The 57671-nt window shown below is 47.5% G+C and carries 45 protein-coding genes and 1 other RNA gene (1 of these 46 running past the window's edge); 24 read left to right on the top strand and 22 right to left on the bottom strand.

Going from position 1 to position 57671, the window contains the following annotated elements; all coding sequences use genetic code 11:
- The 3 genes from ruvX to EA408_10055 form a co-directional block, all read left to right on the top strand.
- Positions 1 to 238, top strand: partial view of a Holliday junction resolvase RuvX gene (ruvX, locus tag EA408_10065; GenBank protein TVR70998.1) — the 3' portion only. It extends 188 nt beyond the left edge of the window; only the last 238 of its 426 coding nucleotides appear in the window; the start codon falls outside the window, past its left edge; the stop codon is at positions 236 to 238.
- On the top strand, positions 235 to 786 hold the full coding sequence (gene def / locus EA408_10060) for a peptide deformylase (GenBank protein TVR70997.1): 552 nt from the start codon (positions 235 to 237) through the stop codon (positions 784 to 786). Before ruvX ends, def begins: the two co-directional genes overlap by 4 nt.
- Positions 787 to 869: 83 nt before the next feature.
- Positions 870 to 3002: a ComEC family competence protein gene (locus EA408_10055; GenBank protein TVR70996.1), complete on the top strand. Its 2133-nt coding sequence runs from the start codon at positions 870 to 872 to the stop codon at positions 3000 to 3002.
- Positions 3003 to 3016: 14 nt separating this feature from the next.
- On the opposite strand, the gene EA408_10050 is transcribed toward EA408_10055, so the two are convergent.
- The 3 genes from EA408_10050 to ffs form a co-directional block, all read right to left on the bottom strand.
- On the bottom strand, positions 3017 to 3631 hold the full coding sequence (locus EA408_10050; GenBank protein ID TVR71052.1) for a threonylcarbamoyl-AMP synthase: 615 nt from the start codon (positions 3629 to 3631) through the stop codon (positions 3017 to 3019).
- A gap of 17 nt (positions 3632 to 3648) precedes the next feature.
- Positions 3649 to 4305 (bottom strand): fructose-6-phosphate aldolase, encoded by a 657-nt coding sequence (gene fsa, locus EA408_10045; protein TVR70995.1) that lies wholly within the window; start codon positions 4303 to 4305, stop codon positions 3649 to 3651.
- A gap of 65 nt (positions 4306 to 4370) precedes the next feature.
- Positions 4371 to 4470, bottom strand: an RNA gene (ffs, locus tag EA408_10040) — signal recognition particle sRNA small type.
- A gap of 185 nt (positions 4471 to 4655) precedes the next feature.
- On the opposite strand from ffs, the gene EA408_10035 reads away from it, so the two are divergent.
- From EA408_10035 to EA408_10025, 3 genes are read left to right on the top strand one after another with little or no spacing between them, the layout of a single operon-like run.
- Complete coding sequence (locus tag EA408_10035; GenBank protein ID TVR70994.1) at positions 4656 to 5192, top strand: DUF4199 domain-containing protein; 537 nt, start codon at positions 4656 to 4658, stop codon at positions 5190 to 5192.
- A gap of 19 nt (positions 5193 to 5211) precedes the next feature.
- Positions 5212 to 6165: a glycosyltransferase gene (locus tag EA408_10030; protein TVR70993.1), complete on the top strand. Its 954-nt coding sequence runs from the start codon at positions 5212 to 5214 to the stop codon at positions 6163 to 6165.
- A 3-nt stretch (positions 6166 to 6168) separates the two neighbouring features.
- Positions 6169 to 7320: a glycosyltransferase gene (locus EA408_10025; GenBank protein ID TVR70992.1), complete on the top strand. Its 1152-nt coding sequence runs from the start codon at positions 6169 to 6171 to the stop codon at positions 7318 to 7320.
- A gap of 17 nt (positions 7321 to 7337) precedes the next feature.
- On the opposite strand, the gene EA408_10020 is transcribed toward EA408_10025, so the two are convergent.
- The 8 genes from EA408_10020 to EA408_09985 form a co-directional block, all read right to left on the bottom strand.
- Positions 7338 to 7817, bottom strand: a complete 480-nt coding sequence (locus tag EA408_10020) for an NUDIX domain-containing protein (GenBank protein TVR70991.1) — start codon at positions 7815 to 7817, stop codon at positions 7338 to 7340.
- Between the two features lie 8 nt (positions 7818 to 7825).
- Entirely contained in the window at positions 7826 to 8761 is a 936-nt protein-coding gene (gene miaA, locus EA408_10015; protein ID TVR71051.1) for a tRNA (adenosine(37)-N6)-dimethylallyltransferase MiaA, read from the bottom strand.
- Between the two features lie 11 nt (positions 8762 to 8772).
- Positions 8773 to 9210: a hypothetical protein gene (locus tag EA408_10010; protein ID TVR70990.1), complete on the bottom strand. Its 438-nt coding sequence runs from the start codon at positions 9208 to 9210 to the stop codon at positions 8773 to 8775.
- Between the two features lie 12 nt (positions 9211 to 9222).
- Positions 9223 to 10302: an acyl-CoA reductase gene (locus EA408_10005; GenBank protein ID TVR70989.1), complete on the bottom strand. Its 1080-nt coding sequence runs from the start codon at positions 10300 to 10302 to the stop codon at positions 9223 to 9225.
- Positions 10303 to 10344: 42 nt separating this feature from the next.
- Positions 10345 to 10707, bottom strand: coding sequence for a hypothetical protein (locus tag EA408_10000; GenBank protein TVR70988.1), 363 nt, complete (start codon positions 10705 to 10707; stop codon positions 10345 to 10347).
- Positions 10708 to 10720: 13 nt separating this feature from the next.
- On the bottom strand, positions 10721 to 11023 hold the full coding sequence (locus EA408_09995) for a DUF2752 domain-containing protein (GenBank protein TVR70987.1): 303 nt from the start codon (positions 11021 to 11023) through the stop codon (positions 10721 to 10723).
- Positions 11024 to 11096: 73 nt separating this feature from the next.
- The gene (locus EA408_09990) at positions 11097 to 12677 is read right to left on the bottom strand and encodes a M56 family peptidase (GenBank protein ID TVR70986.1); all 1581 of its coding nucleotides are present in this window, start codon (positions 12675 to 12677) and stop codon (positions 11097 to 11099) included.
- Between the two features lie 42 nt (positions 12678 to 12719).
- Positions 12720 to 13106, bottom strand: a complete 387-nt coding sequence (locus EA408_09985; protein ID TVR70985.1) for a BlaI/MecI/CopY family transcriptional regulator — start codon at positions 13104 to 13106, stop codon at positions 12720 to 12722.
- A 284-nt stretch (positions 13107 to 13390) separates the two neighbouring features.
- Here EA408_09985 and EA408_09980 point away from each other — a divergent pair, with 284 nt between their 5' ends.
- Together EA408_09980 and EA408_09975 are read left to right on the top strand one after the other, a co-directional pair.
- The gene (locus EA408_09980) at positions 13391 to 14635 is read left to right on the top strand and encodes an FtsX-like permease family protein (GenBank protein ID TVR71050.1); all 1245 of its coding nucleotides are present in this window, start codon (positions 13391 to 13393) and stop codon (positions 14633 to 14635) included.
- A gap of 23 nt (positions 14636 to 14658) precedes the next feature.
- Entirely contained in the window at positions 14659 to 15045 is a 387-nt protein-coding gene (locus tag EA408_09975; protein TVR70984.1) for a DUF1987 domain-containing protein, read from the top strand.
- A gap of 124 nt (positions 15046 to 15169) precedes the next feature.
- On the opposite strand, the gene gap is transcribed toward EA408_09975, so the two are convergent.
- Positions 15170 to 16174: a type I glyceraldehyde-3-phosphate dehydrogenase gene (gene gap / locus EA408_09970; GenBank protein TVR70983.1), complete on the bottom strand. Its 1005-nt coding sequence runs from the start codon at positions 16172 to 16174 to the stop codon at positions 15170 to 15172.
- A 659-nt stretch (positions 16175 to 16833) separates the two neighbouring features.
- On the opposite strand from gap, the gene EA408_09965 reads away from it, so the two are divergent.
- The 3 genes from EA408_09965 (at position 16834) to EA408_09955 (ending at position 22276) form a co-directional block, all read left to right on the top strand.
- Positions 16834 to 19884 (top strand): hypothetical protein, encoded by a 3051-nt coding sequence (locus tag EA408_09965; protein ID TVR70982.1) that lies wholly within the window; start codon positions 16834 to 16836, stop codon positions 19882 to 19884.
- 29 nt (positions 19885 to 19913) lie between these two features.
- Entirely contained in the window at positions 19914 to 21215 is a 1302-nt protein-coding gene (locus EA408_09960; GenBank protein TVR70981.1) for a hypothetical protein, read from the top strand.
- A 215-nt stretch (positions 21216 to 21430) separates the two neighbouring features.
- Positions 21431 to 22276, top strand: a complete 846-nt coding sequence (locus tag EA408_09955) for an SDR family oxidoreductase (protein TVR70980.1) — start codon at positions 21431 to 21433, stop codon at positions 22274 to 22276.
- A gap of 13 nt (positions 22277 to 22289) precedes the next feature.
- Here EA408_09955 and EA408_09950 read toward each other — a convergent pair whose 3' ends face one another.
- The 4 genes from EA408_09950 to EA408_09935 all read right to left on the bottom strand — a co-directional run bounded on the left by EA408_09950 (position 22290) and on the right by EA408_09935 (position 27568).
- Positions 22290 to 24161, bottom strand: coding sequence for a TonB-dependent receptor (locus tag EA408_09950; GenBank protein TVR70979.1), 1872 nt, complete (start codon positions 24159 to 24161; stop codon positions 22290 to 22292).
- Positions 24162 to 24188: 27 nt separating this feature from the next.
- On the bottom strand, positions 24189 to 25373 hold the full coding sequence (locus tag EA408_09945) for a stage II sporulation protein E (protein TVR70978.1): 1185 nt from the start codon (positions 25371 to 25373) through the stop codon (positions 24189 to 24191).
- A complete protein-coding gene (locus tag EA408_09940) occupies positions 25363 to 27234 on the bottom strand; it encodes a histidine kinase (GenBank protein TVR70977.1) in 1872 nt (623 codons plus the stop codon). Before EA408_09940 ends, EA408_09945 begins: the two co-directional genes overlap by 11 nt.
- 82 nt (positions 27235 to 27316) lie before the next feature.
- Complete coding sequence (locus EA408_09935) at positions 27317 to 27568, bottom strand: (2Fe-2S) ferredoxin domain-containing protein (protein TVR70976.1); 252 nt, start codon at positions 27566 to 27568, stop codon at positions 27317 to 27319.
- Positions 27569 to 27814: 246 nt separating this feature from the next.
- On the opposite strand from EA408_09935, the gene nuoE reads away from it, so the two are divergent.
- The 12 genes from nuoE (at position 27815) to EA408_09875 (ending at position 40361) form a co-directional block, all read left to right on the top strand.
- The gene (nuoE, locus tag EA408_09930; GenBank protein TVR70975.1) at positions 27815 to 28282 is read left to right on the top strand and encodes an NADH-quinone oxidoreductase subunit NuoE; all 468 of its coding nucleotides are present in this window, start codon (positions 27815 to 27817) and stop codon (positions 28280 to 28282) included.
- Between the two features lie 2 nt (positions 28283 to 28284).
- A complete protein-coding gene (locus tag EA408_09925) occupies positions 28285 to 30237 on the top strand; it encodes an NADH-quinone oxidoreductase subunit F (protein TVR70974.1) in 1953 nt (650 codons plus the stop codon).
- A 30-nt stretch (positions 30238 to 30267) separates the two neighbouring features.
- On the top strand, positions 30268 to 31989 hold the full coding sequence (locus tag EA408_09920) for a 4Fe-4S dicluster domain-containing protein (GenBank protein TVR71049.1): 1722 nt from the start codon (positions 30268 to 30270) through the stop codon (positions 31987 to 31989).
- A gap of 17 nt (positions 31990 to 32006) precedes the next feature.
- Positions 32007 to 33998, top strand: a complete 1992-nt coding sequence (locus tag EA408_09915; protein TVR70973.1) for a 4Fe-4S dicluster domain-containing protein — start codon at positions 32007 to 32009, stop codon at positions 33996 to 33998.
- 19 nt (positions 33999 to 34017) lie between these two features.
- Entirely contained in the window at positions 34018 to 34413 is a 396-nt protein-coding gene (locus tag EA408_09910; GenBank protein TVR70972.1) for a response regulator, read from the top strand.
- Position 34414: 1 nt separating this feature from the next.
- Positions 34415 to 35581 carry a hybrid sensor histidine kinase/response regulator gene (locus EA408_09905; GenBank protein TVR70971.1) on the top strand — a complete coding sequence of 389 codons (1167 nt, stop codon included), beginning with the start codon at positions 34415 to 34417 and terminating at the stop codon, positions 35579 to 35581.
- Positions 35565 to 36194 (top strand): redox-sensing transcriptional repressor Rex, encoded by a 630-nt coding sequence (locus tag EA408_09900; protein ID TVR70970.1) that lies wholly within the window; start codon positions 35565 to 35567, stop codon positions 36192 to 36194. Before EA408_09905 ends, EA408_09900 begins: the two co-directional genes overlap by 17 nt.
- 25 nt (positions 36195 to 36219) lie before the next feature.
- Positions 36220 to 37161, top strand: coding sequence for a riboflavin biosynthesis protein RibF (locus tag EA408_09895; protein TVR70969.1), 942 nt, complete (start codon positions 36220 to 36222; stop codon positions 37159 to 37161).
- A gap of 139 nt (positions 37162 to 37300) precedes the next feature.
- On the top strand, positions 37301 to 37978 hold the full coding sequence (locus EA408_09890) for a uracil-DNA glycosylase (GenBank protein TVR70968.1): 678 nt from the start codon (positions 37301 to 37303) through the stop codon (positions 37976 to 37978).
- Positions 37979 to 38199: 221 nt separating this feature from the next.
- Entirely contained in the window at positions 38200 to 39627 is a 1428-nt protein-coding gene (gene hydG / locus EA408_09885; protein ID TVR70967.1) for a [FeFe] hydrogenase H-cluster radical SAM maturase HydG, read from the top strand.
- A gap of 120 nt (positions 39628 to 39747) precedes the next feature.
- Positions 39748 to 40014: a hypothetical protein gene (locus EA408_09880; GenBank protein TVR70966.1), complete on the top strand. Its 267-nt coding sequence runs from the start codon at positions 39748 to 39750 to the stop codon at positions 40012 to 40014.
- Positions 40015 to 40100: 86 nt separating this feature from the next.
- Entirely contained in the window at positions 40101 to 40361 is a 261-nt protein-coding gene (locus EA408_09875; GenBank protein TVR70965.1) for a hypothetical protein, read from the top strand.
- A gap of 145 nt (positions 40362 to 40506) precedes the next feature.
- On the opposite strand, the gene EA408_09870 is transcribed toward EA408_09875, so the two are convergent.
- From EA408_09870 to EA408_09850, 5 genes are all read right to left on the bottom strand, one after another.
- Positions 40507 to 43077 (bottom strand): zinc carboxypeptidase, encoded by a 2571-nt coding sequence (locus EA408_09870; protein ID TVR70964.1) that lies wholly within the window; start codon positions 43075 to 43077, stop codon positions 40507 to 40509.
- Positions 43078 to 43131: 54 nt separating this feature from the next.
- Positions 43132 to 44226: a [FeFe] hydrogenase H-cluster radical SAM maturase HydE gene (gene hydE, locus EA408_09865; GenBank protein ID TVR70963.1), complete on the bottom strand. Its 1095-nt coding sequence runs from the start codon at positions 44224 to 44226 to the stop codon at positions 43132 to 43134.
- 65 nt (positions 44227 to 44291) lie between these two features.
- On the bottom strand, positions 44292 to 46403 hold the full coding sequence (locus EA408_09860) for a M3 family peptidase (GenBank protein TVR70962.1): 2112 nt from the start codon (positions 46401 to 46403) through the stop codon (positions 44292 to 44294).
- Positions 46404 to 46622: 219 nt separating this feature from the next.
- Positions 46623 to 47186 carry a nitroreductase gene (locus EA408_09855; protein TVR70961.1) on the bottom strand — a complete coding sequence of 188 codons (564 nt, stop codon included), beginning with the start codon at positions 47184 to 47186 and terminating at the stop codon, positions 46623 to 46625.
- A 31-nt stretch (positions 47187 to 47217) separates the two neighbouring features.
- Positions 47218 to 47880, bottom strand: coding sequence for an oxidoreductase (locus tag EA408_09850; protein TVR70960.1), 663 nt, complete (start codon positions 47878 to 47880; stop codon positions 47218 to 47220).
- A gap of 218 nt (positions 47881 to 48098) precedes the next feature.
- On the opposite strand from EA408_09850, the gene EA408_09845 reads away from it, so the two are divergent.
- Positions 48099 to 49454 (top strand): tetratricopeptide repeat protein, encoded by a 1356-nt coding sequence (locus tag EA408_09845; GenBank protein TVR70959.1) that lies wholly within the window; start codon positions 48099 to 48101, stop codon positions 49452 to 49454.
- Positions 49455 to 49508: 54 nt separating this feature from the next.
- Here the strand turns inward: EA408_09845 and EA408_09840 are convergent.
- Positions 49509 to 57671 (bottom strand): hypothetical protein (locus EA408_09840; GenBank protein ID TVR70958.1); only part of this gene is annotated, 8163 nt, incomplete at its 5' end.

Below are 57671 nucleotides of genomic sequence, written 5' to 3'. Positions count from 1 at the left end.
CAGCCCGTCAGGTGCCGTACAGTTTATTGAACCTTTCGTGCGTAAGCTGAAAAAGAAATTCCCGGCAATACCTGTAAGGTTTATTGATGAGAGGTTTACCTCGAAAATTGCTATGCAGACAATGATTGAGGCTGGTACCGGTAAGAAGGCGAGGAGGGACAAGGCTACAATCGACAGAATAAGTGCCGTAATAATGCTTCAGTCCTTTATTGACAGTGAAAATAATCTGACCAGATGATATTGCCGGTTTTTTTGTACGGATCTCCGGTCCTCCGGAAGGTGGCCGCAGATATACCTGAAGACTATGAGGGTCTTGATGAACTTGTTGAATCTCTTTTTGAGACCATGTACAGCAGTGAGGGAGTCGGACTGGCGGCCCCCCAGGTGGGTAAATCATTGCGTATATTTGTTGTTGATGCATCGCCTCTTGAAGAGGATGACCCCTCCCTGAAGGATTTTAAAAAGGTATTCATTAACCCTGTAATTACTTCATATGAAGGTGAGTTGTCGACATATAATGAGGGATGCCTCAGCATACCCGAGATAAGGGAGGATGTTGACAGGGAAACAGCCATACGCATCCGTTACTGTGATACCGGGTTCAAATACAAAGAAGAGTATTACGATGGTATTGCCGCGAGGATAATTCAGCATGAATATGATCACCTTGAAGGAAGGCTTTTTACCGATATGATTTCGCCGATCAGAAAGCGGCTCCTGAAAAGAAAACTCACCTCAATAAGCAAAGGACGGGTGGATGTCAAATACCGCGTAAAGCATCTCTGACCTGACAGTTTTTTATTAAGTCATATTGATTTTAACGGCGGTTTTCGCTAACTTTATTAAAGAAGTGAATATAAACGTCTGTTATGGGCTTGCCATCGCCGTTGAATGGTTTGCCGGTATTCCGGCTGCTGGTGCCTTTCTGCCTGGGCATAGCTGTGCAGCATCATACTAACCTGCCATTAGCGATTACCATTCCGGCATGCGGCCTGAGTTTTATCCTGGTAATTGTACTCAGGATAACCGGTATTTCAAGACGTTTCGGGAAAGACTTCCTGGGAGGTCTTGCATTGGTATTGTTCATGTTTTTATTTTCTATTTCCCTTACGGGGAAAAGAACGCAGGCATTTTCGTTCATCGATATTCCCTATGGTGAGGGTTATTTTGTTGTACGGGTTACTGCTCCTCCCGGGGAGCGTGAGCGGACAACCCGGGTAATTGTTGAACCTGTTCTGTATATAGGCAACGGGGAGGTATTGTCTGTCAGGGGACGGGCCCTGGCATGGTTCGAAAGGGACAGCCTTACAGGGTTGCTTCGCACAGGTGACAGGGTCGTTATGGCAAACAAGTTCAACCCCGTAAGAAACTATGGAAACCCTTTTGAATTTGATTACAGAGGTTTTCTGCAAAACCAGGGCATATACGGTGAGACATATGTTCCTTCCGGCACCTGGTTTTTCACCTCCGCTGGCGGGAGAGGCGGGGCCCGTATATATGCAGGAAAGGTCCGTGAGCGGCTTCTGGGGGTTTTGCGTGAATATGTTACCGGCGTTAACGAGTATGCAGTTGCCGGTGCGTTGATCCTTGGCCACAGGCAGGACCTGGACAGGAGGCTGAGGGACAGCTATGCGGCATCAGGGGCTATGCATGTGCTTGCTGTGTCAGGCCTTCATGTCGGCATCATCTATATGGTTGTCCAATGGCTTCTTGGTTTTATGAAGAAAACAAGTCTGTTGCGTATAGCCAGGCCATTGATCATTTTGGGAGTCATATGGTCATATGCGTTGATTACAGGCCTTTCCCCTTCTGTTACACGTGCGGCTAACATGTTTTCCTTTGTTACCTTTGCGGTATACCTTGGAAGAAAATCGGTGATAATTAACACCCTGGCCTGTTCGGCACTGGTGCAGCTGCTGATGAATCCTCTGGAGCTGTTCCTGGCCGGATTTCAGCTCTCCTATATGGCCGTTACGGGAATTGTGCTGTGCCAGCCTGCTGTCTATTCCCTGGCAAAGTTTAAAAACCGGGTGGCCGACCGGTTATGGGCGCTGACAGCAGTGTCATTATCGGCACAGGTTGCAATATTCCCCCTGATCATATATCATTTCAACCATTTTCCGAACCTGTTTCTTGTAACCAATCTCTTCGCGGTGCCGCTGGCGATTTTAATTCTGTATAGCGGACTGGCAATGATTGCCGTATCCTTTTTTCCATATCTGGCATCTGCTTTCGCCATTATACTCAACCTGTCATTGATGATCCTGAATTTCATGACCTCTGCAGTCAGTGCAATTCCTTTCTCCCAGACAAGGGATATTGCTTCAGGTATGCCTGGTATTATTCTCCTGTACGCACTGTTGGTGATGCTCTATTGCTTCTTTTCATCACGGAGATGGGTGTTCATAATTTTTGCAATGGCAATTGCAACTGCCGGGCTCACTTTGAGGGCAGCAACGCTAATATCAAGGTCGGAACAACAGGTGTTCATTGTTTACAATGACAACCGGAATTCTCTTTATGGGTTTGTTTCGGGCAGGGAAAAACTTTTGGTAACAGGTGACGGTTCACAGCTTTCAGCCTTAGAGGTTCCTGCTGCTGCATCATCCGCCTTGAGCGGTATGGGCATCAGGACATACCATGTTGCCGGTAATGATGACCTTTTTGGTATGGCAGACGGTATCCTGCTGAATAATATCAGGGTTGAGGGTGGTTTTGTATCATTTTCAGGGTTACGGATATTTTTTGCCGATGACAGGTATGTGCCGGCAATAATACCGGCGGAGCCTGTCCCTATTGATATCCTGATAATCACAGCAGACTTTCGGGGAAACATGTCAGATCTGCTTGAGCTATTTGATCCATCTGTTGTGGTGACAGATTCTTCCAATGGTTATTTCCGCCTGAAAGAGTTAGAAGGTCAGTGTATCAGGAATGGTGTTTCGATCCACGATGTAACAGTTGCAGGAGCTTTCATGGTTTATCCTTCCGAGGGTATCTGATCACTCTGAAAGTATTAAAGTTTCAGTTCACCGCGTCCCTGGCGTACTATCAGGGGGTCATCGCCTGTGCAGTCGACCACTGTCGAAGGAATGTTATTGCCGAATCCACCATCAATCACAACATCAACGAGCAGCTTGAACTTTTCATGGATCAGCTCGGGGTCGGTGGTGTATTCAAGGACCTCGTCGTCATCGTGAATAGAGGTGGTCAGTATCGGCCTTCCGAACTGCCTGACAATCTCAAGTATGATGTTGTTGTCAGGGATTCTTATTCCGACGGTCTTTTTTTTGTTCTTAAACAGCTTTGGCACGTTGCTGCTGGCAGGAAGGATGAATGTAAACGGACCCGGCAGGTTTTTGCGGAGCATCTTGAAGTAAGAACCGGCTATCGGTTTTGTGTATTCAGACAGGTGTGAAAAATCATGGCATATAAAAGAGAAGTCGGCGTGCTTCAGTTTCAGCTCCTTTATTCTTGCCACCTTTTCCACAGCCTTCGTGTTGTAGATGTCACAACCCAGTCCGTAAACCGTATCGGTGGGATAAATTATAAGTCCCCCCTCCTCAAGTATGCGAACAACCTTTTCTACCGATCTGGCACTTGGATTTGCAGGATGGATCTTCAGCAGCATGCTCATGATGCAGGTTTCTATTTGTTAAGCTTCCTGTGGTCGGCAAGGAATTTTTCCAGTCCGGCATCCGTCAGCGGGTGGTTCAGCAGCCCGGTTATGGCACTCAGGGGGCATGTGGCAACATCGGCGCCGGCTTCCATGCACCTGAGTATATGATTTGTGTTCCTGATCGAGGCAGCTATTATCTCTGTTTCGATACCGTAAATATCAAATATATGAACGATCTGATAGATCAGATCCATTCCGTCCTGTCCTATATCATCAAGCCTTCCTATGAAAGGAGAGACATATGATGCTCCTGCCTTGGCTGCCAGCAGTGCCTGCCCGGCATTGAAAATGAGAGTGCAGTTGGTCCTGATCTTTTGTTTGGTAAGGTGTTTGATCGCTTTTATTCCGTCAGGAATTACAGGTATCTTAACCACGATCTGTTCATGCAGGGAGGCAAGTTTATCTCCTTCGGCTATCATGCCTTCAAATTCGGTTGATATGACTTCGGCGCTAACATCTCCGTCAACTATTTCGCAGATGCTGATATAGTGATCGAGTATGTTCTTCTGACCTGTTATACCCTCTTTTGCCATTAAAGAGGGGTTTGTTGTCACTCCGTCAATTATGCCCATTTCCTGGGCTGTTTTGATCTGCTCAAGATTGGCTGTATCGAGAAAAAACTTCATAGCTCTATGCTTTATTGGTTTGGGTGTAAACTTACACAATTATAGTTTAAAGTTGTACTATAAAAAGTGGGTAAGCTACTTATATCGCACCGCTACAACCGTCTACCCTTGCTTCCTTCCGGACCTGGGGGAGTTCAACGGGAGCTGGCCGTATAAGACTTACCCGGTACAAAGATACTAAAACAACAGTTTTTTTACAATTTTACTCACATCAATAAATGAAAAACTGATATATTTGCTGTGAATCCATTGGAAATTTGAAATTCAGGTAAGCATATAAAGCCCGGTGTCCATAGATTATCGTATCTTTTCTCAATTGGCAATCCGGAATATTAATCAAACTATTAATTATGGAAGAGACTAAAGAGAAATCACTGCTGAAAAGCACCATGAACTATGGAGCCATGCTCGGACTGGCACTTATCATTTACAGTCTGCTTTTATGGATGCTTGATCTGACAGATAATACCGCACTCGGACTTGTCAGCTATGTCATAATGATCACGGGTATTGTGCTGGCCACAAAAACTTACAGGGATCAGGAGCTGGGTGGTTTCATATCTTACGGGCGCGCCCTGGGTGTCGGTACGCTTACTACGGTCTTTGCAGGAGTAATATCAGCATTTTTTACCTACCTGCTTTATAAGGTCATTGATCCCGGGCTGATGGATAAGATGTACCTGATGATGGAAGAAGCTTATTATGAAGCCGGAATGTCAGACAGCCAGATAGAGATGACCATGGATATGGCAAAGAGGTTTACCAATCCTGTAATGATGGCTGTATTTGGTATTTTTGGCAGTGCTTTTTTTGGATTTCTGTTTTCACTCATAACATCGATATTCCTCAAGAAGGAAGGAGATCCCTTTGAATCTGATGCTGTCTAGCATATACTAATATACTTGTATGGATGTTTCTGTTGTAATACCTCTGTATAATGAGGAGGAGTCGCTTCCTGAACTGGTGGAATGGATAAAGAGGGTGATGAGGGATAATTCGCTCTCATTTGAGATCATCCTGGTGGATGACGGGAGTGATGACGGTTCCTGGAGTGTAATCGACGATCTTTCAGTTAAGAGCCAGGAGATAAAGGCTGTGCGTTTCAGGCGCAATTATGGAAAATCTGCTGCATTATACACTGGCTTCGATATCTCAGGCGGTAATGTTGTTGTGTCCATGGATGCCGATATGCAGGATGATCCTGACGAGATACCTGAGCTGTACCGTATGATAATGGATGATGGGTATGATATGGTTTCAGGATGGAAAAAGAAAAGATACGATCCTCCCGGCAAAAGGATACCCAGCAGGTTTTTCAACTATACCGCAAGGCTTGTTACCGGCATTAAGCTGCACGACTTTAATTGCGGACTAAAGGCATATCGCAGGGAGGTTATTAAGAATATCGAAGTATACGGTGAAATGCACCGTTATATTCCCATGCTTGTCAGAGATGCCGGATTTGCCAATATAGGTGAAAAGGTAGTAAGGCATCACAGCAGGAAATACGGGAGCACAAAATTTGGTATGGGAAGGTTCATTAAGGGATTCCTTGACCTTATGTCACTGTCGTTTGTTTCAAGGTTTGGAAAAAGGCCTATGCATCTCTTCGGTGCACTTGGCACATTGATGTTCCTGGTTGGCCTTATTGCAGCTGTCTACCTTGGCAGTATGAAGCTTTTCCAGCTGAGCAGGGGTATCCGGATGGCTCTTCTGACAGACAGCCCCTATTTTTACCTTTCCCTTACTGCCATGATACTTGGCACACAGCTCTTTCTTGCCGGCTTTATAGGTGAGATGATCACCAGGAATTCACCTTTAAGGAATTCATATGAAATTGAAAACAGGATAAATTTATAGATCTTGAAGATACTTCTTATCGGACCTGCTTCTCCCTACCGCGGCGGGATTGCCAATTTCAACGATTCGTTATATGCGGCTCTGGACAGGGACCATGAGCCACATATAATCAATTATTCGCTGCAGTACCCTGGTGTATTGTTTCCGGGCAGGTCACAGTATGAAAAGGGAGCCCCGTTTACCGGTGCCCGTTCCAGGAATTTAATAAACTCAGTTAATCCGTTCAGCTGGAGATATTCATCCGGTCAGATAGCAGGTATGTCACCCGACCTTGTAATCGTACATTACTGGATGCCATTTTTTGCGCCTGCCCTGGGTAGGATAATAAGACGAATAAAAAGGAAGACCGGAGTGCCGGTTATCGGGTTACTGCACAATGTGGAGCCTCATGAAGGTATGCCTGCAGCCAGGATATTAAACAGGTATTTTCTTGAAGCATGTGATGGTTTCATTACCATGTCATCAACAGTATCGGGTGACCTTGATAAACTGGGTGTCAGAAAGCCTGTGAAGCAGGTATTTCACCCCATATACGATATTTTCGGTGAGCCGGTATCCAGGGAATTTGCCTGTCACTGTCTGGGACTTGATACCGATCTTAATTACCTGCTGTTTTTTGGTATTATAAGGAACTATAAAGGTCTCTGCCTCTTACTGAAAACTTTTGCTAACCGCCGGATTGACCATCTGAATCTCCGGCTTCTGGTTGCAGGCGAATTCTATGAAAATGAAACCAGGTACCTGGATATGGTTGAGGAACTGGGTCTTGAAAAGAAGATCATGTTTACAAACAGTTTTGTGCCCAAGGAGGAGGTAGCATGGTATTTTGCAGCTGCCGACCTTGTAGTTCTTCCATACCTCTCTGCAACACAGAGTGGCGTAACCCAGATCGCCTACAATTTTGAGAGGCCCATGCTTGTTACCAATGTAGGAGGACTAAAGGAGGTTGTAAGACACGGGCACGTCGGATATGTTTGTGAAAAAGACCCTGAAGAGATCGCCGCTGCAATAGCCGATTTTTTTGATAACGATCGCGCGGCTGAGTTCACAGCCAATATAAGGAGTGAGAAGAAAAAGTTTTCATGGGAAGCTTTGGTAAAAGGTATCGGGGAGCTTTTTGAAAATATAAAGGCCGTGCATGGGGGCAATCCATGATGGTCAACATGTATAAATCAAAAATTGTTCCGCAGATACTCTTTTTTCAGTAATCCGGCAACATGCCTGTCAACCGGGAATGTGAGTTCGTCAGGGTTAAGCTTATTGATATTCTTCCACCTGAAAGAGATACTTCCCCCGGTTTTTTCCGGAAAATCAAATGGCCTTTCTGAAATCCTGAATTGTACCTTATCTTCCGGTTCAATCCTGTAATATATGCTCAGGAGCTGGTGGTCTTCAAAAAACATGGCTTTCTGGTAGAACCCCGTGGTGTAGAAATGTTCAATGATTTTCACGCTCTGTCCCAGTTCCTCCATGGCTTCGCGACGCAGGCAGTCCTCCGGACCCTCCCCGAACTTTAGTCCTCCTCCCGGGAATTTTGTCATCATCATCCCGAACCTGTATTCATCGCTAAGGAGAACTTCCTTATTGCTGTTTGTAAGGATGCCATAAACTCTTATCACAAACTTTCCCGTTTCTTGTTTGTCAGTATGCATGCTGATTTTTATATTTTTCTTCCTGCGGCAGTACCCGGGGAAATGCCGGTAAGGTCTTTTATAAGCTTAATTATCCCGTCTGCATCACCTGGATGGAACCAGTAAATATCATCATATTTTGAAAGCCAGGTCAGCTGTCTCCTTGCATACCGCCGGGTGTTCCTCTTAATCTGTTCAACAGCTGTCTCTAAGGATATTTTACCATCAAGGTTATCGAATAGCTCCCTGTATCCGACTGTTTTTAAGGCGTTCAGATTACGGTAAGGGTACAGCCGCCTTGCTTCCTCCGGAAGGCCCTGCTCTATCATCCTGTCAACCCGCCGGTTGATTATACCGTATAGCTCCTCCCTTTCAAGTCTTAATCCTGTCTTTATAATTCCGAAATCCCTCTTCTTTTTCCTGCCGGTCAGAAAGGATGAATAGGGCTTACCGGTCATCAGGCTGATCTCGACCGCTTTCAGCATCCTGTTGGGGTTTCTCAGGTCAACCCTTCCGTAATAATCCGGGTCCAGCCTTTTCAGTTTTGACCTCAGCCACTCGATCCCATTACTCCTGAAACCGGCAGCAAGGTCTTCACGTAATTCAGGGTTCACTGCCGGAAGGTCGTCTATACCATTACAGACAGCATCAATGTACAGTCCGGATCCACCTGCCATGAATACCAGCCGGTGATTCCTGAAGAGCTCTTCAAGCAATGACAGAACTTCTGATTCAAACATGCTGGCATTGTAATAGTCATGTATTGAAAGATTGCCTGTAAACCAGTGTTTAACCCTGGCAAGCTGGTTTGGGGAAGGCGCGGCGGTACCGATGTTCATCTCCCTGTACATTTGCCGGGAATCGGCCGAAATGATTTGACTGTCAAATTTTTCGGCCAGCTCAATGCACAGGCCGGTTTTGCCGACCCCGGTCGGGCCTGAAACAATAACCAGGTATTTGCTGATGTGACCTGCCATCAGATATCGGTAATATCCGGATCTTCAATTATTATCTGCGCGGGCGGAACACCACCCCGTGCCGTACAGTCAGGGTAGGTTTTGCCGGGGTCCTTATGGTTTATCTCTACCAGTTCAATGTAGAATGCACGGTTGGAAAAAAAATCAAACAGATACAGCAAGCGCTGCCTGGTCTCAGATATCAGCTCGCACAACCTGGTTTCTTCCATAATAATAACAGGGGTGTGACTTTCATCTGACATATCGAAAAGGTTGATCTCAAGACCTTTTTCCCATTTATTGTCAGCCAGGTAGAATGATGCCATCTGCTTTTTATCGTATCTGAGCTCGTCCTGTATTGCAAGATGAAAATCGAAGAATGTCTGGTTCCCGGATATTTCAAAATCCCTGAAAAAAGGATCCTTTCCCGTTCCTACAAGCCTGAAGGTAAAAACCATTGGGCATTTTTATTACAGGTTCAACAGAAATTCAAAAGTGTCAATGTTATCGGCATAATCTCCCAGTCCCGGTTCCTGTGCCTTTCCAAATTCAATTATTTTGCCGTCAACTGGTCGCCTTGCTGTAATGCACTGTATTCTATCGCTTTCGGTTAAATCCGGATCAATGACACTTTCCGGGCGATCATAATTTTCATAGTGCAGGACTGAAATAGGCGATGACAGGTTGCTGGATTCCTTAATAAGGAGGAAACCAGTATCGAGGTGAGGTATCCTGTCAATAAGATGAACTGCCCGCTGGTATTCATAGTTGTTGGCCCACTGGTTATGGTTTGCAATGTGGCTGTATTTGCTGAATGCCTCTATCAGAAATGAAAAATCGTAGTCTGCAGGTACATAAAGCTTGGAGACGCTTCTGCATCCAAGACCAAAATACCTGAATACATCATCGGCAAGTCTCTCAAGATCTTCCTTTGTCTCCAGTCCGTCAATGATAGCTGCCGAGCTCCTGTTTTTTCTTATGATATTGGGATATTTACTGAAGTAGTATTCGAAATATCTGGCAGTATTATCGCTGCCTGTTGCTATCACTGCATCGAAATCTTTCAGCCTTCCCTCTTCAAATACTATTTTTCCCCCAAGTTCGCCGTTTATTGCTGAGATTATCTCTGATATCAGTTTAAGAAGCTGGTCGTCTTTGGCCGAAAGTTTTGCCAGCAGCCTGTGACCGCTTACCAGGACGCAGAGCATGTCGTGAAATCCTACCATGGGGATATTCCCCGCCATTACTACGGCAATGGTCTTCTCTTTTACTCTCTCCGGCCGGTTATCATAGCAACTGAGCCAGTTTACCAGGGATTCTGCTCTCAGCCATGTGGCAGCCACTTTCAGAGCGTAGCGGACATTTTCCCCGGTGAACCAGGGGTTATGTATATATACATTTTGAACAAGTACATCCATTGGCTGGAAGAACTCCTTGTTGAGTTCTTCCAGCCATGGCATTACAGTTAAGTTTCTGCCGGGAAGATTGCTAAATTGCCCGAGGAATACTCCAAGTTTCTCAAATGTTCCGATAATTTCCTTCTTCCTCATGATCTACAGCAATACCGGAGGTGATTTAGGTTTTCAGGATTGTTAAAAGCCGTTCATCAGATCCTCCCAGGGGAAGAAATGCATGAAGCCGGTCCCTATTACAAGCCCGATTATTCCTATCAGAATTCCTATTCCTGCCAGTATTGTTCCTATCATTGCACAAATCCAGCCCGCATTCAGGTTCTTGTAGGAGGAGACCGAATATCGTTCGGGATCTTCCCTGTAGAGTTTTTTGGATTTGGAACCCAGGATCAGCCCGATAATTCCCAGGATAAGTCCCAGTCCCCAGCAACACCAGAATAAAATTGACAAAATACCAAGAACCAGTACAACAGTAGCATTGGGTACCTGTTCCTTGACTAAAATTTCCTTTTTTTCTTCGGAGGGTTGGTTAGTTTCACTCATGATGCCAATGATTTTAGTGGGTTAATAAGTTATAAATATAATTCAAAACCATTACAATAACATTCAATATGAACAATATTTTTATGTACATTGCCCCCTGCCGGAGCTTAAAAACAAGATGAATAAAAAGTAGCAGTATAAGAAGAAGGTTTGGTATGATTGGAGGATAGATGGTTACAGATTCAAGGAAGTTTCCTTTGAGTAGTTCAATAATAGCCCTTTGAGTGCCGCATCCCGGACACTCAGCACCCAGGAACCTGACATACATGCATTGCTGCGAACCAGATTCAAGCCAGTTTATCAGTCTTTCGTACAACGTCCGGTTTTTCTCCTAAAAATAGTGTAATTATTATGCAAACAAAAATTGTTGCAAAATAATTCGATGACTCTTATTGAAGTACAAAGTTTATAGGGAAGGTGAATACGACATTTACCGGTTCGCCCCTTTGCCTGCCAGAGGTCCATGGTGGAGATGACATAACCACTCTCAGCGCCTCCCTGTCCAGTGAGGGATGGACTCCCCTCACAACTTCGGCGGACTGCACTGTGCCGTCTGACCCTATAACGAACTGGACAAATACCATGCCTTCAATGCCGCTTTCAGCAGCAGATTGGGGATACCTGAGATTTTCTGCAATATACCGCCTGAATGCATCCTGCCCTCCGCCCTGAAAATCGGGCATTTCTTCTACCATAAAGAACACCTCGTTGTCTTCGGGGGATGTTTCCGGCGGTTCGGGGAACCTGGAAAACGGCAGCTCACTTTCTTCTGTACCCTCAAAAATGTCTCCTGTTTCAGATTTAACCGCAGGTTCTTCTCCCGGGGAGACAGATGGTGTTGCTCCTGCCTGGTCTTCAATAAATGCTTCAAATTCAGCCTCCGTATTAGTTATGATCCCGGAATTGGGACTTCGTGGAAGTGAAGCCTGTTCTTCATTAAGGTCAATTCTTCCTTCGCCTCCTGCTTCTGCTGACGATCCGGCGGCAAAGGCTGATGGTTCCCTCAGTTCCTCAGATACTTGTAAACCGGGTGCCGCTGTTGTTGTATCGGTTAATGCAGGTGGCTGCTCAGTCATTCCGGCCAAAGCATCAGCGGTGTTCACGGTTATCTCATCTTCAGTCTTGGTGCACATGATAACCAGAATTACAAGCGATGGCAGAAGTACAATGAACCCTGCCCGCTTCCATGCCGCGGGCTTGATGGTTGTCATCATCCTGATCCGGTTTATTGTCAAGGACTTATTGAAGTTGCTGGCCGGGGAGAAATATTCCCTTCCCAGTTGAAGGTTGAGCAGGAGTCTCTGGTAGTATGATATGCTGGTACCCTTCTTAATCACCTCCTCGTCTGCCAGGTATTCATGGATTTCCAGCATAGACCTTCTGTACAGCCATGCTACCGGGTTAAACCATTGTGCAATGGTAAGCAGTTCAAGCAATACCAGATCAAATGTATGTGCCTGACTGATATGCACCAGCTCATGCTCTAATATCTTTTGCTTTTCCTCCTCATCATACAGACTTTCGTTGATGAATATGTAATTGAGGAAAGAGAAGGGAGCCTGTTCCGCATTGAGGCTTACTATGACTGCATTCCTGTGTTTCCTGGTAATGTTCCGGTTCACTAACAGCATCAGTTGTGTCAGTCTTACTGCAAGTCGCAGGGAAAGAAGAATTGTACCGGCAATATAGATTAACAGAAGAACCATTGCGGCTGTAACAGGTGTCGGCGAGCGGGTAGGGGTTTCTGCAGGGGCCTGGCCTGTAATTGTAACCTCGGGTATAATAAGGGAGTAGGTGGCTACTGAAACCGGTGGGGTGAGATTGATATGCGGCAAGGCCATTGAGAAGATAATTGCTGTCAGCAGGTAATACCTGTTTGCACCAAAGAAGGCCAGCTTCCTGAGGAAGATGATATATGCCAGGTAAAACAGCCCCAGGCTGATCGCTGTTTCAGTTATTATTGTCAGCATAGCTCAGTAGTCGGTTATTGATACTGCATTGTTTTAACCTTGTTATTTGCCGCTGATCTTTTTCTGATTTTCAATCTCCTGTTCAATCATTTGCATCATTTCTTCCATTTCAGAGATACTTATCTTTTCTTCTTTGGCAAAAAACGAGACCATTTGCTTATATGAATTGCTGAAATAGTTCTTCACAAAATTCCTGAGATACTTCTGTGTGTATTCGGGTTTGTCTATCAAAGGAAAATACTCGTGTGTTTTACCATAAGCCTTATGCCCGACAAACCCTTTTTTCTCAAGGATCCTTACTATTGTGGAAACTGTATTATAAGCAGGCTTTGGATCAGGAAGGTGTACAATGATATCCTTGACAAAAGCTTTTTCCAGTTTCCAGAGGATCTGCATTATCTGCTCTTCTGCCTTTGTTAATTGCTTCATGTTGGAATCTGTTATTTGTTGTTTTGATACAAATATATGACAACTTTATTAGTCATTGAACTAATTTAATAGTTTTTTTTATTGTTTCAGGTACTTATCAGTTTTTATGAATACTTGAAGCCTGCGGTTCGGTGTGTTATTAGAACATATTGCAAAAGGCTGACAGGAATGGTATTTGTCACATTGTAGTAATTTTTTTGTTAATTAAGGGATAATTGGAGTATTTTTGTTATCGGAATGTCAGATTGTATGTTTTCATTATTCAATGATTCATGGAGAAAATTTTGAAACTTGGGTTATTATTCTGGGAAAATGTTCGCATATCCTTTCAGGCCATTGTTGCCAGTAAGCTGAGGACAATTCTTACAGTTTTTATTATAGCCTTCGGGATAATGGCCCTTGTTGGGATATTGACTGCCATTGATGCAGTTAAGGCATCGATAAGTGACTCTTTCATGAGCATGGGGGCAAATACCTTTATGATTGAGGGAAGAAACATTACCAGGGTATCGTCCGACAGGCAAAGGATAAGAAATTACGCTTTTATTAATCACAGGGAGGCTAATTCTTTCAAGGATATTTTTGAATTCCCGGCAAACGTTTCCGTTTTCATCAATGCCTCGGGCAGTGCTGCCGTTAGCTACGGTTCCCGTACCAGTAACCCGAACGTTTCTGTAGTCGGAGCGGATGAGGAATACCTTGTCACTGCCGGTTATGAGATTGATAGGGGCAGGAATTTCACTGCTAATGATATTGAGATGAACAGGCACCTTGCAATAGTGGGAAGGGAAGTGGTAAGGAATATTTTTGATGCTGGCCTTGACCCTATTGACAGGGTGATAACGGTGGGAAGCGGTAAATACCGGATAATAGGGGTGCTCCAGGAGAAAGGCACTGCATTCGGAGGTGGTGGAGACAATGTGGTTATACTTCCGGTGACCAATGTGAGACAGTATTTTTCACGTCCCAGGATGAATTACAGGGTTAATGTGATGCCTTCAAGTCCGCATCTGCTTGATATCGCAGTAAGTGAAGCCGAAGGAGTCTTCAGGCAGGTGAGGGGGCTAAAACCCGGCGAAGAATCTGACTTCAGGATAACCAAAAGCGATAACCTTGCCAATATGGTGATAGAGAACCTGAGGTTTGTTACAATTGCAGCCACTCTTATTGGGATCATCACATTGTTTGGTGCTGCAGTCGGGCTAATGAACATAATGCTTGTTTCTGTCACTGAGCGAACAAGGGAGATAGGTATAAGGAAAGCCATGGGGGCCAGGAGCACCTATATAAAACACCAGTTTCTTTTTGAGGCGGTAATTATTGGACAGCTTGGAGGGCTTGTCGGAATAACCCTTGGTATTCTGATAGGTAATCTTGTGTCGGTAGTAACAGGATCTCCATTCGTAGTACCCTGGCTGTGGATAATTTCGGGTGTCTTGCTGTGCCTTGTTGTGGGCCTCTCATCAGGATATTTCCCGGCTGTCAAGGCTTCCCGGCTGGATCCGATCGTAGCCCTGAGGTATGAATAGATCACAAAATAAAGCCAGTAGTCATGAACAAGAAAATTCTCAGAATAGAAAAAGAATCAAAAACTCCTTTCATTGAGCTTGACCCTGGTAAGGGTATACTGACAATGGAAGGCCGGTCGATCCCCGAAGACCCCGAGAGTTTCTACAATGTAGTCTATTCGTCGATGCTTGATTACTATAATTCTCCGCAGAAGCTGACTACATTCCACTTCCAGTTTGAGTATATTAATTCAGGTTCATCAAAATTCATCCTCAGGTTTTTCAACCTTATTAAGAACCAGTATGACAAGGGGCATGACTGCATTGTAAACTGGTATTATGAAGAGGATGATGAAAACATCCTTGATCTCGGCAAACACTACGAAAACACCTTCAAGCTTCCTTTTAAGTTTGTTGAGATATACGGATAGCATAGCAGCCCCCCCTTATGTGAGCAGTCTTATTTCAGTCCTGTTCTCAGGAGAATATTCACCAAAAAAGCAGAGGCTGTCTTTAATATAAGACAGCCTCTCAGATAAAACTACCGGTTACTCTTTACAGTGTATCCATATAAAGAAGCATATCTACGAGTTTACAGGAGTATCCGTATTCGTTGTCGTACCATGATACAACCTTTACAAAATTGTCGTTAAGGGGAATTCCGGCGGCAGCATCAAAAATTGATGTCCTTTCATCTCCGTTAAAATCTGTTGAAACAACAGCCTCTTCAGTGTAACCCAGTATTCCTTTAAGATCACCTTCGGAAGCTTTTTTCATTGCATCCTTGATCTTATCGTAGGAGGCTGGCTTTTCAAGTCGGCAGGTAAGATCAACCACCGAAACGTTTGCGGTAGGAACGCGGAATGCCATTCCTGTAAGCTTTCCTTTAAGAGCGGGGATCACCTTTGTGACGGCTTTGGCTGCACCTGTGGATGAGGGTATGATGTTCTGTGATGCACCGCGTCCGCCTCTCCAGTCTTTCTTTGAAACCCCGTCAACTGTTTTCTGGGTTGCGGTTACGGCATGTACGGTTGTCATAAGTCCTTCAGCTATTCCGAAATTGTCATGAAGTACTTTGGCAACTGGTGCCAGGCAGTTTGTCGTACATGATGCGGCAGATACAATATTGAGATCTGCGGTTATCTCCTTATGATTTACGCCCATCACGAACATGGGGGTGTCATCTTTTGATGGTGCAGAAAGAACAACTTTCTTTGCACCGGCCTGGAGGTGCTTATCGGCTGTCTCTTTGGTCAGGAATATACCTGTGCACTCTGCGATATATTCTGCGCCTATTTCATTCCACTTAAGGTTTGCAGGATCTGTTTCAGCTGTTACCCTGACATTCTTTCCATTGACAACAAGGTTTCCGTTCTTTACCTCAACGGTACCGTTGAATCTTCCATGTGTCGAATCGTACTTAAGCATGTAAGCCATATATTCAACATCAATAAGGTCGTTTATCCCAACAACTTCAACGTTATCTCTTTCAGCGGCCGAACGCATTACAAGCCGGCCAATTCTTCCGAATCCATTGATTCCTATTTTTATTTTTCCCATGGTAAAAATTATATTTAGTTGGTTAAAAAATGATTTGTATTTCGAAAACCGGTCACAAAATTACACAAAATTTTAACAAAGTCATATTATTTGCTGAGCTGGGATGCCTGCATGTATGTTGGAGTTTAGATTACCTTACTATCGGGGCAGTCCAGGTGATATGCCGGATGTGTTTTAGACCGGATATCTAAACCTGTATTTACATGGATAAGCAGCCGGAGGTGTTAAGGCAGGCTGATCCGTCAGGTGATATTATCTACCGGTTCAGCCCTGCAAATCCTGCTGTTCTGTTTCCTGCTGTCCGTAGGCCGGACACTTCTGCACGGAGCATGAGCTGAATACTACAGCTGTAATAAAAACCAGGGCGATAATGTAGGCGGCTCTCTTCATTTCAGGTAAATTTTACGGATATAAAGATAATCTTTTTTTTAAAAAATCTAAAAACTGATTATGATTATTGTGGATAAAAAAATATTCACTCCGACTGCTTGCTTCGATTTTTTCACTTAAACTGCGAGTTTCCCGGCAATAATCAATAGTTAAAGAATGTTAACGGCAGCAGTATGCTGGAATTGCTTATAATATAAAGTGTGAATTTTTGTATTTTTCCCCTCTGAAAAATTTGACTTACTGATGTGTATTAATTAAATATTTTGCTAATGCAGCGGTTATTTTACTTTTTTACAGCACTTACCATGCTTATCGCTGTGCCTGTCGGCGGACAGGTTCAGCCGGCTGTGGGACTTAGGGATAATACTCCCTCTGTTTACGTAATTACCAATGCCACTATCGTGGTATCACCGGGGAAAGTTATCGAGAACGGAACCATGGTGGTTCGCAACGGTATAATAGAGGCGGTCGGATCCTCGGTGAGACCACCGGCTGATGCATGGGTAAGGGATCTTGAAGGAAAAACGATTTATCCCGGTTTTATCGACCTGTGGTCTGAAACCGGTTTTCCCGACCCTGATGAAGCCGGAAGAAGGCAGGCCAGGGTAATGAATATACCGGCCGAATATGCAGAACTTGCTGCGCAATTATTGGGCCAATCTACCGATCAACCTGAGGTTCCCGGCGCAATACACTGGAATCCGCAGGTACGTTCCTGGTTTGATGCTTCATCAGCGTATACCTACGATGAGGACAGGCTAAAAAGATACCGTTCCAGCGGATTTGTCCTTGCAAATGCCGTTCCCCCGGCAGGGATATTCAGGGGTAAGAGCGTCCTTGTATCACTCGGCGAAGGCGACAATACAATGCTGGTTGTAAAACCGGATGTGGCACAGGCAATGAGTTTTCAAAGGTCGCGGGGACTGGGGGGAAGGTATCCTACATCACTGATGGGTGTCATTTCGCTTATCAGGCAGACATTCTATGACGCTCAGTGGTACCAAAATGCTCATGCTGCTTATAATGCAGCCGGTGGGGGACTGGAACGGCCGGAAACGAATCTTGCTCTTGGTTCGCTGGTTCCTGCCGGAAATGGACTGCAACCGGTAATCTTCGATACAGGTGATGAAATAGGTTTTATGAGGGCCCTTTCGATTTCACATGAATTCGGGCTTAACCTGTGGGCAAGAGGCAGCGGTTATGAGTATCGCCGCCTTGACGTGATAAGGGATGCAGGGGTTCCTGTAATACTGCCGCTTAACTTTCCTGATACTCCTGATGTGGAAAGCCCTGAGTCTGCAATGAATGTATCTCTTGAAGATTTGAGGCACTGGGATCTTGCACCGGAAAATCCCGGCAGGCTGAGTAATGCGGGCATAAAAATAGCTCTTACCGGTTCAGGGCTTGGCAGCAACACATCCTTCCTTGATAATCTGAGGGTTGCTGTGGAAAGGGGGTTGGATCAGGATGCAGCCCTTGAAGCGCTGACTCTAACACCTGCAATCATGCTGGGAGTTGAACGGCATTACGGGTCGCTTGAGCGAGGTAAAACAGCCAGCTTTATCGTAGCCGATGGCAATATCTTTGAAAGATCAGTAAAAGTGGAGGAGGTTTGGATTGACGGTAAGCCATACGAGATCACTGAAACCGGAAAGACCGACCTGAGGGGAAAATGGAAGGCGGAAATTGACGGGATAGGTGAAGTGGAGATTGATATAAGCGGAACGGATAGGAGGCTCAGGGGAAAACTGAATTTAGATGATAAAAGTGTTGACCTGCTTCGGGTAAGTACTGATAACCACAGGGTAACCATAGGGTTTCGCGGCGATTCTATAGGTGTTGAGGGTATTGTGCGCCTTTCGGCCTCAGTTACGGAAAAAGAGCTTTACGGTATCGGCGAAATGCCCGATGGAAAATTCATTAACTGGAAGGCAGCCAGGCTATCAGATCATGAGGAAGCCCGTAATGATGATACCCGCAGGCCTGCTGGCATGTCGGAACTCACAATGCTCTATCCTTCCATGGAATACGGATTTGAAAAGCGTCCTGATATGCATGATAATGTCGTGGTAAGAAATGCGACAATATGGACGCAGGGTCCGGCCGGAAAACTGGAGAATGCCGATTTGTATGTAAGACGAGGCAGGATAGTTGAGGTTGGCCGGGGACTGGATGTGCCGCGTGGAGCTGTAGTAATTGATGGGACAGGGAAGCATGTTACTCCCGGACTGGTTGACCCTCATCTGCACAGCAGTATCAGGGGAGGCGTAAATGAGGTTGGTAACAACATGACACCTGAAACAAGAATTACTGATGTTATTGAGCCTGACAATATCTGGGTTTACAGGCTTCTTGCCGGAGGCATGACCACTGCCAATCTGCTGCACGGTTCGGCCAACCCGGTAGGCGGACAGGATGCAGTGGTCAAAATGAGGTGGGGAGCCCTTCCTGACGAAATGTTGCTGGAGGGTGCAAAGCCCGGCCTCAAGCTTGCCCTTGGTGAAAATGTGGTGCGTAATTCCAACCAGTATCCCAACACGAGGATGGGTGCCGAGCAGATAATCAGGGATGCCTTTCAGGCTACCAAGGATTATATGGCGAGATGGGAAAATTGGGAGCGGGAAAAGTCCGGTATCCCTCCCAGGAAGGATCTTCAGCTTGAAGCTATGGCCGAGGTGCTCAGGGGAGAAAGGATCATTCATGCCCATGCTTACCGGCAGGACGAGATGCAGATGCTGATGCGCCTTGCCGAGGATATGGGCTTCCGGATCGCGACATTTGAACATACTGTTGAGGGATACAAGATTGCGGATATACTTCGTGAGCATGGAGCGGGTGCGATCATCTGGACAGACTGGAGCTCATTCAAGGTTGAGGCTGCTGACGGGATCCTTTACAATGCGAGAATTTTGCTTGACCAGGGGGTGCATACTGCTTTGCATTCAGACAATACTCAATTGTCAACACGTATGAACTGGGAAGCAGGAAAGATGCTTGCTACAGGAATAGATGAAATTGCCGCAATGGATCTGATTACAATAAACCCGGCTAAAATGATCGGCATCGATGAGATGGTCGGGTCTCTTGAGCCTGGCAAGCATGCCGATTTTGTTATATGGAACGGACATCCTCTTTCAGGTTTCACCCATGCTGAACAGACCTGGGTTGACGGCCGCAAGTATTTTGACAGGGAGCAGGATATGCTGCTTCGTGAAGAGGTGCGCGTTGAGAGGGCGGCACTTATACAGAAAGCTGCAGCAGCTTCTGACAACCAGGGTTCGGGCGATCAGGCTGCCAGACGTACATCAGGTCACAATTAAAAAGGTTGCATTTATTAAATAACTGACAAATGGACATGAAAATGGTTATTTTAATCAAAATAATATTTCTTGGGGTTTTTGCAGGTTTGACCGGATTGCATGCCCAGATGCCGGCAAGGCACCAGGCTGCCCCCGTAGCTTTGAAGGGAGGTACCATAGTTACTGTTTCGGGTGAAACAATACCAGGTGGTACCGTGGTTTTTGAAAACGGGGTTATAACGTCTGTGGGTGTTAATGCCGAAATCCCCGCCGGATCTGAAATAGTAGATATAACAGGAAAATATGTTTTCCCTGCCATGATACATGCACGGACATCGCTTGGTCTGTCTGAGATCAGCCGGCTGGCTGAAACCGTAGATCTTTCTGAGCATGGGAACATCAATCCCAATGTGCGGGCACAGGTTGCCTTTCATGCCGAGAGCGATCATATTCCCATTGCACGCACTCACGGTATTGCCGTTGCCGTGGCTACACCAACGGGCGGTATCATTTCCGGGCTTTCAGCTGCTATGCTTACTGACGGGTGGAACTGGGAAGAGATGCTGTACAGGGCTCCGGTTGCAATGGTGATTAACTGGCCCAATATGGCAAATGCAAGGGCAAGGGACAACGCTCTGGAGGAGCTGGCTGAAGCTTTCAGTGCCGCCAGACGTTACAAAAAGGCCATAGAGGCGTCCGGTGAGCAGGGCGTGCCTCACCACGCCAGGGATGTGCGGTGGGAAGCTATGCTCCCCGTTCTGAACGGGGAGATACCTGTTCATATAAATGCCAACGAGATCCGGCAGATACAGTCCGCCATCACCTGGGCTGAGAAGGAAAATGTAAGAATGGTGCTTGTTGGCGGAAGGGATGCCGGTTACGTTTTACCCCAACTGAAAGAGAAAGACATTCCAGTAATAGTGTCACCGGTAATAAGCGGTCCGTCGCGGCAGTGGGAAGAGTATGACAGGAGCTACACTTTGCCGCAGATGCTCTACGAGGCCGGTATCAGGTATTGTATTGCAGGTGACTTTGCTCCTGCATATTCAATGAGGCTGGCTCATCATCCCTCATCTGCTGTTGCTTACGGACTGCCTTTGGATGAAGCCGTTAAAACAGTTACTCTCTACCCGGCAGAAGTGCTTGGACTTGACGACCGTATGGGCTCGGTGGAGGTGGGGAAGGATGCCTCCCTGATCATTGCCGACGGTAATATTCTCGAGTTGTCAACTGTAATTGAGCAGGTTTATATCATGGGCCGAAGTGTTGAAATGGATGACAGGCACCGCCGCCAGTACGAAAGATACAGGGAACGTTACAACCGGATGCAGGACCGGGAAGCAATGGAGTAGGTCAACAATCCTGCATCACTTGTGTATATGTTTAATATCAATTTGTCATTAAAGCGGCTGTACGCCGCTTTTTTTCTCCAGGTTTAATATCCTATGCAATTCTTAATGTTGAATAAAATTGGAGTTTGACTGAACATTTAAACTGTGTGACGGTTTAACGAGTTGAAGATAATAGATGTATATTCACGGCGCACAAATTAAAACTGAAACATAATATGGGACCTGATAACAGACTTGCCGGCAAAATAGCTGTAATTACCGGGGCTACCTCGGGAATTGGAAAGGAGACAGCATTGGCGCTGGCAGCCGAAGGAGCAACGGTTGTTCTTCCGGTAAGAAACCTTCAAAAAGGAGAAGATATTAAGAGGGAGATAACAGGCAGAACCGGGAATCCCGGTATTGATCTGATTGAGTGTGATCTTGCATCTTTTGATTCTATCAGGTCTTTTGCAGAGAATTTCAATAAAAGGTTTGACCGTCTCCATATCCTTGTCAATAATGCAGGTATTTGGGAAAAGAAGTTCAACACGACTAAAGATGGTATTGAGATGAACTTCGGGGTTAACCATCTGGCCCCGTTCCTGCTTACAAATGTGTTGCTCGGGCGGCTTAAGGCAGGGGCCCCTTCGCGGATAGTGAACGTCTCTTCAGAGGCTCACCGCTATACCGGTTTCAACTTTGATGATCCTGAGTTAACCGTTAAATATAGCAGTTTAAAATCCTACAGCCAGTCAAAGCTGGCCAATATACTCTTTACCCGTCACCTTGCCCCGATGGTTGCAAAGGATGGAATAACGGTCAACTGCCTTCATCCCGGGGTGGTGGCGACGAATCTTTTTGATAAGCTCGGTTCGTTTATCAGGCCTGTTGCAGGCATCTTTATGGCAAGTCCCCGAAAAGGTGCCGAAACCAGTATATTTCTTGCTGCAGGCAGCGAACCTGATGGAGAGACGGGTGGATACTGGGTCAAAAAGAGGAAAAAGAGACCCTCGAGGGCAGCCCTTGATGATGAAGCTGCCCGCATGTTATGGGATCTCAGCAGGGAATATACCGGTATATGACCGGGCAGTCAACTCATAACCTCAGGTTTATGCCCGAGAAGAATGTTATACCCGGCATCGGGTAACCGTAATTGATGGTGTATCCCTGGTCGAGTAGGTTCCTGCCCGACAGGAAAGCCTCTATATTTTTTGTAAACCGATAGGAAAACATGAGGTTTACCAGTGTGTAACTCTCTTTTTGGAGATCTGGTCCTGAAACCAGGGTCCAGAGTCCGGATATCTGCTGTACCGATGTGTTCAGCCGTGTGTTGCCACGGCTGAAGGTGGCATCGGCAAAGAACTGGTGCCTTGGGGATGCCAGCCTTGGTTTGTCGGTGTCTATAAAACTGTAGTTTGAAGAGAACCTGAGCCAGCGGCTGGCAATCCAGCTTACTTCAACCTCAAACCCTTTGTTTGAAAAGGTTCCCACGTTCTGACGAATCATGGGTGGAGGAGGGTTGTCGTTAGGCCTCACTTCGATAACATTTTCTCCTTCGATCAGGAAAACGGTCAGTTCGGCCCTGGTCCTCGAGTAGCTGCATGCACGCCCTATGCCCAGCTCGTAATTGAAAAGCCTTTCAGGCCTGAGTCCGGGATTCGGAGCAAAAAGGTAGAGCTCCATCAGGGTCGGACTCCTGAAGCCCTTCGATGCCGAGCCCTTGAGAGTGGACTTGCCGGTAATTCGGTATGAGAAGCCTGCCTGGGGCACCGTTTCAAGTCCGAACAGCGAGTTGTTCTCAAGCCGCAGTCCCGCACTCAGCACCAGCCGTTCAAAAAGCGTCTGCTGCATATATGTGTAACCTGCAATGTCGGTCACGTCGTGCCATCTGTCGGCCGCACCCGGAACACCGCTGTTTGCGATGCCGCCCACGTTCTTGTAGTCGGCCCCCACTGTCAGCCTGTTCCCGGGAAAGAGACTGACTCCCTGGTAGAGGCTCACCCCGGCGTGGTAATCGCGCGAAATCCATCCATCGGTAAAATCATGGTCTCCGAAGTTATAGAATGCTATCAGTCCCCCCTCAACCCTGTCGTAACGGTTCTGAACTGACAGCGATGCCTTTGCCCGCATAATGTCGATGCCGAAATATGCAGGATTGTAAATGGTTCCCGGATCCTGGGAGTTGAAGTCGGCCACGCTGAAATCGCCGGTAATGTTGATGTTATCATTGATCTCATAACCGGCCTTGATAAAGCCGTTCACTATCCTGAATTCGGAGGTGTCGCGATGCCCGTCGGTCCGGTCATGGTTTACCGAAGCAAAGATGCTGAAACTGCCCTCTTTGAAACCTCCGCTGGCCATGTATTTCTGGGTATTGTGCGAGCCGTAGGATACCCTGGCGTTACCCGAAAAACCGTCTGTTGTTTGCTGCCGGGTAATGATGTTGATAGCGCCGGCCATTGCATTTGATCCGTATAGAATTGATGCGGGCCCCCTGATCACCTCAACCCGCTCTACATCGGAGGAGACATAGGCATCAGGAAAAGGGTGTGCAAAGAGACCCTGGTACTGGGGGTGGCCGTCTATAAGGACAAGCACTTCGGTGTTTGGAGCTGTTCCCCCAACGCCCCTCATGCTTATCTGCCCTGCCGATCCTGAGGCAACACCAAATCCGGTTACACCTCTTTCTGACACGAACATACCGGGGATGCGGTGACTCAGTACCGGGAGCACCGCTGATTCATTGCTCAGTTCGATCTGCTCTCTCGAAACCAGGGAAAGTGTGACGGGGACATTCCTCCTGGCCACTTCGATCCTGGTGCCTGAAACAACGATCTCGTCTATCTCAAGAGTATCGAGTCCCGCTACAAAATCCTCCTGCTGTGAAAAGGAGTGATCTGGTGTGCTGAAAAACATCGCGACAGCAATTGCAAACAATATAGTACCTGTGTTTTTCAATTTCTTCATATGTTAAGCAGTTTTACCAGTTGAAGATTATATATATTCGACGGTTACCTCTTTCAGGAACTTCTCCTCGAGCTTGCGCGCAACACGCTTGAGAACGGTGCGCCTGATCTCCAGTTCTACGGGAAGGTTGGGATCCTGGTGGGCTATGTTGATGCGGGTACCTATGATTATCCTTATTTCGTCGCTTTCAAGCAGCAGGCTTGCAATCTGGTCGGCCGGGCCCTTACCGGGAACCCAGCTCTGATTGTGCTCGTTAAGGATCTTGGATACCTTGCTGAGCGTCAGGATCCCTTCGGTTACAAGGTCTATGCCATCCATATGTGAGACGGGGGGCAGGTCAGGATCGGTAAATTCAAAGGTGTCTTTTATCTCCAGTCCGAGTTCCCTTGCCACTATATCGCCGGTAGTTCCTCCCGACAGGATCTTTTTGCCGGGATACTCCTTTACTATGTCTGCAAGTTTTGTGTCGTTTTCGTTTTCAAAGGGGGGGCCGCTGCAGAGCAGGAGCTTCCTGGGTTCACGGAAGTATATCACGGCACAGGAGGTGTCGTCCTGGGCATTATAGTTGTCGTTCTTGTATGCTGTGTTGATTATGCGGGATGCCAGTTTCTGGGCCGAAATGTCGGGCTGCTGTTCAATAATTCCTGTAATGAACTGCTGCACGTTTTCCCGGCCCCAGCCGAAGGGATACTTTTTTGAGCCCATACCCGACTGCGTGATGCCATCTGAGCATATTATGATCCGGTCTTCCTTACGGGGATTAAAATGGCAGCTCTTGATCTCTTTTCCCTTGTTTTTTTCTGAGCTTAGGATCAGGCATTTCCATTCAGAATCAAGAGGTTTGCTTTCCCTCATTATGAAACTGCCTGGGTTGTCATATTCAAGGATACTGGTTTGGGCATTCATCTCAATGTCAACTGCCGTGAAGGTTGAATAACTTATTTTTCGCTGACTGCATACCGGCAGGGTGTTCATGATTATCTCGGCAATACGGGTTACATCCTTGTGTTCACGGGTGAAGTTAAGGGCCATCGATGCGGTAAGCGTTGCCAGTATGTTTGCCTTTACACCATGCCCCATGCCGTCAGACAAAACTGCTACAATCCTGTTCTCTTCCTTTACCCTTTGTGAGAGGAAAACATCTCCGCAGATTCTCTCCTTGCCGTGATTCTTCTGCTGGTATCCAACTTCAACATAGAAGCTATTCTCCATCTTCTTCCGGTTTTTCGGGCATTTTGTACGACTCGATTATGCTGTTGAGCATAGCTTCAGTTTCAGATGCGCCTTCCCCGAGAAGGAACCCGATCTTCTGCACCAGTTCAAGGTTCTTATCGATCACATCGGTAACCCTTTTGATCACCTCCTCTTTCCGTACCTCAGGCACGTAAAGGTCTCTTATCACCGCACCCACTATCTTATTTTTCCTTATGGTAAATATCGATATGTTATAAAGGATATCATTAAAGAGAACGTCGCGGTTAACAATATTGTCATCCTGGTTAAGCACGTAAGAGAAGAGATTATAGAAGTTATAGGGGAGCAATGTTTTAAGATCGGCTCCCTCAAGTCCGGGAATCACATCCTCTATCATCCTGGCCTCCTCATCGAGCATATTGATGAAGCTTTTGTTTGCCTGAATCACCTTCAGCTCATTGTCTACAAGAACCACGCTTGAGGGGAGCTTTTCAAGCATTGTATGGGTGGTCTCAAAGGACTCCCTTGCCAGTTGCTGCTCACGCCGGGCATTCTTTTCAGACTTTCTGAGGGCCTCCTGGGTTTCAGCCAGTTTCTGGTTTGTTTCCCTCAGGGTTCTGATATAGTCGTGCCTGTTCTTCAGGGTAAATGTCAGGCACATTTCCGTTTTTGCCAGTCCCCGTGCCACAGCCACCGCAAAATCCCTGCAGGATGTGTAGCCGCATGATGCACAGCCGATCTCATCGACATTGTTCTCTTTTCCGATGACCTGGAGTATCTCTTGTATCTTGTCTTCGTCAGGAAAGGGCAGCCTCTGGTCATCTTTTTTGAATTTTCGCGACAGGTCGAGCTTACCGAACTCCTCCATATCCTTTTCCCATTTTTTTACGTCGAAATTTTTCAGCCTCCTTTTTGCGTAGTCAACCACCAGGGCATGGCGCCTGAACTTTTCACCTCCCCTTGAAGTCCCCGGTCCCATTATACACCCTTCGTTATAGAACAGATTGAAATGCTTTTTTATGTTGTCAATTTGCTTTTCAAACTGGTTAACAGCCTCAAGCATGCCGTTCCGTCCCTCCGCGGTTATCACATTACCGTCAAGCAGGCTCTGGTCAATGTCAGCTGCTTCGAGTATTCCCGTGCTTATGGGGTATAGGGAGCCCTTGTATCCTATGGGCGGATCAAAATCGGAGAATTCCACTTTTTTCTCGCTAATGTCATACTCAGTAAACAGCTCCCTTAACTCGGCAAAGGTCAGCACAGCATCTATACGTCCGTCATCACGGTATCTTTTGCCCTCTTTCTTTGTCTCAATACAGGGGCCTATGTAAACCACCCTGAGCTTGTTGCCATATTTCTTGCGGGCCACTTTTGCGGTGGCTATCATGGGCGATACCAAAGGTGCAAGGTTGTCTGTAAGATCGGGATGGAACTTTTCAATGTATGAAACTACTGCCGGACAGTTGGCGGTAATGTAATATTTACCCTTAAAGCTGTTGAAAAGCTCATTGTATTTGCGGGCAACAAGGTCAACCCCGAAGGAGGCTTCAAATACATATTCAAAGCCAAGGGCCCTGATCATGTCGACAAATTTCCGGTAGTCGGTAATATCATGAAATTCTCCCGAGATACTTGGCCCGCATATTGCAGCCACCTTGTCGTCCGATCCAAGGAGCGTCTTTGCGTCTTCTTTCGAATCCCTGTAACTTATGGCACCCGGTGAGCAAACCTTCAGGCAGTGCCCGCAACCAATGCAGGCATTGTGCATAACCTCGGGATAATCCTGGTGAGCCTCTACCTTGATGGCATTGACGGGGCAGATCCTGACACAGGAGTAGGAGAGGTTGCATTTTTCGTTGTCAATATTTATCAGGGCCATAATCTTTTTGGTTAGCGTTTGTCAGGCCTGGCATCCGTGCAAAAACCTTCAGGCGCTGCAGGAGGTTAAATTACTTGGCCTCTTACCTCCTGAGGGATCTTTTCAGTATTCCTTCTACATCTTCCGGGTTGACTCCTTCATATAGTGTGTCGCCAATTTTAAGCACCGGTCCTTTTTCGCAAATATTGAAGCAACGGCTCCCGCGAAAAAAGTACTTGTCTTCCAGGTTATTCTCTTTGAGAAACTTATCTATCAGCGGCAGGCTTTTCCTGTTGCCCCTTGAAAAGCATGAACTGCCGAGGCAGATCACTATCTCTGTTTTGTTGTTATCCATACCAGGTCAGGAACCTTTATATTATGCACATTTACTTCAGGTACACATCCTTGTCTTAGTGCAACGGCACTGTTGCACAGGCAACAATAACCTGATTAATAAGCAAAAATAACAATTTTTTCACACAAAAACATGCTGACAAACATTGTTAATTATGTAACAATGTTTGTTTTGTAACAATATTTTTTTGTAAACTTGTGTTTTACAAAAAGGTTTTTATCAGGAACTTGAGTAAAGTATATTTTGATGGATGAGAAGAATAATGAAATTCTGGAAAAATATCCGAAAGGGAGCCGTGAAAGCCTGATCCCGATGCTCCAGGATATCCAGGAAGCGTACGGTTACCTTTCAGAGCAGGCGGTCGTAGAGGTAGGGCGATACCTGGACCTGCCCTCGGGAAAGATTTACGGACTTGCCACGTTCTACAACCAGTTCAGGTTTAAGCCCTTGGGCCAGTATCACATATGCTTCTGTCACGGGACATCCTGTCATGTGACCGGTGCCGAAGAAGTTCGCAAGAAGCTTGAGAAGAAGCTCCGTATAAGTCCGGGAGAAACCACCAGGGACGGTAAATTCAGCCTTGAGCTAACAGCATGCATGGGAGCCTGCCATCTTTCACCGGTGATAAGGATAAACGGTAATTATCATACCCGTGTTAAGCCTGATGAAGTAGGTGATATTATCGATTCCTGCATAGAAGAAAGGGAGGATTGAACATGGAAAACAGAACCCATATTCCCATAAAGAAAGAATACCTTGTTGATAATGTACTGATGAATGAATCGGTCGACCTGCCCGCTGATGTTGAGAAGATGATGAGGCTGCTTCGCAGGGCAAAGGTGCGCCATCCGGCTGTATTTGTCGGAACAGCCAGCAGCGGAGTGATATCGGGAGCAGGGGATACACTTGACGAGATAAGAAAATATCTGGATGAGCGCAATATCAGGGCTGATGTTGTCGAGACAGGTTCGGCCGGGTATTCATCAATGGAACCGGTAGTTGAAGTGCAGATGCCCGGAAAGACAAGGGTGGCATTCAGAAACGTAACTGCGGGCAAGCTCTCTTCCGTGCTTGACGGGATATTCAACAGCATAATTCCTGAGGAGCATGTGCTTGGCCAGCACCGTGATAGGGCACTTGAAATATGGAAGGATGTTCCTTTTATAGATGAATTGCCCTTTTTTTCGCTTCAGAAAAGGAACCTGCTCCGGAACTGGGGCCGTATCAGTCCACTCTCCATCGAAGAGTACATTGCAACAGGCGGTTACAGGTCATACGTCAAGACAGTGCGCAGCTATACACATGAAGAGGTGTGTGATATTGTTGAAAAGAGCGGACTTCAGGGCAGGGGCGGGGGAGGTTTCCTTACGGGGAAGAAGTGGAAGGTTGCCCATTCAGTTTTTGCCGATCAGCGATACCTGTTATGCAACGCCGATGAGAGTGATCCGGGTGGATATGCCAACAGGGCTATGATCGAGAGTGATCCGCACCGGCTATTGGAAGGAGTTTTGATAGCTGCCTATGCCATTGGTACCTCCAGGGCTTTGATATATATCCGCAATGACTACAGGATAGCTATCGAAAGGCTGGAGCATGCTATCAGTCAGGCACGTGAATTCGGGTTGATTGGGCATAACGTTTATGGCAGCGGATTCAATATTGAGATCACTGTGAGGAAAGGACCGGGTGCCTTTGTCTGCGGAGAGGAGACCGCCATGATAAGCAGCCTTGAAGGCAAGAGGGGAATGCCCAGACCCAAGCCGCCCTATCCTGCGGTCTCTGGCCTTTTTGGCAAGCCAACTGTTGTGAACAATGTTGAGACACTTTCAAATATACCTGCAATTTTTGAGAACGGACCGGACTGGTTCATGTCGATAGGGAATGAATCTGCAAGGGGAACAAAGATTCTGGTGCTTTCGGGCATAATTGTCAACCAGGGGATTATTGAAGTTCCGCTGGGAACGCCTGTAAAGGATATTATTTATGGGACAGGTGAGGGCATTCCGGATAACAAGACTTTCAAGGCTGTCCAGATTGGCGGTCCTTCAGGCGGTTTTCTTACGTCAGAAAACATTGATACTCCCTATGACTTCTCCTCTCTGGCCAGTGAAGGTGTATATATGGGATCGGGCGGAATGGTTGTGCTGGATGAAAGCTGCTGTATTATCGATACGGTAAAGTATTTCATGGATTTCATACAGAAAGAGAGCTGTGGCAAATGTATTCCCTGCAGGGAAGGAACCAGTCGAATGCTGGAGGTTTATGAGAATATCACCAGGCGGCCTGTTGATGCAAACGGCCACACTACACTTGAGCGTTTCAAAGGCGTAATGCAGCTTGAGAGCCTTGCCGGTGTGATCAGTGATACTTCGCTTTGCGGACTGGGGCAGAAGGCACCCAATACAGTTACAAGTTCCCTGAGGCATTTCAGGAGTGATTATGAGGAGCATATATTCGACCGGGAGTGTAGTGCCGGTGTATGTAAGGAGCTCAGGCTATTTCAGATAGATGTGAACAAGTGTACCGGCTGTACCGTATGTGCGCCTAAATGCCCGGAGTCAGCCATTATAGGCACCCGGCACCATCCTTTCTTCATAGTTGAAGAAAAATGTACAGGATGCGGTATCTGTTATGACGTTTGCAAATTCAGCGCCATTTATGTGAAATAGTGACCGCTAATAAATAACAGAAACGAGATGATAGTCAAAATAGAGGTCAACAACAAGATTGTCAGGGCACGGAAGGGTGAAACGATTATGTCGGCACTGCAATCGGCCGGAATAAAGATACCGTCGATATGCTCAATGAAGGATTTTACCCCAACGGGAGCATGCAGGATGTGTGTAGTAGAGGTTGAAGGGCATGGTGGACTTGTTCCTTCGTGTTCGCAGCCTGTCAACGAGTGGATGAAGATAAAAACACACTCCCCAAGGGTGGTCAGGTCCAGGAAAACCATAGTGGAACTGCTTCTTTCCAACCATCCCGACGACTGTCTTTACTGTGAACGTAACGGAAACTGCGAGCTGCAGACTCTCGCTGAGGAGTTGAACGTCAGGGAGCGACGCATTATGGGTAAGAAGAACAGGTATAAACTTGATCATTCGAGCCCCTCGATAGTCCGTGACCCAGCCAAATGCATTCTTTGCGGAAGGTGTGTCAGGGTTTGTGAGGATAAAATGGCTGTATTTGCTATAGATTTTGTAAACAGGGGAAACAGGACCGTTATAGGTACTGCTTATGACAAGGATCTGAATTTCTCAAGTTGTATTAATTGCGGTCAATGTATAATGGTCTGCCCGACCGGGGCTCTTTATGAAAAGGACGGGTTACAGGAGCTCGAGGATGCATTGCATAACCCTGAAAAAACAGTTGTTGCCCAGTATGAATCTTCGGTAAGTGTTTCTCTGGCCGAAGAATTCGGGATAAGGCCGGGAAAGGATATGGGAGGCATTATCAATGCAGTTCTCAGGAAGATAGGTTTTGACGGGATATTCGACACCTCCGGTGCTTCCGATATTGCCGCGCTTGAGATGGCAGCGGAGTTAACGGAGAGAAAAAAAAGAAGTGAAAATGTTCCGGTAGTTACGGGCAGCTGCCCGGCATGGGTTAAATTTGCAGAACAGTGGTATCCTGACCTTCTTGATCACATGTCATCGTGCAAGTCCCCCCAGCAGATTTTGGGCACCATAATCAAGACCCATTATCCTGAAAAGAAGGATATCGACCCCGGTAAAATATTCTCAGTTGCTATTACCTCCTGCACTGCCAGGAAATTTGAGACACAGCGGGCGGAGATGACGAGGAAGGGAATATCAGACATTGATTGTGTATTAACAACACGTGAGCTTGCAAAGCTAATCAGGCTTTACGGAGTAGACATTGACCAGGTTGAAGCTGAGGTGGCCGATGAGCCTTACGGAATGCCCAGTTCAGCCGGAAAACTTTTCGGTGCTGCAGGCGGGATGAGTGAGGCGGTCATCCGCTCTCTTCCTCATATTAACGGATCAAAGGAACTTGCCGGGCTGAAGTTCCAGGAGTTACGCGGCATTAAAGGAAGAAAAGAGGCCAGAATTAAGATCGGCAAGAGTGTATACAGGTTCGCCGTGGTAAGCGGGCTATCAAATGCCCTGCCCCTGGTTGAGGGGATACGTTCAGGGGACTCCGGGTACGATTTTGTAGAGATAATGGCATGTGCAGGTGGTTGTATCAATGGCGGAGGACAGCCGATTGGCGCCGGTGATGCTGCCATAAGAGCCAGGATGAAGGCCCTTTACAGTATAGACGAAAAGGAGACCATAAGGGTCCCATATAAAAACCCGGCTGTCAGGTCCCTCTATAACGACTACCTTGGCGAACCGGGTAGCGACAGATGCAAATCACTTTTTTACACGAAATATTCGGAACGGAAGGTGCTTCTCTGAGATAATCATCATTGACGATGGAAGAAAAAGAAGAACATAAAAAGCTGCTCATTACGCTGAAGGACCGTTGCCGTGTCTGTTATACCTGTGTCAGGGAGTGTCCGGCAAAAGCCATAAAGATCATAAACGGACAGGCAGAGGTGCTTATTGAACGTTGCATAGGTTGCGGTAACTGTACCCGCGTATGCAGCCAGGGTGCCAAGGTTTACAGACGTTCGGCCGACAGGGTGAATGACCTGCTGGAATCCCCGGTCAGGGTTGCTGCCCTGGTTGCCCCGAGTTTTCCGGCTGAGTTTACCGAAACCGGCGATTACCGGATCTTTGTGGGTATGATGAGAAGACTGGGGTTTGACCATGTTTTTGAAGTTGGGTTCGGGGCCGACCTGGTGGCCAATGAGTATAAAAAGCTTCTTGAGGGAAAAGGTGAAAAGAGGTATATATCATCTGACTGCCCTGCTATAGTCAATTATATCAGAAAGTACCACCCTGACCTGGTGCCAAACCTTGCAAGCGTGGTTTCGCCAATGGTTGCGATGAGCCGGGTTGTCAGGAAAAAACTTGGCAATGACGTCAGCATAGTGTTTACCGGCCCGTGTGTGGCGAAAAAAGATGAATCACAGGATGTTGATACAGTGCTTACATTTGCCGAACTGAGGGAAATGTTCAAAGAGAAGAATATAGAGGCGTCTGTTACAGAACCCTCATGTTTTGATCCTCCCGAAGCAGGTAAGGGCGCTGTCTTCCCTATCAGCAGGGGACTGCTTCAGACGGTTGATATCAAAGACAGCGCTTTCGACGGAAATATAATAGTCGCTGAGGGAAGAGCAGACTTCCAGGAGGCAATTAAGGAGTTTGAAGCCGGACTTATCAGCAATCATCATCTTGAGCTGCTCTGCTGTGAAGGATGCATAATGGGACCGGGCATGTCTGAAGGTGGTAAGCACTATGCAAGAAGGTCCCTGGTGAGCAGTTACGTGCGTGACAAGATAAAGCGTTCCGATCCGGAGGAATGGAAGAAAAATATGGCCGATTACGGCTCAGTAGATCTTACTTCCGGGTTTAACCCAGATGATCAGCGACTGCCAACTCCTTCGGTAAAGGAGATCAGGAGTGAGCTGGAGAAGATGGGTAAGTTTGATGCACGTGATTTCCTAAATTGCGGTGCATGCGGCTATGAAACCTGCGAGGATCATGCAATCGCCATTATCGAGGGACTGGCTGAGATTGAGATGTGCCTGCCTATGACAATAGATAAGCTTCATAATTCGATAAATGATCTTGCAGTGACCAACGAAAAGCTGGTGTCGGTGCAGCAGGCTCTCAAACAGTCTGAGAAAATGGCAAGCATGGGCCAGCTTTCGGCAGGTATTGCACATGAGCTGAATAACCCGCTGGGGGTGGTAATAATGTACAGCAATATTCTCCTTGAGGAGGTGCCGAAGAATTCGCCCGAATACTCAGACCTCAGGCTTATAGTCGAGCAGGCAAACAGGTGCAAGAAGATAGTGGGGGGACTGCTTAACTTTGCACGCAAGAACCAGGTAAGGCCAACTGAGGTAAAACCTGAGAGTATAGTAAGGCAGTCTCTCGATGCCCTTATAATTCCCGATAACATCAGGGTTGAGCTGAATGTTGATCCTTCTGGCCATCACAGCGCTCAACTGGATGCAGAACAGATGATCCAGGCATTGACTAACCTGCTGAAGAATTCGGTTGAGGCAATGCCGGAAGGAGGAGTGCTGCGGATTGATATTGTCAGTGAGAATGATAAAGTGGAGTTTCACATCAGCGACACCGGTACAGGCATCCGTGAAGAGGACATGGAAAAGATATTCGAGCCCTTCTATACAACAAAGGGGATAGGGAAGGGGACGGGACTCGGACTTGCAACGACTTACGGGATAGTAAAAATGCACATGGGCCAGATCAATGTTATATCCAATGCCGACCCTGCAAATGGCGATACCGGAACCAAATTCACTGTAACATTGCCGGCAAACAATATTTGATATTTTAATAAATGGTATTATGGACAAGAATAAAAAGACGATCCTGCTGGTTGACGATGATGAGGATTATCTCTTTCAGACCAGGCTCAATATCGAACAGTTCGGGTTCAGGGTCGTGACGGCCGAAAGTCAGGCCGAGGCCGAGAAACTTCTGGAAACACTCAAGCCTGACCTGGCTGTGCTTGACCTGATGATGGAGAAGGATGACAGCGGGTTCATCCTGGCATACAAGCTGAAGAGAAGATATCCGGATGTTCCTGTCATTATAGCAACGGCAGTTTCGGCCGAAACAGGAATGTCGTTCGGGGTGAGTTCGGAAGATGAAAGAAAATGGATCAGGGCAGACCTCTATATTGAGAAGGGGGTCAGGGCTGATCAGCTTCACAGGGAAATACTCAAACTGCTAAAGATGTAGAATGGAAAAACTGCAGGTTCTTGTTGTGGATGATGAACCGGGTATCTGCTCGGGCATAACCAGGATATTGTCAAGGTATTCTGTAGGCTTTCCTTTTATGGATGAGGATATTGCTTTTGAGGTATTGGAGACTCATACCGGGGAGGAGGCTATCGGTATAATTGAAAAGAAGGTACCCGATATAATACTGCTTGACAATAAACTCCCTGGAATACAGGGTATTGAGGTGCTGGAGCACATAAACAAGAAAAACCTCGATACGATTGTGCTGATGATCACCTCTTATGCATCGCTTGAGCTGGCGGTGAAGGCTACCAACCAGGGCGCACATGATTTTATACCGAAGCCCTTTACCCCACAGGAGCTTAAGTCTGCAATTGAGAGTGTTACAAAGCATATTTTTCTTAAACGGATGACCCGGAAACTCAATAAGGAGGGCAGGCAGATCAGGTTCCAGTTCCTGTCGGTGCTGTCGCATGAGCTGAAGGCACCTCTTAATGCCATTGAGGGATACCTGCGAATTATGGAGGACAGGCAGGCCGGGAATGACCTCGATGCCTACAACAAGATCATAGAACGCTCTCTGGTCCGCGTCAAGGGCATGAGGAGCCTTATAATGGATCTTCTTGATCTTACCCGGATAGAATCGGGCAAGAAGAAGAGGGAGGTGGTTCCCGTCAACATGACAGAGGTGGCCAGGTTATCGATCGATACCATGGGTCCCATATCCATACAAAAAGATGTAAAAATAGACCTAGATGCTCCCGGTGAGGTGTTCATGGAAGCTGACAGGGAGGAGATGGAAATTATATTCAATAATCTATTATCCAATGCTATCAAGTATAACATAGAGGGCGGAACTGTTGACTGCAAGATCGAGCAGCAGGACCAAAGCATATTGATAACAGTTTCTGATACCGGCATTGGTATAACCGAGGAGGAAATACCCAGGCTTTTCCAGGAATTTGTAAGAATCAGGAATGAAAAGACAAGGCAAATTGCAGGAAGCGGACTTGGCTTGTCAATAGTAAAAAAACTGATCAGGCTCTATAAGGGTGAAATAAAAGTCAGTAGCAAGCCGGGCGAAGGGAGTACTTTTACGGTAATATTTCCGCTTAAAACCCCTGCCAACAATAATATTCAGGAAAAAGATGAAACTACCGGGTAAAACGATCGAAAGACTAAGCCAGTACAGGAGAATTCTCCTTAACTGCCTCGCAACAGGCAAGACCCATATTTATTCCCACGAACTTGCCGACATGCTTAACCTGACGGCTGTACAGGTCAGAAGGGACATCATGCTGATGGGATATTCAACCAGCCAGAAAAAGGGTTATGATATAAATGAGCTGATAAAGGTGATCGGGTCCATCCTGGATACCCGCAAGGGGCAGAATGTTGCCGTTGTCGGTGTCGGAAACCTTGGCAGGGCAATTACAGGGTATTTCATGGGCAAGCGTTCAAAACTGAATATTGTTGCAACATTTGACAATGATCCGGCCAAGGTGAACAGGGTTATTTCAGGTGTGAACTGTTATCCTGTAAAGGAGCTTGCTGACAGGATCAGGGAGCTCAACATTACCATAGCGGTCCTTACAGTACCCCCTGATCATGCCGCTTCTGTGGCGGAAGAGCTTGTTATTGCCGGGATCAGGGGGATACTGAATTTCACCTCGGTTCCGGTGAATATCTCTCCGCATGTATACCTGGAGGATTACGATATGATAACCTCGCTTGAAAAAGTCGCATATTTTACTAAAAAGAACAGCCTGGTTTCGTAAATTCGCGTTTTGAAAAAATGGGAAGATGGAGGTACATTACGGACTGGACAAGGAGTTCAACATAAAAAACCCGGTTATCACCACCGGTTCATTTGACGGGGTGCATGTGGGACATAAAACGATCCTTAACCGGCTTCGCAAGCTGGCAAAGGAGGTTGACGGCGAATCGGTTCTTATAACTTTTCATCCTCATCCGCGCAAGATTCTATATCCTGATACTGCCGGCAGGGAACTCCGGCTTATAAACTCACAAAGCGAAAAGATCAAGCTGCTCAGGACGACCAAACTTGATCACCTGATAATAGTTGAGTTTACCCTCGAGTTCTCGAGGATGACTTCGGCCGATTTTATAAGGAAGGTTATTGCCGGAAAACTCCATGCCAGAAAGGTTGTTGTGGGCTTTAATCACCATTTCGGACACAACCGGGAAGGTGATTACGAGCACCTCTATGAACTGGGCAAATATTTCAAGTTTGATGTTGAGGAGATTCCCCAGCAGGATATAGATAATGAAACGGTAAGCTCTACCAAGATCAGAAAGGCTTTGCGTGAGGGAAATATTCAGCGGGCAAATGCTTACCTGGATCATCACTATATTATCAGGGGTGTGCTTGAAAAGGGTGACCCCCGTATGAAAGCCCTCGGTTTTCCCACACTGAGGTTGCCTGTAGAGGAAGAATCGAAACTGATTCCGCCTGACGGACTTTATGCTGTTCACCTCATCTCAGGTAACCTTTATTACCGGGGTATTATTAAGATCAGAAGGCCCGGAGGCGATACAGCAGTGCAGGCGACCAACATAAGCATTCAACTGCACCTGTTTGAATACGATAACGATATTGCAGGGAAGACAGCAACAATCTTTTTTCACAAGCAGATGCGCAATGAAGCGATATTTACCAACGGGTACAATCTGCAGGACGAATTGCAGGAGGCAAGGGAGGAGACTGAAGAGCTTATTTACTAACGTGTAAAGCCGGTTTCCCCTTTCGGGGAATCGCATGTCTTGACACCGTTAAAACCGCTGTATTCCGGCAGAACCCGCAGTATTCCAGCCGACACCGGCAGGACAGAAACCGGACCAGGCAAATGTAAAGAACAGTTAAATGACCAGTGTTAAACCGGAAATTGAGGATAGCTGGAAAGAGCTGCTGACAGATCAGTTTGCAGCGCCCTATTTTACCGAACTGAAGGGCTTTCTGGTAGATGAAAAATCCCGGTTTAGTGTTTATCCCCCGGGAAGTCTCATTTTTAGCGCCTTTAACCTGACCCCGGCTGACAAGGTTAAGGTTGTTATACTCGGCCAGGATCCGTATCATGGTGCGGGTCAGGCACATGGCCTCTGTTTCTCGGTCCCCGACGGTATAAAGCCGCCTCCTTCGCTGGCCAATATCTACAAGGAGCTGAACTCTGACCTAGGCATACCGGTTCCCTCACACGGAAATCTTGAAAAATGGGCGCGGCAGGGAGTGCTTCTTCTCAATGCCACCCTTACCGTACGGGCCGGGCAGGCCGGTTCACACCAGAACCGGGGGTGGGAGACCTTTACCGATGCAGTTATAACTTCGCTTTCGCGGAACAGTACCGGAATTGTATTCATGCTTTGGGGGCGCTATGCCCAGGCAAAAGAGGGCCTTATCGACACATCCCGGCACCGTGTTCTGAAGGCTGCACATCCCTCCCCGTTTTCTGCGGCCAGCGGCTTTTTTGGCTGCCGTCACTTCTCCCGTGCCAACAGGCTCCTCGAAGAATCAGGCAGGGAGCCGGTGGACTGGTCGCTTTGATCCACCCCTGCTTACCTGATGCCAGGACAGTCCGGGTCAAAAGATCAGGAGCAGCCTGAGCCTTAACACCCCGTGGTAACCTGAGCGAAAAGACCACGGGTAACCCGAGCCAAAACCGGATATCAAAAAACCGGTAAAAGGCTTCGTATTTATGCCATTTTGGGCTAACTTAGCGGAAAGTATTTGAGCAATCCATTACCTGTTTTTTCTTTCTGAAAATAATGAAGTTTTATCCTGAAAAATGCAGCATAAAGGACCGGCGGATGGAACCTTTCATCGACCCCGATGAGATTTGGAACCTGATAAACAATACCCGGTCATCCCCCGAAAGGGTTAGAGAAGTAATTGCTAAATCTCTCGGTAAACAGCGGCTCACCCTTGAAGAGACCGCGGTGCTTATAAACGCTGATTCTCCCGAACTGATAGAAGAGATAAAGGAGGGCGCCAGGGAGCTCAAAAAGAGGGTGTACGGCAACCGTATCGTGTTGTTTGCACCGCTGTACGTGGGTAACAAGTGTACCAACAACTGCACCTATTGTGGATTCAGGACCTCCAACAAATTTGCCGTCAGGCAGACACTATCCGACAGCCAGCTGGTAAAAGAGGTCGAGGCACTCGAGGACAACGGGCAGAAGCGGCTTATCCTGGTTTACGGCGAGCATCCTGCTTATAATGCCGAATATATTGCCCATACTGTACGAACGGTTTATTCGGTTAAAAAGGGCAACGGCGAGATCAGGAGGGTGAATATAAATGCCGCACCCCTCGATATTGACGGGTTCCGTATTGTGAAGGATGCAGGCATTGGCACCTACCAGATCTTCCAGGAGACATATCATAAGGAAACTTATCAGAAATACCATCTTGGTGGGAAAAAGATGGACTACGATTACCGTCTCACTGCACTCGACAGGGCGCAGGAGGCAGGCATAGACGATGTTGGCATTGGCGCACTGTTCGGGTTGTACGACTGGAGGTTTGAGGTACTGGGACTGGTACGGCATACAAACCACTTTGAGGCATGTTACAGGGTAGGGCCGCATACTATTTCTTTCCCCAGGATTCAGGATGCCTCATCGGTAAATGTTGATCCAAAATACATGGTAAGCCATGAGGAGTTCATCAGGCTCGTCGCCATACTCAGGCTTGCGGTGCCGTATACCGGGATGATACTGACTGCAAGGGAAAACGCGATGGTCAGGAGGGAGGTTATGAAGTTCGGCGTTTCACAGATCGATGGCGGCACCAAACTCGAAATGGGAAGTTATTCGGAAAGCATTAATGAGGAGCAGGACCTGAACAAGGAGCAGTTCAAGATTAATGATTCCAGGTCGCTAAACGAGATAATAGATGAACTTCTGGAAGATGGTTATCTCCCCTCATTTTGCACGGCATGCTACAGGAAGGGGAGGACAGGTGAGCATTTTATGGAGTTTTCGGTGCCCGGCTTCATCAAAAGGTTCTGTTCGCCCAACGCCATACTCACTTTGGCTGAATACCTTGAGGATTATGCTCCGCCCGCTACCGCCGAAAAGGGGTGGAAGGTGATCGAGGATAACATCAGGCAGCTGGACGGCGAAAAGCTCACCGGCCAGATAAGGGAAAGGCTTGCGTTGATAAGGGAGGGTAAGCGCGACCTCTATTTTTGATGCAATGGCTCCGGTCCGCTCCGGTTGTGATAAGGGGCAGGTGTACCGGGAAACGGTGTAATACTGTTGTGGAACCGTAACTTGCAGATAAATAATTTACTAACTGTTTATAACACAACGATGAGCGAACTTCGTGTTTTGGGACTTCAGGTGTTTGACCGGATCAAGGAAGCGGGTCGCACACAGTCGGTTCTGTCAAAGTATGCCCACTGCATCCGTACCAGGCTTGGTTTTCATGAGCTTACCAGCGAGGTTTGCAGCCGTGACGGGTTCATCATCCTCGAGCTTGCAGGAGACAGCGGCGAATGGGATAAGTTACAGAAGGAGCTGGGAGAGATCGGCGGGCTTAACCTGCAGGTCATGTCATTTGAACTGGAAGGCGGCTGATCTGCCTGAGTGGTTGTCCATGGAGGAGAAATAGCAATATTGGTGACTTAAAAGTATAAATTGAATATTAAGAAAGACATTTGGTTATGGAAAAGGAAATCCGCATTCTTGGTGTACTGATCACCAACCGTGAAAAGGAGGCCGGCAATGTTCAGCGGTTGCTGACCAAGTTCGGCTGCTCCATCAAGACCCGCCTGGGACTTCATGAGATTGCCACGGACCTGTGTTCGCCTTGCGGACTCATACTCCTCGAACTTCTGGGCGATACCGCCGAAATGGACAAGCTGGAGAAAGAGCTTGGCCAGTTAAGTGGTGTACAGCTCAAAAAGATGGTGTTCCGGCACTGATTCTGTTTTACCCTACCTTTTTATAATCCTTCCGGCAGATGGAACCGCAACATGGGTAAAGGAATTAGTTTATCCTATCTCCCCATAATCTGCCCGAAAAACAGTGAATTTGCAAACAGCTTGTGTTTGTTTGAAATCAATAACCCTACCTACCCATAATCTGTCCGAAAAAGAGGGAGTTGGCAAACAGCTTGTTTGTGCCGAACCAGAACGCCCTGAAGTTGGGGTTGTGCATGAATGAGACGATGTTTCCCCTGCCCCTGGAGTTGATCAGTATACCTGCCGTGTTATCCAAATGGTTGCTGTAGGGTTCCCATACGTAGCCGCTTATAAGCGAGTTGCCGGTGTATAGCAGCGGGTTTGCAAATGGGCTGTCCTTATCCGGCTTTGCAGCGAGTGTTCCGGTAACATAGTAGGGCAGGTACCCGTTACGGTAGCCATATCCTACGGGGTGTGTTATATCCAGGCTGGTTTCGAAGATGGTGCCCGATATCCTTCTGGCCCCCCTGTATTCAGACCTTGTGCTGTAGGGCAGGAATTCAGGTTCTTCTGGCTGTTCCGGGGAAATGAACTCAATCGATGCAAATTCGTTCCTTTCCAGCCACCTGTTGGCCGTGCCGAAGGCTACTATGTTGCCTCCGGCCCTTAGCCAGCGGTTGAGTGATGCCTTACCGGAATCGTTTATTGCATTATAGCTGCCCGATACCATCACTATCGTGTTGTACCTGCTAAGATCCATTGAGTTGAGCCTCTCTATCTCAACCTTCGTTACAGGCATATTGTACCGCTGGTCGAGCAAATGCCACACCTCGCCGGCCTCACGGCTGTTGGTTCCCGATCCGATAAGCATCAGTATTTCAGGTTTTCGGAGGTTGGCAAAACTTCCGCTTCCAAGATGGATACCCTCTTGCGAAAAACTTGTTTCAACAGAATATATCTCTATACCTGCAAGCCGGGCTGCTTCACCGACCAGCCGGTAAACCTCTTCAGGAGTACAATCCTGTGCCATAACCTGCACCATGATGCTTCCGTAACCGAAACCGACCTCTCCTGCAGCAGATGTCTCAATCGAAAAGGGCGCTGTGGCAACTTTGGTGCGCAACCCGTTGTTCTGCAGATAATAGAGTGCTTTGGGAGCGTAGTAGTCGTCCCATCCAAACAGGTAGGCATTGTTTGTCATTCCTCCAATCAGACCTCCTTCGGGCCTGGCGGGGTTTTCAACTCTTGAGCCCTGCAGGCGGCCAAGATCGCGGGCTGAAGTTACCCTGCCGTAATCCATGTTGAATGCCAGCGGCTTGGTCCACGTCGACACATCATAGAAAAGGCTGTCTTCGAACTCCAGCACCTTCTCGAACACAGACATGATAAGCCTGTACTGGGGTTGCCTTACCGGTACGACCCAGGCCGAACCGGGTGAATATGTTTTGCCTTCAATACCGGCCGGCTCGTTTATTTCATACACTTCAATTTCATGGGTGGATAAAATGTCAAGCAGGTGATAGTTTTTGCCATGATCATAGCGGTCGCCAAAGATCCATGCATGGAAAGGTTCTGCAGCGGCTTCCTCCACAGCCGAGGTATAGAACCAACGCAGGTGATCAAGCAGTGTCTCCCTCATATTCAGTCCCGCTTCAATTGATGACAACGATACTACCACCTGGTTTTTGATTGTCTCGGCAAAGTCCATTATGCCATGGATGGTCTCCCTGCGGTGTCCGCGTGATGATGCCTGCTCGAAAAGTATGCCTATGCTGCCATGGACGTCAGGGTAGGTGGATCCCTTACCATAGTAGAAGTCATCGAAGCCCTGCTGTGTGTAGTAGACCTGCCCTATCTCGTCAAATGCCCTGGCGTGGTACATTGCAACCTCAAGGGTAAGATCATCCGTTCGTTGCGGGGTGCGGGGATTTACCCTTTCGGGGACGCCGGGTTGAAAGAAAAATGTTGAGTTGGAGCCGAACTCATGGTGGTCGGTATTGATATTGGGCATCCAGTTATGGTATGCCTTTATTCTTCCGTAGCTTTCGGGATGCTGCACCGGGAGCCAGTCCCTGTTCAGGTCGAACCAGTAGTGGTTGGTGCGTGACCCGGGCCATACATCATTGAATTCGATGTTGTTGGGATCGGGGTTGAGTGTGTGGCTCCTGTAGCGGTTAACCCAGCTCGCGAACCGGTCCTGTCCATCCGGGTTAAGCGACGGGTCGATAATTATGACGAGATTATCAAGAATTTCCCTCACTTTTTCTCCCTGTCCTGCAGCAAGATAATATGCAACCAGCGGCGCTGCGTTGTGTGCGCTCGGCTCATTTCCGTGAACACCGTAGCCAAGCCTTATTACCGCCGGCATTCCGCTTATCTCAATTCCGGCCGAAATATCCGGATCTGTCAGCGCCAGGTGGTTTTTTCGTATCTCTTCGAGGTTACGCTGGTTTTCCTCAGAGGTGATTACAAGGTGATATAGCGGACGTTGCTGGTACGACCTGGCATACTCATATATCATGGCCCTGCCGGACTTTTCAGCTATGATGTTCATATACTGTGCCAGCAAAGCATGGTTAATGTGCCATTCACCAACCTGGTATCCGAGGAACTCTTCAGGGGAGGGAATGCCCGGGTCATAGTCTGTCTCGGGAAGATAGTAGCCCAGGTCAAACTGTGCATCAACTCTTGAAATGGTAATCAGAAAAAGAAGGAGAAGAAGAGATATTCTGGTCATGGCATGCAAATGTTATGGTTAAAATTTGAACATGCCAATGTAGTAAAAATTTTTTTATCCGGTCTGCCCGCCCCGCCTGCGGGCATAGTGTTTTGAGTCGCCCCACTCGCCGTAACCGATCTCGTCGCCCGCCATATGTATCCTTGCTTCAAGGCATTTGGTGCAATCTTCAGCCTCCTCGTCGGTACATGGCTTGTTTTCGTAAAGTTTATAGCTATCCCTGTATTTGCCGGGTGTTATATTGGGCATTATCACATTGGCGCCAACCATCAGGGCCTTCTCCCTCCCCATCGGATCTATAGCCTGCATTGCGGTAGCTGCGGCTATGTTGATATCTTTCATCATGATCCGCAGCAGCGCAATAACCTTCATTGCCAGGTGGAAACGCTCTTCGGGAGGCAGAAGGCTCTTCCGGTAACTGAAGAGAGGGGTGTCCCGGTGCTCTATGTATGGTCCGAGCCCAACCATATCTATATCAAAGTCCTTCATGAAGATGATGTCGGCTGCTATATCTTCGATGGTCTGAAAAGGCAGTCCGACCATGATCCCCGTTCCGGTCTGGTACCCTATCTCCTTGAGCGATCTCAGGCATTCAATGCGCCTGTCATAATCGTGCCTGCCGTCATCAGGATGGATTTTCCTGTAAAGCTCTTTATTGGATGTTTCTATCCTGAGCAGGTAACGGTGTGCACCGGCACTGAACCAGCGCCGGTACACATCTTCCGTTTGCTCTCCGAGTGAAATGGTTATTCCGAGTTCGTTATTGCTTATTCTCTTTATTTCCCTGAGCAGCTTTTCAATCCGGTCGGTGAAGCCGGGACTTTCAATTTCGCCCGATTGCAGCACCACCGATGCATACCTGTTATCGTATGCAAACTTCACTGCATCGAGGATATCAGCGTCACCCAGGTTGTACCTTTTCAGGTTCCTGTTATCCCTGCGAATTCCGCAGTAGTGGCAGTTCTTGCCGCATATATTGGAAAACTCAACGAGTCCCCTGTAATATACCTTTTTCCCTACATGTTCTGCTTTCACCTCAGCCGCCCTGGCATAAAGGAGCCTGCGCTCTTCACCTTCTGTTTTGAGAAGAGCTGCAAGCTCCTGGAGGTTGTAATTATCCTTTTCCAGTAATTTTTCAATTCCGGTCATCTCTCTCTTTTCCTGTTTACGGGAACAGTACCAATAACCCTTCAGCGGCGATTTTGTTCACCGGTTTATCGTTCCATTAAACCCTTTTGGATGAGGAAAGGTTCAATCGATGGTTCATGACCCCTGAATTTGACATAGGCTTCCATACCTTCCCAGAGGTTGTTCTCGGCGAGAATGTATTTCCTGAACCTTTCGGCCAGCTCCTGGTTAAACAGGTCGCCCGATTCCTTGAAGGCCATGAACGCATCGGCATCGAGAACACCGGCCCACCGGTACACGTAGTATCCTGCTGCGTATCCGGTTCCGAAGATATGCCCGAAATAGGTTGTCCTCCACCTGGGTATGATCTCATCAGGCAATCCAATTTTGTTCATCGATTCCTTCTCAAATCCGATTACATCTATCTCATCGCCATGGTCGGTGGTGTGCCAGTCCATGTCCAGAAATGCCGAAGCCAGGTATTCAACATTCATAAAACCCTGGTTGAAATGCTCTGCCCTGCGAAGGCGGCTTATAAGCTCATCGGGAATAGGTTCGCCTGTTTCGTAATGTATTGCGTATGTCTTCAGCAGTTCCGGCTCCCCGGCCCAGTTTTCTAGTATCTGCGACGGAAGCTCCACGAAGTCCCTCGGCACACTCCGGGCAGTTCTCCTGTACCTGCCTTCGGCGAAGAAGTTATGGAGTGCATGCCCGAATTCATGAAAATAGGTGGTGGTCTCATCCCAGCTCAACATGGCCGGGCTTCCACCGGAAGGCCGGCTGAAGTTCATCACTATGGTAACTATGGGTGCGATCCTCTCACCGTTCTCCCATGCTCCTGACCGGTATGTACCGCACCAGGCACCCTGCCTTTTACCCGGACGGGGATGGGGATCGATATAAAGAATTCCCAGGTGTGAGCCGTCCCTGTCGAAAACTTCGAAGGCTTCGACCTCTTCGTGATATACAGGCACCTCAGGCCTTGGTTCGAAGGTCAGACCAAAAAGTTTGTTGGCAAGGGCGAAATTGCCTTCCCTCACATTCTCAATTGTGAAGTATGGGTTGACTTCGTCATCATCAAGCTCGTACATCTCCTGGCGCAGTTTTTCGGCGTAGTACCACCAGTCCCATGCCTCAATACTGTAACCGGCGCCTTCCCTGTCGGCTATAGCCTGCATCTGTGCCCGCTCCCTGTCGGCCCTTGCCACAGCCGGCTCCCAGACCTGGTGCAGGAAATCGTAAACATTATCAGGGTTCTCCGCCATCTGGATATCAAGGAAGTATTCGGCATAATTGTCGAAACCGAGCAGGCGGGCCATCTGCAGCCTGAGCTGCATCAGCTCTGCAAACAGCTCCTTGTTGTCGTTTTCGTTGTCATTGTTGCCACGCTCTCCATAAGCTGTCAGAACCTTTTCACGAAGATCCCTTCTCTCAGAATACTGCAGGAAGGGAAGCCTGCTGGGATTGTGCAGGGTAATTACCCATTTGCCTTCATGCCCGGCACGTTCGGCTGCCTCTGCAGCGGCTGAAATAACTCCCGGTGGGAGCCCTGCCAGATCATTTTCATCTTCCAGTACAAGCTCGAATGCATTGGTCTCTGCAAGCATGTTTTCACTGAGCTCCAGTGATACCATCGACATCCTTTCCCTCAGGCGGGCCAGCTCTTCGCGTTTATCTTCAGGCAGTGCCGCCCCGTTACGCTCGAAATCACGGTAATACATTTCGACCACCCTGAGCTGCTCAGCGTCGAGGTTCTTGTCAAACCTGTTTTCATAGACGGTTTGTATCCTGGCAAAGAGATCCTGGTTCATGCTTATCTCGTTGCTATGGGCCGAGAGTAGCGGAGTGGTCTCCCTTGCTATCTCCTGGAGACGGGGATTTGTCTCTGCACCGCGCAACCCGCCAAAAACAGGGTTGACTCTTCTGAGCAACCCACCGGCATTGTCATAAGCGACAATGGTGTTTTCAAAGGTAGGAGGCTCGGGGTTGCTTATTAATTCTTCAATCTCAAGCTTGTGCTGCCTGATGCCCTCCTTTATGGCCGGCAGGTAATGCTCATCGTCTATCCTGTCGAATGGCGGCGCCCCAAAAGGGGTGTCAAATTCAGATAGCAGAGGATTAACGTCTGGTGCCGGAGCCTGGCAACCAGTTACAAAAATAATGGTCAGTAAGACCGGTAAAAGCCATAGTTTCTTCATCTTAAATTGTTTTTGTGAAATATTGGTAGTTTTCCGGTTAATATTATTGTATCTGATCATGCAACTATAATTGACAAATTTAGCATTAAAAAAACATTTTGTCCCCCTTCAGACGGTCAAAACATTTAGTTATCAAATCATTCGTGATCATACAGCACCGTTTTCCAGTTGTTTATACGACCGTGGTTTCTGATTAACATTGCCAACTGCCCTTTTAGATCAATGATCCTGTTTCTTGTAGCTGTTGAACCGGATCACATCTTCAGGCTTTTTCCTGATCTTTTTCCGCTTTTTTCCTGCGGGGTATCCCAGGGTAATTATGAGCATAGGCCTTTTGTTTCCGGGAATTCCGAGCAGATCGCTGACCTTTTTCTCATTGAACCATCCCAGCATGCATGATCCAAGTCCCTCGGCGGCGGCCTGGAGACAAATATGGGAAGCAGCAATACCGAGATCCATAATTGTAAATTTCTTATCTTTTACCACCTCTCCAAACCTGCAGGTGATATTCGGTTTTTCAAGAACTATAGCAATCAGCACCGGAGCCTGTGATGTGAAATGGTTCAGCGGCAATACCCCTCCGCTGGTCTCTTTGGCAACTTTATTTTTTAGTTCAGGATCATCAACAACTATAAAGGTCCACGGTTGTGCGTTACAGGCAGATGGAGCAAGGCGCCCGGCTTCCAGGCAGCGCATCAGCTTCTCCTTTTCAACCGGCTTGTCTGAATATTTCCTGTCGCTTTGCCTCTCTTTTACCAGGCTTAGAAAATTAAAAGTTTTCATAATTAATGGCTTCGTAAACAAAGCCATATTTTCAGTTTTTGGTGAACAATTCAATCTCGTGTGATTCGAAAACGGTTTTACTGGTTGTAATATTGGCAAATTTCACCATTGCGCGGGCAACCCTTTCGGCATCAATAGGACGGTATTTTTTTAACTTCCCCCTGAAAACGAATTTAAGAGGCGCCATTACAAGCTTTCCCATCTCTTCGAAAAACCGGAACTCATTGCGTTTGCCCAACAACATTGAAGGCCTCAGGATCACGATCTTGTTGAATTTATGATGACGGACTGCATTTTCTGCTTCTCCCTTGGTGCGCAGATAAAAATTTGAACTTTCCGGGTTGGCTCCTATTGATGATATCATCAGAAAATTTGGGATTCCGTTCTTGCTTGCTGTTTTGGCTATAAGCGCAGGCCATTCAAGGTCCACTTTCCTGAAGTTTTCTTTTGTCCCTGCCTTTTTTATTGTGGTTCCAAGACAGCAGAACAGGTCGTGCCCGCTGATATCGTCAGAATAATTTTCAAGGTTATCCAGGTCTGTGTTTATAATCTGCAGTTTGTCGCTTTTTGCATCAGGGACCGATCTTGTGAACACCTTTACTTTTTCATACCTTTCATCCTGTATAAGTTTAGTGAGAAGGAGTGACCCTGTCAGTCCGGTAGCGCCAAACAGGATGGCGGTTTTTTTCTGCATAATACAATAGTTTAACAGTTCCCAAATGAACCAGCTTTTACAGTATAAATATAAGTAAAACCTCAGAAGCCGCGGATATTATATAACATATTGCATGCAATAACCGTATGAATTTTATGTTTGCAGCTCAATTTTTTTTAATGTCAGTATATAAAACTAGATTTTTCCTAAATTTGATTGACAGTAGAAAGACAAATTTACCTTAGAATAATCATTTTATGAGATCAGGAATAATCATACCGATTGTAGTTGCAGTGTTCATATTGCTTTTATGGTTTGCCAGGATACCCCTGGCTGACCATTATTACAAAAAGGGTCTGGAGTACCAGGACCAGGAGATGTATGAAGAGGCAGGGACCTATTTTGCCAGGGCAGTAAGGGTGAGGGGTGCCCTGACTGATGCCCGTTTCGGGCACGCCCTGAGCGAGGCAGCGCTGGGCAACCACCCTGGGGCAGTTGATCTTTTCACCATTATTACTGAAAGAGACAGCATGTATGCACCTGCCTGGTTCTACCGGGGCGTCTCTCAACTGGCCACAGGCGATTATGCCCTCGCGGCTGAGGATTTTACCCGTTCACTGAACCTTGATTATGAACCAGCAATTTCATATACCAACAGGGGTAAGGCATTCAGGGAACTGGGAGAGACCGGCAGGGCAATGAATGATTTTTCTGAAGCGATCGGAGCCGATCCCACTTACGGTCCGGCATGGTTTGAGCGCGGGGCATTGAAAGCCACACTGGAGGATTTTGAAGGTGCCGTGGATGATTATAATATGGCAATAAGGTATGAACCCGATAACCCTGAAGCATACAGGCTGAGGGGAGCCTCAATGGCCAGCCTTGAAAACTTCATTGCCGCCATTGAAGATTACGACCGGCTAATTGGCATGGATGCCGGATATGAAGGCCTGTATAAACAACGGGGGATATTCAGGCGCCGGATCAATGATTTTCCAGGGGCGGTCCAGGACCTTGACCGGGCGCTGGAATATGATCCTGACGATGCTGAGATATACTTTCACCGTGGCAGCTCCCTGGCAAACATGGGCGATCTTGACCGGGCCATGGAGGACTTTTCCGTCTCCCTGGACCTGGATGCAGGGAACGCAAGGGCCTGGCTGAACAGGGGACTTGTATTGCTGAGGAGGGGAGAGGCAGCCAGTGCCATGCGCGACCTGAACGAGTCAATAGCTTTGGACGACAACAATCCCCAGAGTTTCTACCTCCGTGGCACCGCCAGGGCCATGACAGGCGATTACCCGGGGTCGGTTACCGATTTTTCGCGTACTATAGCCCTGGAGGCCGATCATGCCATGGCCTGGTTTAACCGGGGCATTTCAAGGGGAATCATGGGCCTGCACGAGGAGGCGCTGTCAGATTACAACAGGTCACTGGAGCTGGATCCTGACAACCCGGGCGCCTACCATCAGCGTGCGGTGTCGAAAATAAACCTTAACGACATGCAGGGCGGCTGCGAGGATCTGCGCACAGCGGTGGAGATGGGGGTTGCCGAAGCAGAACCCATGTTAAGGATGTACTGCCGCGAGGGCGATAATATCATTGTAAGATAAACCCAACTCTATTCTCAGTTCAGTAATGAACGGCACTACATAACCCCTGAATAATCAGGTTTCCGGCGGTAACTCTCCCTCTCCCGGAGAATTGAAGGGTCCGGGATCACCCTGCCATTGCAGGTACGGATAGGTCTCACCTTCCTGGATGAACCAGATAAAGTTGAAGTCCCAGTCAATAAAAGTCCCCTGCATCAGCATCTCTTCGGTGGTTTTACCTTCAGCGCCTGCCAAGCCAAGGGTATTCCCCGAAGCTTCGGTATCCCAGTAACTGTTCACGATCACGCCCCCGTCATTATGACCCACCAGACCCATGGTAAAGTTTCCGGAGTCATCAACAGTCCCCACTGAGTAACAGTTGATTATTTCTCCTTCATTATAACCTGCCAGTCCCCCTGCTTCCCAGACACAATCATTATTGGTTGCTGAATAGGAGTTCTCAATTTTGGAATTCACCCCATTATGACCCACCAGTCCTCCTGCCCTCTGGTTACCGGTTATCCATCCGAAAGAGAAGGATTCTGTTATTGTTGCACCCTCATCGTTCAGTCCAACCAGTCCCCCATAAGTGTGTTCATAGATAGTTCCATATACGTCAGCGCCTGAGAAGGACCGGGTAATGGAGGCCATGGGACCGGTATTTGCACCTGCCAGTCCCCCAACAATAGAATCACCCGACACGTTCCCTGTAACCTTAATACCGCTTATTTCGGAATTCCTTGCTTCGCCAACCAGTCCCCCGACAAACCCCATCCCTTTAACATAAACATCCATTAGTTGCATATTGCTGACAGAGGCACCCTCAATCACCCCGAACAAGCCTCTGTAGCCTGTTTCTGACACCTCATCCCAGTAGATACTCAAAGAATTTATTGAAAAATCATCACCGTCATATGAACCGGTGAAAGGTGCAATATCGTCACCTATCGGCTCCCAGCCGTCATCTCCCTGCGTGTATGGGGACATGCTGAGATCGATGTCGGCAATCTGCCTGAAATATGCATCGGGCTCTGATCTTACATAGTAAAGATTAACGTCTGTTGCGACCAGGTATGGATCTTCTTCAGTTCCCTTTCCTCCTGCAAAATTACTAACACACCTGACCGAATGTCCTCTGTTCTTGAACCCGGATGCATGTGATACCTCCCCTTCGGTATAGCTGATCATATTGTAGTTGGCGTTATCCAAATCAAATTCTGAACTCCACCAGAAACCGTATAGTCCTATATCAGAGAAAGACCCCTGATTATCACGTTGTCCTCCCGGAAGTGCATTAAACCTGAACTCGTTGGTGCCAAACTGGTCTACATCATATTCCCACCTCGGATGTTCGTAAGTGCTGCATTCACCGTCGAGGGGTGAATCGATCTGGCGGCACGATTTAAGGGCATTTCCCACATTATTGTAATCATATTCCGGATAATTAATTACAATATATTCAATCATCTGCATCCATTCCTGTTCTGACGGCACATGCCATCCATCAGGGCACAGATTGCCGGTTTCAATGGCGTACCAGTTATACAGTGCGCCATATGCTGAAAGCATTTCTTCATCATTGTCTATACCGTCAACAGATTCATGAGGGAAGACTGTATATGCACCCTCAACGGCAGTGGACCAGCCGGCATCATCAAGTCCGGTTGTAATCTGGCTGTTGTCGCTGTAGCTTGTAACCCTCAGGTTCTTTGCCATCCAGACCTGGTCGCCTATTATGACAGTGGGGTAGAGGTTGCCGTCAACATCGCCAACGGTACCGTCATAAGTGGTAAAACTGACCTGGTTACCATATGCTGTCCCTTCACTGTTAGTAGCATAGGCCCTGACATAATAGTGTGTTCCGGGATCAAGGCCGGTGAGGTCAACAGTAAAGACACCAGTCCCGCCCTCGATATCTGATATCATGCCGTCATGCTCAAGGGGATCAGTTGTCGGGTTCTCCGTTATGCTCCATACCACACCCCTTTCGGTTACTTCGGCACCACCATCATCAATTACCTCGCCACCCGATGTCGCTGTTGAATGAGTTATTCCGGTAATCTCAGCAGTTGTGACCTCGGCCATAACAGGCTCATAATCGGCATAGTTGTGATCGGCCGGTTCTCCCTGCCACAGGAGGAACGGGTATGTTTCTCTCTCAATTATATCCCAGATAGTCACAAAATCCCACTCTTGGTCAAAAGTAGCTTTTTGTGTCATTTGTGCGGTTGTTTTGCCCTCACCGCCGTCACTCTCAGTTGTTCCTGAAACATCAATATCCCAGTAGCTATAGTTTATACTTCCACCACTATTATAACCTATCAAACCTCCTACATCAGAGCCAGACGCACCGATAATGCAAGTTGAATAACTGTTTTCAACTAACCAGGCATTGTGTCCTACCAATCCGCCAATATTAGAAAGTCCATTAACTTCTCCGGCAGAGTAGGAGTTAAAAATATCACCTGAGTTATAACCTGCTAAACCTCCGATATTATCACCTTCTATGTCAATAAATACATAAGCAAAAGAAGACTGAATTTCCGCCTGATTATGCCCTGCGAGTCCCCCGATATTATTTCCACCACTTAAAATATCAACAATTGCATAAGAAGAGCTTATGATTGCATCACTTGCATTTGTGCCTACCAGGCCTCCTATGTAGTTGCCGCCACTTAATCTGCCGGTAGCATAAGAATTTAATATTGATGAATTATAACTAAATCCTGCTATTATGCCTGTATTGTTATCGTCATTAATAACTTCTGCATCAACAATGGCCATATTATTGATTACACCATTCTCTATAATACCGAAAAAGCCTATATCTTCTTCATTTCTGTCAATAAACAGGTTGCTGATAGTATATCCATCGCCATCATAAGAGCCTGTAAAAGGACTTTCTGTGGAACCTATCGGCAGCCAGCCTTCTTCTTCACCGTCATTGTATGGAGAGCCACTTAGGTCAATATCAGCTACCTGCCTGAACCAGGCATCCAGGTAATTTCTCACATTATTAAGATGATAATCATTTTGCACCAAATAAGGTTCCGATTCAGTGCCTAGCCCACCTCCAAACTCATCCTCTGTTGTAAATTCAACCTGTCCACCATAGGCCGTTCCTACGGAGTTGATGGCGTAGGCCCTGACAAAATACTGTGTTCCTGGTGCAAGGCCTGTGAGTTCGCTTATAAACTCGGTGGTTTCTTCGATATACTCGTCCTCGGTGTAACCCTCGAAATTATCATCCATGTTTGGCTCCGTTTCGGTGCTCCATACCACTCCGAACTGGAACACTTCGGCTCCGCCGTCATCAATTACCTCGCCGCCGGAGGTGGCAGTTGACGAGGTGATCTCTGATATTTCAGCAGTGGTGACATCAGCAAGGACGGCATCGGTGGTGAACTCAAGCTCAATGCCGTAAGCCGTTCCTACGGAGTTGATGGCGTAGGCCCTGACAAAATACTGTGTTCCTGGTGCAAGGCCTGTGAGTTCGCTTATAAACTCGGTGGTTTCTTCTATATATTCATCTTCGGTGAAGCCCTCGAAATTATCATCCAGATTCGGATCAGCTTCGTTGCTCCATACAACTCCAACAGTAATAATTTCAGAATAACCATCATGCACGACCTCACCACCTGAAATTGCTGTATTTGTGGTAATATCAGTAACTTCATTGGTTGTAACTACCGGTATGTCACCTTTAATGCAGCGTATGGAGTAACCATCTTGTTTAAGTTCTCCATCCCTTTGCAAACCACCCATTGAGTTTACCTTGTGGTGGTACCAGGCAGCCCCTTCAACATAATCCGTAGAACTCCACCATCCGACATAATTACCTAAATGTTCGAATTCACCATCGCTGTATCTGAATCCGGAAGGAAGGGCGGAAAATCCAAAATTGTTGGTTCCAAAATGCATTTCATTGTAGCTCCACCTTGGATGTTCCGATGTAGTGCATTCTCCGCCAAAGGGAGAATTTTCCTGACGACAGGACATAAGAGCATTTCCAACATTTTCAGGGGTTATTTCCTCATAACCGGATACCAGGTAATCAATCAGCCCTGACCATTCATCATCAGCTGGCACCCGCCATCCGTCCGGACAGAGATTGCCGCTTTCAACGGTATACCAGTTATATAGTATTCCATAAGCATCTACCACCTCTTCTTCAGATTCAAGCCCGTCAATTTCCCCGAAAGGATAAATAGCATAAGCCCCTTCCACGGTGTTGCTCCAATCAGTGTTATTCAGTCCGCCAGGTATAGGTTCACCGGTCCTGTACTGTGTAACCCGCAGGTTCTCTGCCATCCACTCCTGGTCGCCTATTATCACTGTGGGGTAAAAGTTGCCGTCGATATCGGCAACACCATCGCCGGAAATTTTGTAGTCAGGCTCATAATCTGCATAGTTGTGATCGGCCGGCTCTCCCTGCCACAGGAGGAACGGGTATGTGCTGCCTTCAATAATGCCCCAGGTTTCAGCAAAGTTCCATCCCACGAAAGTTGATTCCTGAACCATTTGCTGAGTTGTCCTGCCTTCACCGCCGTCGCTCGTTTCCATGCCGGAAGACTGGGTATCCCAATAGCTTCCTGATATAACAGTCGTGTTACTGCCTGCAAATCCCCCGATGCTGATTTCGCCCCAGACCGGGCCCGTTGAATAGGAATTTGTTATCTCACCGTCACTATGTCCGACAAGTCCCCCGACTGCCTCAAATCCCGATACCGAGACCATTGAATAGGAGTTGTGTATTGAAGAACCTAATCCATGCGATCCAACGAGTCCGCCTACATGGACGTTGCCTTCGACAGTGCCGATTGAGTAGGATTCTTCAACCACGGCGCTGAACCCGCTGTTCCCTACAAGTCCCCCGACATACTGACCTGTACCGTTAACATCGCCTGAAAATGATGAAGCTGCTACCAGGCCCTGGTCGCCATGCGAAAGTCCGGCTACCCCTCCAAGTCCGCTATTCCCTGATATGACCCCTGAGACCCTTACATTACTGATCGTTGTGTTCTCGGCAAATCCTACAAGGCCACCCACATGATCGCTGCCATTAACGGAAACATTTTCGACGACAAGATCATGAATTACGGCGTTCTCTGTATAGCCAAACAATCCAACTTCATCTTCATCACTACGGTCGATTATCATATTGAAGATACTGTAACCCTGACCGTCATAATTCCCGGTGAAGGGTTCAGAGTAGGTGCCTAACGGGTTCCAGCCCCCTGTGGACCAGTCGCCATAAGGAAATTCGTCGAGGGAGATGTCACCCTGTTGCCTGAAATGGGCTTCAGGGAAAAGCCTTACATTGTAAAACTGGCCGGCTGTTGCAACTATGTATGGGTCTGCTTCGGTGCCCTCGCCGCCTTCAAAATACTGTATCTCACCCTTGACGCAGCGGACTGACTGTCCGAAATTCTTGCCTATAAAATGATGTTCAAGGTACCCTATATCTGAACGCAGTACATATTTAAAAGCTGCATCATGACCGTATTCATCCCTGGACCACCAATTGACCCGGTATCCGACTGCACCGATATTGTAATAGCCGTCACCATGACGCCAGCCACCCGGCAGACCCGAAAAACCAAAGTTGTCGGTTCCGAAATGGGTGCCAAGTGAGAACCAGCGCGGGTGCTGGTCAGTGTCGCATTCCCCGCCAAGGGGAGAATCTATTTGCCGGCATGATTTGAGGGCATTGCCAAAATTCCCTGAATTGATACCAGAATAGTTATCGAGCAGATGCGCGGTCAGTTCGGTCCAGTCCTCTTCGCCCGGCACACGCCATCCGGCAGGGCAGAGGTTCCTGCTGTCGTTAACAGCATACCAGTTGTAAAGAATTCCATAGGCAGCAACCATCTCCTCTTCTGAGTTGATACCATCTATCTCCTCATGGTTGAAAATGCCATAAGCTCCTTCAGTGGCTGCTTCCCAATCGAGATCATCTAATCCCGTGGGGATTGATGTGCCGTTATTATATCGGGTTACCCTGAGGTTCTCAGCCATCCACTCCTGATCGCCTATTATCACAGAGGGGTAGTGGTTCCCGTCAATATCGTCAACACCGTCACCACTGATCACGTATGAAGGTACCTCGAAATTGGCAAAGAGCTCGAAGTCTGATCCGGGCATGGTAAAGATGAACTCTGCCTGGTCTGACACCTCGTTGCCGCCATCATCGGTCCAGTTCACGAACACCCATGCCTGTCCGCCACTCGCGGTAACCTTTAGGGTCTCTCCCTCGATCAGGTAATAGGTTGCCGGCTGCGGTTTTATACTACCGTCTCCGTTGACAGCGAGTGTAAGGCTGTACTGTGTCTCGACCGTTTCGGCGAAATGTGCCACCACAGTTTCATCCTCTTCGAAGTACAGATAAAGCGGATTTTCGGAATACTCAATTTCTCCGACTATCCAGTGATCAAATACCGAGCCGGGGTTTGAGAAAGCATAGATATCTATTTCAACACCCCTTCCGGGGAAGTATACGCCCTCTTCCGGGTCGGTGTAGCCGTCGCCCTGAACCTGGAGGTCAAGAGTGCCGAAGTGGTAGTATGGCCCGATCCATGCGCCGCCGTCGGAGGTGTTGACACCGTCGGCATTCTGCCTTCCCCCGTATGTGTACATCCCGATCGATCTTTCCTGCAGAACCTGGCCGGGTACCGGGAAGTGCAGGGGAGTCCCCTTTTGCAGCATATCTGTGCGCCTCATATCATGAAAGTGTATCATCCAGCCGTTGTGGAACAGTTCGATGTATCTTTCATAGAATATGGCATCGAGCACTGCCTCCTCATCAGCATCAATATCGGGCAGGTTGCCCCTCGATTTACGAGGGTTCGAAAGGTCGTTCAGGATAGCTGAGGCACCCGGCACATCGCCGGTACGTGCAAGAGCCTCTGCCTTCATCAGTTCGTTGTCATAGACTCTCAGCTCAAACAGCGGCCCCTGTGATTCGCCCATCAGGTAACCCTCGCTGTTTGTTGTAGGAGGATCGTCATACCGGCTGTGCCGGTAATGCGAGAAATGCCAGCCGCCCCTGTCAGGATTGAAATTATTATGGGGCAGGAACTCGAAATCGGTCAGGAACCTCGTGTCTTCAGAGACCGATTCACCCGGCTGGAGTCCGTCATGTATCTGGGGTGGCGGAAGGGGCATCCCAAACCCGTCGGTTGGATACCTTACCGGTGCATCAGGATCGAGCAGGTTTATCACCCGCATATCAACCCTTCCCCAGCCAGGTTGGCGCAGGTACTTGATGTTCAGGTCAAACCATTTTCCACCATCAAAAGGCAGTCCATCACCAAGAGGAGCATAGTCAACCGTCAAACCGCCGGATGTGAAGTCAAGCACATCTGACCAGTCGTACAGACTCGTCCATCCCAGGTCTTCATTCTGAGCTTTTGTCCGCGCCCCCAACGCCAGGAAACGTGCAGCATATGAGCTTGCCAGTTCGCCAATAAACACGTTGTTGGCAACGATACCCGGAAGTGCGTCCTCATCCCATTCGAAAGTGTTTTCTCCCGCAATCTGAATGGCAGTCTCCAGGTCGGCAATTCCGGCCTCAATAACCTCGTTCCATGGCCGTAGCGTAAGGGAATGCGGATCATCATCGTGCATGGCTATGAAAGCCTGGTCGAACACCATCCCGAGCTGTCCCAGTGCCAGTCCCCGTTTCAGATACAACGTAGCCAGCGCCATTTCTCTATCTTCACCGTCTGCACCCACCTCTGCACCATCTTCAATTATCATGTAAAGCAGGTTATTAACCTTACCTATCACATTGTACATGCTGTTCCAGGTGTCCAGGGTCATACCGGCATATTCATACTCCGGATCGTTGTTCCACTCAATTCGTGGTTCATCAGACACATCCCGCCATCCGAAGTTGCCCCAGCTTACCGTTGTCTGGTCAGCCGCTGCCTGTGCAGTCAGGCCTATATTGTATGTTTTGAGGCCCTTCCAGTAAAGGTTGAAGGTATTTTTTACAATATCTGCAATTTCAACATCAGCATAGTTATGTTCCCCGGGTTCAGACTGCCACTGCAGGTAGGGGTAGGTCTGAGCCTCTTCGATACTCCATATCTCGTTGAAGTCCCAGTTAATAAAGGTCCCCTGCATTGTCATCTCTTCTGTGGTCCTTCCAGTACCCCCCTGGCTGAACTCCAGTCCGCTGGACTGCATATCCCAGTGGCTGTAAGAGACACTTTCGTTGTTGAACCCGATAAGTCC

The sequence above is a fragment of the Marinilabiliales bacterium genome (assembly GCA_007695015.1).
Lineage (GTDB): Bacteria > Bacteroidota > Bacteroidia > Bacteroidales > PUMT01 > PXAP01.
This window is presented reverse-complemented; position numbering and strand designations above follow the sequence as displayed.

Coding starts and splice junctions, on each gene's coding strand:
- def (TVR70997.1), top strand. CDS start 235: ATGATATTGCCGGTTTTTTTGTACGGATCTCCGGTCCTCCGGAAGGTG.
- EA408_10055 (TVR70996.1), top strand. CDS start 870: ATGGGCTTGCCATCGCCGTTGAATGGTTTGCCGGTATTCCGGCTGCTG.
- EA408_10050 (TVR71052.1), bottom strand. CDS start 3,631: ATGCTGCTGAAGATCCATCCTGCAAATCCAAGTGCCAGATCGGTAGAA.
- fsa (TVR70995.1), bottom strand. CDS start 4,305: ATGAAGTTTTTTCTCGATACAGCCAATCTTGAGCAGATCAAAACAGCC.
- EA408_10035 (TVR70994.1), top strand. CDS start 4,656: ATGGAAGAGACTAAAGAGAAATCACTGCTGAAAAGCACCATGAACTAT.
- EA408_10030 (TVR70993.1), top strand. CDS start 5,212: ATGGATGTTTCTGTTGTAATACCTCTGTATAATGAGGAGGAGTCGCTT.
- EA408_10020 (TVR70991.1), bottom strand. CDS start 7,817: ATGCATACTGACAAACAAGAAACGGGAAAGTTTGTGATAAGAGTTTAT.
- EA408_10010 (TVR70990.1), bottom strand. CDS start 9,210: ATGGTTTTTACCTTCAGGCTTGTAGGAACGGGAAAGGATCCTTTTTTC.
- EA408_10005 (TVR70989.1), bottom strand. CDS start 10,302: ATGAGGAAGAAGGAAATTATCGGAACATTTGAGAAACTTGGAGTATTC.
- EA408_10000 (TVR70988.1), bottom strand. CDS start 10,707: ATGAGTGAAACTAACCAACCCTCCGAAGAAAAAAAGGAAATTTTAGTC.
- EA408_09990 (TVR70986.1), bottom strand. CDS start 12,677: ATGCTGACAATAATAACTGAAACAGCGATCAGCCTGGGGCTGTTTTAC.
- EA408_09985 (TVR70985.1), bottom strand. CDS start 13,106: ATGAAGCAATTAACAAAGGCAGAAGAGCAGATAATGCAGATCCTCTGG.
- EA408_09975 (TVR70984.1), top strand. CDS start 14,659: ATGAACAAGAAAATTCTCAGAATAGAAAAAGAATCAAAAACTCCTTTC.
- gap (TVR70983.1), bottom strand. CDS start 16,174: ATGGGAAAAATAAAAATAGGAATCAATGGATTCGGAAGAATTGGCCGG.
- EA408_09965 (TVR70982.1), top strand. CDS start 16,834: ATGCAGCGGTTATTTTACTTTTTTACAGCACTTACCATGCTTATCGCT.
- EA408_09960 (TVR70981.1), top strand. CDS start 19,914: ATGGACATGAAAATGGTTATTTTAATCAAAATAATATTTCTTGGGGTT.
- EA408_09955 (TVR70980.1), top strand. CDS start 21,431: ATGGGACCTGATAACAGACTTGCCGGCAAAATAGCTGTAATTACCGGG.
- EA408_09950 (TVR70979.1), bottom strand. CDS start 24,161: ATGAAGAAATTGAAAAACACAGGTACTATATTGTTTGCAATTGCTGTC.
- EA408_09945 (TVR70978.1), bottom strand. CDS start 25,373: ATGGAGAATAGCTTCTATGTTGAAGTTGGATACCAGCAGAAGAATCAC.
- EA408_09940 (TVR70977.1), bottom strand. CDS start 27,234: ATGGCCCTGATAAATATTGACAACGAAAAATGCAACCTCTCCTACTCC.
- EA408_09935 (TVR70976.1), bottom strand. CDS start 27,568: ATGGATAACAACAAAACAGAGATAGTGATCTGCCTCGGCAGTTCATGC.
- nuoE (TVR70975.1), top strand. CDS start 27,815: ATGGATGAGAAGAATAATGAAATTCTGGAAAAATATCCGAAAGGGAGC.
- EA408_09925 (TVR70974.1), top strand. CDS start 28,285: ATGGAAAACAGAACCCATATTCCCATAAAGAAAGAATACCTTGTTGAT.
- EA408_09915 (TVR70973.1), top strand. CDS start 32,007: ATGGAAGAAAAAGAAGAACATAAAAAGCTGCTCATTACGCTGAAGGAC.
- EA408_09910 (TVR70972.1), top strand. CDS start 34,018: ATGGACAAGAATAAAAAGACGATCCTGCTGGTTGACGATGATGAGGAT.
- EA408_09905 (TVR70971.1), top strand. CDS start 34,415: ATGGAAAAACTGCAGGTTCTTGTTGTGGATGATGAACCGGGTATCTGC.
- EA408_09900 (TVR70970.1), top strand. CDS start 35,565: ATGAAACTACCGGGTAAAACGATCGAAAGACTAAGCCAGTACAGGAGA.
- EA408_09895 (TVR70969.1), top strand. CDS start 36,220: ATGGAGGTACATTACGGACTGGACAAGGAGTTCAACATAAAAAACCCG.
- EA408_09890 (TVR70968.1), top strand. CDS start 37,301: ATGACCAGTGTTAAACCGGAAATTGAGGATAGCTGGAAAGAGCTGCTG.
- hydG (TVR70967.1), top strand. CDS start 38,200: ATGAAGTTTTATCCTGAAAAATGCAGCATAAAGGACCGGCGGATGGAA.
- EA408_09880 (TVR70966.1), top strand. CDS start 39,748: ATGAGCGAACTTCGTGTTTTGGGACTTCAGGTGTTTGACCGGATCAAG.
- EA408_09875 (TVR70965.1), top strand. CDS start 40,101: ATGGAAAAGGAAATCCGCATTCTTGGTGTACTGATCACCAACCGTGAA.
- EA408_09870 (TVR70964.1), bottom strand. CDS start 43,077: ATGACCAGAATATCTCTTCTTCTCCTTCTTTTTCTGATTACCATTTCA.
- hydE (TVR70963.1), bottom strand. CDS start 44,226: ATGACCGGAATTGAAAAATTACTGGAAAAGGATAATTACAACCTCCAG.
- EA408_09860 (TVR70962.1), bottom strand. CDS start 46,403: ATGAAGAAACTATGGCTTTTACCGGTCTTACTGACCATTATTTTTGTA.
- EA408_09855 (TVR70961.1), bottom strand. CDS start 47,186: ATGAAAACTTTTAATTTTCTAAGCCTGGTAAAAGAGAGGCAAAGCGAC.
- EA408_09850 (TVR70960.1), bottom strand. CDS start 47,880: ATGCAGAAAAAAACCGCCATCCTGTTTGGCGCTACCGGACTGACAGGG.
- EA408_09845 (TVR70959.1), top strand. CDS start 48,099: ATGAGATCAGGAATAATCATACCGATTGTAGTTGCAGTGTTCATATTG.